52 protein-coding genes and 2 tRNA genes (2 of these 54 cut by a window edge) are annotated in these 56,548 nt (G+C 66.5%); 25 read left to right on the forward strand and 29 right to left on the reverse strand.

The window, feature by feature from the left end:
• From AC07YR_RS06740 to asd, 11 genes are all read left to right on the forward strand, one after another.
• On the forward strand, positions 1–2,199 hold the 3' portion of the coding sequence (locus tag AC07YR_RS06740; protein ID WP_055799546.1) for an RNA degradosome polyphosphate kinase. The gene continues 51 nt to the left of window position 1, outside the view; 2,199 of the gene's 2,250 nt are visible here — the last part of the coding sequence; its start codon lies off the left edge, out of view; it ends in the stop codon at positions 2,197–2,199.
• 97 nt (positions 2,200–2,296) lie between these two features.
• On the forward strand, positions 2,297–3,214 hold the full coding sequence (locus AC07YR_RS06745) for an NUDIX hydrolase (protein ID WP_494733550.1): 918 nt from the start codon (positions 2,297–2,299) through the stop codon (positions 3,212–3,214).
• Between the two features lie 116 nt (positions 3,215–3,330).
• On the forward strand, positions 3,331–4,986 hold the full coding sequence (locus tag AC07YR_RS06750) for a hypothetical protein (RefSeq protein WP_494733491.1): 1,656 nt from the start codon (positions 3,331–3,333) through the stop codon (positions 4,984–4,986).
• Positions 4,983–5,381: a GntR family transcriptional regulator gene (locus tag AC07YR_RS06755; protein ID WP_494733492.1), complete on the forward strand. Its 399-nt coding sequence runs from the start codon at positions 4,983–4,985 to the stop codon at positions 5,379–5,381. Before AC07YR_RS06750 ends, AC07YR_RS06755 begins: the two co-directional genes overlap by 4 nt.
• Positions 5,378–6,181 (forward strand): thymidylate synthase, encoded by an 804-nt coding sequence (locus tag AC07YR_RS06760; protein WP_028269617.1) that lies wholly within the window; start codon positions 5,378–5,380, stop codon positions 6,179–6,181. Before AC07YR_RS06755 ends, AC07YR_RS06760 begins: the two co-directional genes overlap by 4 nt.
• The gene (locus AC07YR_RS06765; protein ID WP_028269618.1) at positions 6,178–6,762 is read left to right on the forward strand and encodes a dihydrofolate reductase; all 585 of its coding nucleotides are present in this window, start codon (positions 6,178–6,180) and stop codon (positions 6,760–6,762) included. The genes AC07YR_RS06760 and AC07YR_RS06765 overlap by 4 nt, the downstream gene beginning before the upstream one ends.
• 4 nt (positions 6,763–6,766) lie before the next feature.
• Positions 6,767–6,985 (forward strand): NF038396 family protein, encoded by a 219-nt coding sequence (locus AC07YR_RS06770; protein WP_028269619.1) that lies wholly within the window; start codon positions 6,767–6,769, stop codon positions 6,983–6,985.
• 128 nt (positions 6,986–7,113) lie between these two features.
• Complete coding sequence (locus AC07YR_RS06775) at positions 7,114–8,091, forward strand: WXG100 family type VII secretion target (protein WP_494733493.1); 978 nt, start codon at positions 7,114–7,116, stop codon at positions 8,089–8,091.
• Positions 8,092–8,118: 27 nt separating this feature from the next.
• Entirely contained in the window at positions 8,119–8,775 is a 657-nt protein-coding gene (locus AC07YR_RS06780; RefSeq protein ID WP_494733494.1) for a hypothetical protein, read from the forward strand.
• Positions 8,765–9,253: a hypothetical protein gene (locus AC07YR_RS06785; protein ID WP_494733495.1), complete on the forward strand. Its 489-nt coding sequence runs from the start codon at positions 8,765–8,767 to the stop codon at positions 9,251–9,253. Before AC07YR_RS06780 ends, AC07YR_RS06785 begins: the two co-directional genes overlap by 11 nt.
• Before the next feature lie 623 nt (positions 9,254–9,876).
• Positions 9,877–11,019 carry an aspartate-semialdehyde dehydrogenase gene (asd, locus tag AC07YR_RS06790; RefSeq protein WP_494733496.1) on the forward strand — a complete coding sequence of 381 codons (1,143 nt, stop codon included), beginning with the start codon at positions 9,877–9,879 and terminating at the stop codon, positions 11,017–11,019.
• On the opposite strand, the gene AC07YR_RS06795 is transcribed toward asd, so the two are convergent.
• On the reverse strand, positions 11,016–12,131 hold the full coding sequence (locus AC07YR_RS06795) for a winged helix DNA-binding domain-containing protein (protein WP_494733497.1): 1,116 nt from the start codon (positions 12,129–12,131) through the stop codon (positions 11,016–11,018). The genes asd and AC07YR_RS06795 overlap by 4 nt on opposite strands.
• A 103-nt stretch (positions 12,132–12,234) precedes the next feature.
• Here AC07YR_RS06795 and AC07YR_RS06800 point away from each other — a divergent pair, with 103 nt between their 5' ends.
• Positions 12,235–12,726 (forward strand): hypothetical protein, encoded by a 492-nt coding sequence (locus AC07YR_RS06800; protein ID WP_436058269.1) that lies wholly within the window; start codon positions 12,235–12,237, stop codon positions 12,724–12,726.
• A gap of 11 nt (positions 12,727–12,737) precedes the next feature.
• Here AC07YR_RS06800 and AC07YR_RS06805 read toward each other — a convergent pair whose 3' ends face one another.
• Genes AC07YR_RS06805 through AC07YR_RS06820 form a run of 4 tightly spaced genes read right to left on the reverse strand, consistent with a single transcriptional unit; the run spans position 12,738 to position 16,085 of the window.
• On the reverse strand, positions 12,738–13,805 hold the full coding sequence (locus tag AC07YR_RS06805) for a UDP-N-acetylmuramate dehydrogenase (RefSeq protein ID WP_494733498.1): 1,068 nt from the start codon (positions 13,803–13,805) through the stop codon (positions 12,738–12,740).
• 37 nt (positions 13,806–13,842) lie between these two features.
• Positions 13,843–15,123 carry an MFS transporter gene (locus tag AC07YR_RS06810; RefSeq protein WP_436058271.1) on the reverse strand — a complete coding sequence of 427 codons (1,281 nt, stop codon included), beginning with the start codon at positions 15,121–15,123 and terminating at the stop codon, positions 13,843–13,845.
• A 27-nt stretch (positions 15,124–15,150) separates the two neighbouring features.
• Positions 15,151–15,603 carry a MaoC family dehydratase gene (locus AC07YR_RS06815; protein ID WP_494733499.1) on the reverse strand — a complete coding sequence of 151 codons (453 nt, stop codon included), beginning with the start codon at positions 15,601–15,603 and terminating at the stop codon, positions 15,151–15,153.
• A 2-nt stretch (positions 15,604–15,605) separates the two neighbouring features.
• Positions 15,606–16,085 carry an FAS1-like dehydratase domain-containing protein gene (locus tag AC07YR_RS06820; RefSeq protein WP_055799579.1) on the reverse strand — a complete coding sequence of 160 codons (480 nt, stop codon included), beginning with the start codon at positions 16,083–16,085 and terminating at the stop codon, positions 15,606–15,608.
• Positions 16,086–16,248: 163 nt separating this feature from the next.
• Here AC07YR_RS06820 and AC07YR_RS06825 point away from each other — a divergent pair, with 163 nt between their 5' ends.
• Together AC07YR_RS06825 and AC07YR_RS06830 are read left to right on the forward strand one after the other, a co-directional pair.
• Complete coding sequence (locus AC07YR_RS06825) at positions 16,249–16,647, forward strand: ArsR/SmtB family transcription factor (RefSeq protein ID WP_055799582.1); 399 nt, start codon at positions 16,249–16,251, stop codon at positions 16,645–16,647.
• Positions 16,644–18,308, forward strand: a complete 1,665-nt coding sequence (locus AC07YR_RS06830) for a SulP family inorganic anion transporter (RefSeq protein WP_494733500.1) — start codon at positions 16,644–16,646, stop codon at positions 18,306–18,308. Before AC07YR_RS06825 ends, AC07YR_RS06830 begins: the two co-directional genes overlap by 4 nt.
• Here the strand turns inward: AC07YR_RS06830 and AC07YR_RS06835 are convergent.
• From AC07YR_RS06835 to AC07YR_RS06845, 3 genes are read right to left on the reverse strand one after another with little or no spacing between them, the layout of a single operon-like run.
• Positions 18,298–18,522, reverse strand: coding sequence for a DUF3188 domain-containing protein (locus tag AC07YR_RS06835; RefSeq protein WP_494733501.1), 225 nt, complete (start codon positions 18,520–18,522; stop codon positions 18,298–18,300). The genes AC07YR_RS06830 and AC07YR_RS06835 overlap by 11 nt on opposite strands.
• A gap of 35 nt (positions 18,523–18,557) precedes the next feature.
• Positions 18,558–19,538: a DUF2797 domain-containing protein gene (locus tag AC07YR_RS06840; protein WP_494733502.1), complete on the reverse strand. Its 981-nt coding sequence runs from the start codon at positions 19,536–19,538 to the stop codon at positions 18,558–18,560.
• 34 nt (positions 19,539–19,572) lie between these two features.
• The gene (locus AC07YR_RS06845) at positions 19,573–20,442 is read right to left on the reverse strand and encodes an HpcH/HpaI aldolase/citrate lyase family protein (RefSeq protein ID WP_055799588.1); all 870 of its coding nucleotides are present in this window, start codon (positions 20,440–20,442) and stop codon (positions 19,573–19,575) included.
• Between the two features lie 312 nt (positions 20,443–20,754).
• On the opposite strand from AC07YR_RS06845, the gene AC07YR_RS06850 reads away from it, so the two are divergent.
• The 4 genes from AC07YR_RS06850 to AC07YR_RS06865 are packed head-to-tail and all read left to right on the forward strand — an operon-like array spanning position 20,755 to position 24,574.
• A complete protein-coding gene (locus tag AC07YR_RS06850; protein WP_494733503.1) occupies positions 20,755–21,780 on the forward strand; it encodes an ABC transporter substrate-binding protein in 1,026 nt (341 codons plus the stop codon).
• 47 nt (positions 21,781–21,827) lie between these two features.
• A complete protein-coding gene (locus AC07YR_RS06855; protein WP_494733504.1) occupies positions 21,828–22,706 on the forward strand; it encodes an ABC transporter ATP-binding protein in 879 nt (292 codons plus the stop codon).
• A complete protein-coding gene (locus AC07YR_RS06860) occupies positions 22,706–23,602 on the forward strand; it encodes an ABC transporter permease (RefSeq protein ID WP_494733505.1) in 897 nt (298 codons plus the stop codon). The genes AC07YR_RS06855 and AC07YR_RS06860 overlap by 1 nt, the downstream gene beginning before the upstream one ends.
• Before the next feature lie 51 nt (positions 23,603–23,653).
• Positions 23,654–24,574, forward strand: a complete 921-nt coding sequence (locus tag AC07YR_RS06865; RefSeq protein WP_494733506.1) for a TauD/TfdA dioxygenase family protein — start codon at positions 23,654–23,656, stop codon at positions 24,572–24,574.
• Positions 24,575–24,687: 113 nt separating this feature from the next.
• On the opposite strand, the gene AC07YR_RS06870 is transcribed toward AC07YR_RS06865, so the two are convergent.
• From AC07YR_RS06870 to AC07YR_RS06890, 5 genes are all read right to left on the reverse strand, one after another.
• The gene (locus AC07YR_RS06870) at positions 24,688–25,674 is read right to left on the reverse strand and encodes an aldo/keto reductase (RefSeq protein WP_494733507.1); all 987 of its coding nucleotides are present in this window, start codon (positions 25,672–25,674) and stop codon (positions 24,688–24,690) included.
• A 126-nt stretch (positions 25,675–25,800) separates the two neighbouring features.
• Positions 25,801–27,507 carry a glycoside hydrolase family 13 protein gene (locus AC07YR_RS06875; RefSeq protein ID WP_494733508.1) on the reverse strand — a complete coding sequence of 569 codons (1,707 nt, stop codon included), beginning with the start codon at positions 27,505–27,507 and terminating at the stop codon, positions 25,801–25,803.
• A 105-nt stretch (positions 27,508–27,612) separates the two neighbouring features.
• Positions 27,613–28,512, reverse strand: coding sequence for a carbohydrate ABC transporter permease (locus tag AC07YR_RS06880; RefSeq protein ID WP_494733509.1), 900 nt, complete (start codon positions 28,510–28,512; stop codon positions 27,613–27,615).
• Positions 28,512–29,456, reverse strand: a complete 945-nt coding sequence (locus tag AC07YR_RS06885) for a carbohydrate ABC transporter permease (protein ID WP_494733510.1) — start codon at positions 29,454–29,456, stop codon at positions 28,512–28,514. The genes AC07YR_RS06880 and AC07YR_RS06885 overlap by 1 nt, the downstream gene beginning before the upstream one ends.
• Before the next feature lie 25 nt (positions 29,457–29,481).
• Positions 29,482–30,639, reverse strand: coding sequence for an ABC transporter substrate-binding protein (locus tag AC07YR_RS06890; protein ID WP_494733511.1), 1,158 nt, complete (start codon positions 30,637–30,639; stop codon positions 29,482–29,484).
• A gap of 369 nt (positions 30,640–31,008) precedes the next feature.
• Here AC07YR_RS06890 and AC07YR_RS06895 point away from each other — a divergent pair, with 369 nt between their 5' ends.
• A complete protein-coding gene (locus AC07YR_RS06895; RefSeq protein WP_494733512.1) occupies positions 31,009–32,211 on the forward strand; it encodes an ROK family protein in 1,203 nt (400 codons plus the stop codon).
• 106 nt (positions 32,212–32,317) lie between these two features.
• Here AC07YR_RS06895 and AC07YR_RS06900 read toward each other — a convergent pair whose 3' ends face one another.
• Together AC07YR_RS06900 and AC07YR_RS06905 are read right to left on the reverse strand one after the other, a co-directional pair.
• Positions 32,318–33,889: a Na+/H+ antiporter gene (locus AC07YR_RS06900; RefSeq protein ID WP_436058285.1), complete on the reverse strand. Its 1,572-nt coding sequence runs from the start codon at positions 33,887–33,889 to the stop codon at positions 32,318–32,320.
• 104 nt (positions 33,890–33,993) lie between these two features.
• A complete protein-coding gene (locus AC07YR_RS06905) occupies positions 33,994–34,653 on the reverse strand; it encodes an SDR family oxidoreductase (protein WP_436058286.1) in 660 nt (219 codons plus the stop codon).
• 79 nt (positions 34,654–34,732) lie between these two features.
• On the opposite strand from AC07YR_RS06905, the gene AC07YR_RS06910 reads away from it, so the two are divergent.
• Both AC07YR_RS06910 and AC07YR_RS06915 read left to right on the forward strand, forming a co-directional pair.
• The gene (locus tag AC07YR_RS06910) at positions 34,733–36,838 is read left to right on the forward strand and encodes an acyltransferase family protein (protein ID WP_494733513.1); all 2,106 of its coding nucleotides are present in this window, start codon (positions 34,733–34,735) and stop codon (positions 36,836–36,838) included.
• A gap of 169 nt (positions 36,839–37,007) precedes the next feature.
• The gene (locus AC07YR_RS06915; RefSeq protein WP_436058288.1) at positions 37,008–38,282 is read left to right on the forward strand and encodes a glycosyltransferase family 87 protein; all 1,275 of its coding nucleotides are present in this window, start codon (positions 37,008–37,010) and stop codon (positions 38,280–38,282) included.
• On the opposite strand, the gene AC07YR_RS06920 is transcribed toward AC07YR_RS06915, so the two are convergent.
• From AC07YR_RS06920 to AC07YR_RS06960, 9 genes are all read right to left on the reverse strand, one after another.
• Positions 38,269–39,180, reverse strand: a complete 912-nt coding sequence (locus AC07YR_RS06920; protein WP_494733551.1) for a hypothetical protein — start codon at positions 39,178–39,180, stop codon at positions 38,269–38,271. The two genes, AC07YR_RS06915 and AC07YR_RS06920, sit on opposite strands and share 14 nt — an antisense overlap.
• 1 nt (position 39,181) lies before the next feature.
• Positions 39,182–39,691 carry an RNA polymerase sigma factor gene (locus tag AC07YR_RS06925; RefSeq protein WP_494733514.1) on the reverse strand — a complete coding sequence of 170 codons (510 nt, stop codon included), beginning with the start codon at positions 39,689–39,691 and terminating at the stop codon, positions 39,182–39,184.
• A gap of 119 nt (positions 39,692–39,810) precedes the next feature.
• Positions 39,811–40,641 (reverse strand): membrane protein insertase YidC, encoded by an 831-nt coding sequence (yidC, locus tag AC07YR_RS06930; protein ID WP_494733515.1) that lies wholly within the window; start codon positions 40,639–40,641, stop codon positions 39,811–39,813.
• Between the two features lie 145 nt (positions 40,642–40,786).
• Positions 40,787–40,860: transfer RNA gene (locus AC07YR_RS06935), tRNA-Met, on the reverse strand.
• 62 nt (positions 40,861–40,922) lie between these two features.
• Positions 40,923–40,994: transfer RNA gene (locus AC07YR_RS06940), tRNA-Thr, on the reverse strand.
• A 256-nt stretch (positions 40,995–41,250) separates the two neighbouring features.
• On the reverse strand, positions 41,251–43,467 hold the full coding sequence (locus tag AC07YR_RS06945) for a DEAD/DEAH box helicase (RefSeq protein ID WP_494733516.1): 2,217 nt from the start codon (positions 43,465–43,467) through the stop codon (positions 41,251–41,253).
• Positions 43,468–43,866: 399 nt separating this feature from the next.
• Positions 43,867–44,520, reverse strand: coding sequence for an MOSC domain-containing protein (locus AC07YR_RS06950; protein WP_494733517.1), 654 nt, complete (start codon positions 44,518–44,520; stop codon positions 43,867–43,869).
• 68 nt (positions 44,521–44,588) lie between these two features.
• On the reverse strand, positions 44,589–45,263 hold the full coding sequence (locus AC07YR_RS06955) for a response regulator (protein ID WP_494733518.1): 675 nt from the start codon (positions 45,261–45,263) through the stop codon (positions 44,589–44,591).
• Entirely contained in the window at positions 45,260–46,918 is a 1,659-nt protein-coding gene (locus tag AC07YR_RS06960) for a sensor histidine kinase (RefSeq protein WP_494733519.1), read from the reverse strand. Before AC07YR_RS06960 ends, AC07YR_RS06955 begins: the two co-directional genes overlap by 4 nt.
• A gap of 174 nt (positions 46,919–47,092) precedes the next feature.
• Here AC07YR_RS06960 and AC07YR_RS06965 point away from each other — a divergent pair, with 174 nt between their 5' ends.
• From AC07YR_RS06965 to AC07YR_RS06980, 4 genes are read left to right on the forward strand one after another with little or no spacing between them, the layout of a single operon-like run.
• Positions 47,093–47,896 carry a Tat pathway signal protein gene (locus AC07YR_RS06965; RefSeq protein ID WP_494733520.1) on the forward strand — a complete coding sequence of 268 codons (804 nt, stop codon included), beginning with the start codon at positions 47,093–47,095 and terminating at the stop codon, positions 47,894–47,896.
• 2 nt (positions 47,897–47,898) lie between these two features.
• Positions 47,899–49,119, forward strand: coding sequence for a glutathionylspermidine synthase family protein (locus AC07YR_RS06970; protein ID WP_494733521.1), 1,221 nt, complete (start codon positions 47,899–47,901; stop codon positions 49,117–49,119).
• Positions 49,116–50,600 carry an APC family permease gene (locus AC07YR_RS06975; RefSeq protein WP_494733522.1) on the forward strand — a complete coding sequence of 495 codons (1,485 nt, stop codon included), beginning with the start codon at positions 49,116–49,118 and terminating at the stop codon, positions 50,598–50,600. Before AC07YR_RS06970 ends, AC07YR_RS06975 begins: the two co-directional genes overlap by 4 nt.
• Before the next feature lie 49 nt (positions 50,601–50,649).
• Positions 50,650–51,849: an acyl-CoA dehydrogenase family protein gene (locus AC07YR_RS06980; protein WP_055799648.1), complete on the forward strand. Its 1,200-nt coding sequence runs from the start codon at positions 50,650–50,652 to the stop codon at positions 51,847–51,849.
• A gap of 86 nt (positions 51,850–51,935) precedes the next feature.
• Here the strand turns inward: AC07YR_RS06980 and AC07YR_RS06985 are convergent, their stop codons facing one another.
• The 5 genes from AC07YR_RS06985 to AC07YR_RS07005 all read right to left on the reverse strand — a co-directional run.
• Positions 51,936–52,682, reverse strand: coding sequence for an SDR family oxidoreductase (locus tag AC07YR_RS06985; protein ID WP_494733523.1), 747 nt, complete (start codon positions 52,680–52,682; stop codon positions 51,936–51,938).
• Positions 52,679–54,079 (reverse strand): glycosyltransferase 87 family protein, encoded by a 1,401-nt coding sequence (locus AC07YR_RS06990; RefSeq protein WP_494733524.1) that lies wholly within the window; start codon positions 54,077–54,079, stop codon positions 52,679–52,681. The genes AC07YR_RS06985 and AC07YR_RS06990 overlap by 4 nt, the downstream gene beginning before the upstream one ends.
• A 217-nt stretch (positions 54,080–54,296) precedes the next feature.
• Positions 54,297–55,661, reverse strand: a complete 1,365-nt coding sequence (locus AC07YR_RS06995) for an MFS transporter (RefSeq protein ID WP_494733525.1) — start codon at positions 55,659–55,661, stop codon at positions 54,297–54,299.
• Positions 55,658–56,188, reverse strand: coding sequence for a winged helix-turn-helix transcriptional regulator (locus tag AC07YR_RS07000; RefSeq protein WP_055799657.1), 531 nt, complete (start codon positions 56,186–56,188; stop codon positions 55,658–55,660). The genes AC07YR_RS06995 and AC07YR_RS07000 overlap by 4 nt, the downstream gene beginning before the upstream one ends.
• 67 nt (positions 56,189–56,255) lie before the next feature.
• Positions 56,256–56,548: the 3' portion of a glycosyltransferase 87 family protein gene (locus AC07YR_RS07005; RefSeq protein ID WP_436058301.1), read on the reverse strand. Its footprint extends 979 nt past the window's final position; 293 of the gene's 1,272 nt are visible here — the last part of the coding sequence; its start codon lies beyond the right edge, outside the window — the gene reads right to left on this strand; the stop codon is at positions 56,256–56,258.

The raw sequence follows: 56,548 nt of genomic DNA on the forward strand, positions 1-56,548 counted from the left end.
GTGCGCGCCCGCTTCGGATCCTCGGAGGTGCCGGCTTCCCGCGCCACGCAGGACCGGATCGACATTCCCGAGTTCGCGCCCAACCCCGAGCCCGCGGGCGACATCAGCCCCGACCGGTTCCTGGACCGTGAACTCAGCTGGCTGGCCTTCAACGCGCGGGTGCTCGAACTTGCGGAGGATCCCGACCTCCACCTGCTGGAGCGGGTCAGCTTCCTCTCCATCTTCGCCTCCAACCTGGACGAGTTCTTCATGGTCCGTGTGGCCGGACTGAAGCGCCGGATCGCCACCGGCCTGGCCGTCCCGTCGCCGGCGGGCCTGAGCCCCATGCAGGTGCTGGACCAGATCGGTGACGCCGCCCACCGCCTCGCGCAGCGCCATGCACGGGTCTATGCGGAACAGATCCGGCCGGCACTGGCTTATGAGCACATCCACCTCATGCACTGGGATGAGCTCGACGACCAGGCCAAGGACCAGCTCAGCGCGATGTTCGCGGAGAAGGTCTTCCCGATCCTGACCCCGCTGGCCGTGGACCCGGCCCACCCCTTCCCCTACATCTCGGGGCTGTCCCTGAACCTGGCCGTGGTGGTCCGCAATCCGGTCAGCGACAAGGAGCTCTTCGCCCGCGTCAAGGTGCCGGACCAGCTGCCGCGCCTCATTTCCATCGACGGCCCGCGCGCCGGTTCGGTGCCCGGTCGGGTGGCCCGGTTCATCGCCCTCGAAGAAGTCATCGCCGTCCACCTCGACCAGCTGTTCGCCGGCATGGAGGTCCTGGAACACCACACCTTCCGCGTCACCCGCAACGAGGACGTTGAGGTCGAGGAGGACGACGCCGAGAACCTGCTGCAGGCGCTCGAAAAGGAACTGCTGCGGCGCCGGTTCGGTCCGCCCGTGCGCCTCGAAGTCACCAACGACATCAACCCGAACATCCGGGCCCTCCTGATCCGCGAACTGGGCGTGGAGGAGTCCGAGGTCTACTCCGTGCCTGCACCGTTGGACCTGCGGGGCCTGTCCGTCATCGCCGGGATCGACCGCGCAGACCTGCACTACCCGAAGCACGTGCCCCACACCTCGCGGTACCTGAACGAATCCGAAACATCCAAGGCGGCAAACGTGTTCGCCGCCATGCGCCGCCGGGACATCCTCCTGCACCACCCGTACGATTCCTTCTCCACGTCCGTCCAGGCCTTCCTGGAACAGGCCGCAGCGGACCCGAAGGTACAGGCCATCAAGCAGACCCTGTACCGCACGTCAGGTGACTCCCCCATCGTCGACGCCCTCATCGACGCGGCAGAGGCAGGCAAGCAGGTCCTGGCCCTGGTGGAAATCAAGGCCCGGTTCGATGAACAGGCCAACATCTCCTGGGCGCGGAAACTGGAACAGGCCGGCGTGCACGTGGTCTACGGCATTGTGGGCCTTAAGACCCACTGCAAGCTTTCCCTCGTGGTTCGCCAGGAAGTGGACGGCCTGCGGCGCTACTGCCACATCGGCACCGGCAACTACCATCCGCGCACGGCCCGTTACTACGAGGACCTCGGTCTGCTGACGGCCAACGAGCAGGTGGGCGAGGACCTCTCCAAACTCTTCAACCAGCTCTCCGGCTACGCTCCGAAGTCCACGTTCAAGCGGCTCCTGGTGGCGCCCCGTTCTGTGCGTTCCGGCCTCATCGACCGCATCGAGAAGGAAATCCGCAACGCCAAGGCAGGCATTTCAGCCAGGGTGCAGATCAAGGTCAACTCCATGGTGGACGAGGCCATCATCGATTCGCTCTACCGTGCATCGCAGGCGGGTGTGAACGTTGACGTGATCGTCCGCGGCATCTGTTCGCTGCGCCCCGGCATCCCCGGGCTCAGCGAAAACATCACGGTGCGCTCGGTGCTGGGACGGTTCCTGGAGCACTCCCGGGTGTTCGCCTTTGCCAACGGCGGCGAACCTGTGGTGTACATCGGTTCGGCAGACATGATGCACCGTAACCTTGACCGGCGGGTGGAGGCACTCGTCCAGCTGACCAGCGGCGACGACACGTCCTATGTGCTGGACATGCTCCGCCGCTATATGGACCCGGGAACGTCCAGCTGGCATCTGGACAGTGAGGGCGAATGGACCAGGCACCACCTCGGCGAGGACGGCAAGCTCCTGGAAGACGTGCAGTCCTGGCTCCTCGCTTCACGTTCCCGCCAGCGCCAGACGATAAGGCGGTAGGACCCTGGCCTCGAAGAGTGACGCCAAAAGCGAAGTCAGCAATGACACGGCGAACGACACGCTTACTCCGGACCAGACGGACCATCCCGGGGAACCGATTGCCGTCACCGCGGCGGGCGCGCTTCCTTGGCGCGTCAACAAAGACGTGCTCGAGGTCCTGCTGATTCACCGGCCCCGCTATGACGACTGGTCGTGGCCCAAAGGCAAGATCGACGCCGGTGAGACCATACCGGAGTGCGCGGTCCGCGAGATCGAAGAGGAGATCGGGATTACGGCCACCCTGGGCATACCCCTTCCTCCCATCCACTACCACGTGTCCGCCGGCCTGAAGGTAGTCCATTACTGGGCCGTGGACGTGGACGGTGCCATCCTTCGTCCGGATGGCAAGGAAGTGGACAGCGTGATGTGGTGTTCACCTGAAAAGGCTGCAACCCTGCTGAGCAATCCCGGTGACATTGCGCCGCTCGAGCACCTCGTGGCGGCCCACGCCCGCAAGGAACTGGACACGTGGCCGCTGCTGGTGGTCCGCCATGCCAAGGCCAAACCCCGCTCGTCCTGGACCAAGGCCGAAGGGGACCGTCCGCTCGCGGCCACCGGACTGCGGCAGGCACAGGCTGTCCGGCGGCTGCTCCACGTGTGGAAGCCCCTTCGGGTGCACTCGAGCCCGTGGCAGCGCTGCGTCGCCACCATTGCCCCCTACGCCAAGTCCGCGGATGCCAAAGTGAAACTGCACGACGCCCTGACGGAACACCGCCATGCCAGGAGCCCGAAGAAGACCGCGGCCGTGGTCGAAGCACTCTTCGACAAGCAGCGCGCCATCGCCCTGTGCACCCACCGGCCCGCGCTGCCCACCGTCATGTCGCAGTTGGGCGAGCACATGAACGGCCGGCTGCGCGCAATGCTGCCCACCGCAGACCCCTACCTGGCGCCCGGCGAGATCATCGTGTGCCATGTGGCCCGCGGCAACAGCAACAAAATTGTGGCAGTGGAACAGTTCAGGCCCTTTGACGACTGACTCGACGACGGGGGACGGACGGCGCTGCGGCCGCCGGTCACCCCGGCCAGGACCAGTCTTGACCCGGACATCTTTGTATCAAATACTTAGTACATTGATGCAAATCTGGGGGGATTATGCCGGTCCAATTCGAACTGCCGCCGATGCTGCTGCTGGGACCGCTGGCCGCCGCCGTCGTTCTTTACATCATCCTCAGGTGGGTGGTGTGGGAGCCCCGGATGGGCGCCTCCCCTGAGACTGTCTCCCAGCACGCGCTCTGGGTGGGCGTCATTGGCTGGATGACGAGTTCGCTGCAGGGCGCCATGAACATCGGCATCATTCCGGCGAACTCCGTCACCAGTCCGCTTATCAGCCCGCCCCTGACTGCCCCGGAGACGATCCTCCCCGCCCTTGCGTGGCCGGTCCTGGGCACCCTCGGGGTCCATGCGCTGGGCCAGCTCAGCTACCCGCGCCCCAGGGGTCCCCGCCGGAAGGCGAGCCTCCAGGTCCGGCACATGCGGGATTTCCTTCCGCTGCCGCTCGCCTGGACCACCCTGGCCATCTTCACGGCTGCGGCCGCCTACATCGCCTGGGCTGCCACGCTGCCGGCGTTCGATGCGATGCCCTACGGGACTGTGGCTGAGGACCCGCAGGGCTACCGGACAGTGGGCGGCGACGGCCGTATCCCGGGCATCACACTGGCGGCCTGGCTAGGCGGAGCCCTGGCGGTGCTGGCCGCAGGAACGTGGCTCGTGCTGCTGCTGATCGCCCGCCGCCGGCAGCTTGAGCAGCTGACAGAGCACGACAATTCACTGCTGCGGACCATCGCCATGAACAGGCTCCTGCGGACAGTCGCCACGGTGGCGTCCGGGCTCGCCGTCATCGCCGGAAACTACGTTGCCCGGCCGAACCCTGCCGCCGGCAGCACGTCCTGGACGAATTTCGCAGGCCTGGCGGGTGTCGCCGTGTTGCTGGCCATGCTGGTGTGGGCGCCACCGAAACTGGCGGGAACTGACGCGGCCGCCGCGGCCTTGCGGAACGCGAAGCACGGGCATTTCCGTTCCGCTCCGCACCCGGCAAGCAAGCTGGTTGTCTCCATCGGCGCCGCCCTGGGTGTTGCCGCCGCGTTGCCTCTGCTCGTAGGGATTTTCCTGGTCCCGGCCATCGTCGCTGCCGGCCCGTGGGGGCCCGCGGCCTTCGTGGCAGTGGCGGCGGGGCTGGTGCTGGTGGTTCTTGCCGCCGGGGAGCTGTTGCTTGAGCGGAATTACGCGAGCCCGGCTGAACCGCGGACCTGGCCACGGCAGCCGGTGGGTCCGGCGCTGCTCACCACGCTCATCCTCGCGGTGCTCGCCTTCGTGGCATCGCTGGTGGTCGCGGCGGCCGGGAACTCCCTCCTCGGCAGGGACACCGGTTGGTCCGTGCCGGCACTATTCGGCCTTGCGGGGGTCCTTCTCGCGGTCCCGGCATTCCTCGTGACCCGCCGGCGGCACGGCATCCCGGATGCTCCCGCCGGACTCGACGCCGCCTTGAGGGCCATCACCTTGAACCGGATCGTGCGCACGGTGTCGGCCATGTTCATGGCGCAGGCGGCCATGGCGCTGCTGGTGAACAGACACGCGTGGGCGGCTGTTTTCGGAGTTGCCCCGATGCCGTCCGTTCCGTGGTTTCCAGCCACGCTCGCGGGCACCGTCCTTGCATTCGCGGCGATCGCCACGGCCCTCGTGCCGGTCAGGCCCCGGAGCGGGTCCGGTTCCGGTCCGGTTCCCCGGCCGCGGAAGGACCGCGTCACATGACGGCCGGCATTGCTGTTGATCTGCGTTCGGCGGTGCCGCCGTATGAGCAGATCCGCCTGCAGGTCACCGCCTTGATTGCCGTGGGCTCCCTGGCCGCCGGCACCCGTTTGCCCACCGTCCGCAGCCTCGCGGCGGACCTCGGCATCGCGGCGGGAACGGTGGCGCGGGCCTACAAGGAACTCGAGCAGGCGGGCCTGATCGAAACGCGGCGGCGGAACGGCACCGTCGTCGTCGGGATGCCGGACGCCGGTCTCCCCCCGGACGGTGCCGTTACCGCGGACCTGATTGCCGCCGTCGACCGCTACATCGCTGAAGGCCGCACCGCGGGCCTCGATGACGGCGCGCTCGAAGGCATTCTGCGTGTGAGACTCGGCCTCAGTAGACTGGAACAGTGAGCATCCCAACGCCCTATGAAGACCTCCTGCGTGACGTCCTTGCCAACGGCACGCACAAATCTGACCGCACCGGCACCGGCACCCTCAGCGTGTTCGGCCGGCAGATGCGCTTTGACCTGAGCCAAAGCTTCCCGCTGGTCACCACCAAGCGCGTCCATTTCAAGTCCGTGGCCGTGGAACTGCTGTGGTTCCTCCGCGGTGAAACCAACGTGAAGTGGATGCAGGACCAGGGCGTCACCATCTGGAACGAATGGGCAGATGCTGACGGCGAACTGGGCCCCGTCTACGGTGTCCAGTGGCGCAGCTGGCCGACCCCCGACGGCGGCCACATCGACCAGATCGCCGAGCTGGTGGAGAACCTCAAGTCCAACCCGGACTCGCGCCGGCACATTGTTTCCGCATGGAACGTGGCCGAACTCCAGGACATGGCTCTGCCGCCGTGCCACGCCTTCTTCCAGTTCTACGTTGCGGACGGCAAGCTGTCCTGCCAGCTGTACCAGCGCTCCGCGGACACATTCCTGGGCGTCCCGTTCAACATCGCCTCGTATGCGCTGCTGACCTGCATGCTGGCCCAGCAGGTGGGGCTGGAACCGGGTGAGTTCGTCTGGACCGGCGGCGACGTTCACATCTACGACAACCACATGGACCAGGTGCTCAAGCAGCTGAAGCGGGAACCGTACGAATATCCGCAGCTGAAGATCCTCCGCAAGCCGGACTCCATTTTCGACTACACGCTGGACGACTTCGAAGTGGTCGGATACCAGCACCACCCTACGATTAAGGCGCCGATCGCAGTATGAGCACCGACAACGCCATGGATCCCCTGGCCTTCACTGAAAAAATCGCCGACGCCACCACCGGAGTGGGGCTCGTCTGGGCCCAGACCACGGCCGGCGTCATCGGCAAGGACGGCGACATGCCGTGGCACCTGCCCGAGGACATGAAGCACTTCACCCGGCTCACCAACGGGCACCCGGTGATCATGGGCCGCAAGACCTGGCTCTCATTCCCGGACAAGTATCGTCCGCTGCCCGGGCGCACGAACATTGTGGTGACGCGGCAGGAAGGCTGGGGTGACACGCCTGAGGCACAAGGCGCCCTCGCGGTGAAGTCGCTGGACGACGCACTGCTGGAATCCCAGTTCGCCCCCGGCCACGAAACCGTGTGGGTCCTCGGCGGCGGGGAAATCTTTGCACAGACCCTGGACATCGCCGATGTCGCGGTAGTGACGTTCATCGATTCGGAGACCGACGGCGACACCTATGCGCCGGAGCTCGGCTACGAATGGAAGCTGACCGCGAGTGAGCCCGCCACCGGCTGGCTCACGTCCGCTACCGGTACCCGGTACCGGTTCACCATGTGGCGTCGGACCGAGGCCTAGGAAGATGCTGAAGAAACCGGAAACGCTCTTTGTCCTGGGCTACATGCTGCTTCCGCTGCTGGCCCTTCTCTCCGCGATCGTGGGGCTCACCATGATCCTGGGCGGCAACAAGATCGCCGGGGCCATTGTGCTGGTGGTGGTCACGCAGGCGTTCGCTTTCGGCGCCTTCTACGCCCTGCGCCTCCGCAAGGCCGCTGTGCTGGAACAGCACGACGCCGAGTAGCGGCCCTGGCGGCACGCGGCCCATGCGATGGGGAGAGCGCCCCATCGCGGGCGCTGCCGTTTAGCTACTAGAGTCATGCGAGCAGCTTGACGATTATCCGCTGCTCAGAACCTTTGGGGGGGTGCCTTGTGGCAGGAAACTTGTGGGGCGCGGACGTTGCCCAGCTGCGGACTCTGGCGCAGCAGCTCGGCAAAACATCCGACAGCCTGCTTCAGCAGTCAACACAGCTGAGCAACCAGATCAACAACAACCCCGCGTGGAAGGGTCAGGACGCGGTCACGTTCCGCGCCGACTGGAACAGCAGCCACCGTGCCCTCATTCAGAGAACAGCGTTGGCTCTCAAGCAGGAGTCGAAGAAGCTGCTGACCCAGGCCGAGCAGCAGGAGAAGGCCAGCTCTGGCGGCGGCGACTCCGCTGGTACTTCGGGCTCCACCGGCGGAAGCACTCCATGGGGCCCGGATTGGCTGGCGGACTCCAACTCGCCGTTCAGGGAGGGCTGGGACAACTACAACGGCGTGCTGGGCCTAAAGACTGTCCCGTTCGGGATCCGCGATATGACGCAGTTCGCGGGCCGCTACGGCGACGAAGTCGCTGAAGCCTGGCGCGCCGGAGACCGCGCTGGCGCCCTGGCCACGATAAAAACCAAAGAACTGTGGGAGACCGCCGCACGGCAGGACACATTGCGTGGTTTCTTCTCCGGCACCCCTGACCTCCTTAGCGGAAAGTTCGGAGACCTCGCGCAGACGGCCCGCGGGGCGGATGCTGCAGAACTTTCAAAACTCGGAAAGTTCGGGCTTAACTCCGCCGGTCATCTGCTGGGTGTCGCGGGGGTAGGTCTCGACGGACTCGACACGGCAAATGCCATCCGCGAGGGCGAAACCGGCGATGCGCTTCGGTCCGGCGTGAAGACCGCACTCGGTATAGCTTCATTCGCTCCTCCGCCCGTTGGTGTGACCTGCATGGTGATCAGCGGAGCCTGGGCTGCTGTGGAGTTGATTCCGGGAGCCAGCGACTCCATCGACGCCACATTCGACGGGATCGGCAACTGGGCCGAAGACACGACCAAGAACATCGGCGATGGCGTCAAAGACTTTTTCGGCTGGTGAACGGCCGCGATGAGAGGGAATGCAACTATGACCGAAGTACAGGCAGTTGAGGACATATCACTGGGATTCGGCATCGCAGACATGGCCTACCTTCTGCAACTCCAGAACACCCAGGCATCGATCACCAGCGCGGCAATGCTTCGCCTCGGTGATGAAGCCAAAGAGGCAGGACTCGCACGTGCCGGCCTGTCATCCCTCATTGCGCGCGGACTCGCCAAGGTGGCCCCTGACTCTGCCGTGAGCTTCGATCCGCGCATCGATGTTGTTGCCTACACCGTCGCGAATGCCGTGCGGTGGACTCAACTGGATCTCCTGCAGTCAGCCGAAGTGGGAGATACTGTCCTTCAGATCGAGTCCGACAAAACAAGGCTCCTGCTTCAACCGAGGACCATGTTGACATGGTTCGCCGTGCCTCAGGATCCCGTTGTGTCGCCGGAAGCGGCTGGATCGTATGTGATCGCCCAGCACCTCCTGGAACACCCGGACGGCGGTGTGCGCATCCGTACCACCGGGCCTGCAGGGTCGGCAGAACTTCTCGTGCGCCGGGACGAGGACCACTGGGTTTACGCCCCGTTGGACGGTGACGTAGTCGGCACGCAGGCAATTGCCGCCGATGAGGCTGGCTTGACCGGCGCCCTCCGCGAACTGCGGGCCACCACCGGAAATGCTGCCCATGGAGAATGAAACAGCCACCAGGCGAAGAATCGATCGCGCGTACTACTTTGCCCAAGACGCGGAACGCCGAATATTCGTTTACACACGTGCGGAATGGGGCCTTGGTGGTGCCCAGCCTTTCGGCAACTACACAGCACGCAACGTCGTCACTATGGGCCTGGTGGTTGCTGGCCTGACCATCCCAGCACTCGCAGCTCCCCTGTTCCTGATCATGGGGATCATCGGGCTGAACATTGGCGCAATACTGCTTTCCCTGGTGTGCACGCTATTGTTCACGGGCGGTTGGTTACTCAGCGTCCAGTCCCTGCGAGGAGAGCTCCTTGCGCGCAGGCTTCGTCGTGAACGGGGGCTGCCTAAGCCCTATGTGATTGTCACCGATGATCAGGCCAGGCAGTGGTTCACGGCCTATCCGGGCAATGTCGCCGTCACGAGGGACAATTTCCCGGAGAGTACATACCCCTTTCCGGGCGAAGAAGACGAAGGCTGAATACACGGCACCCTTGGCTAGGAATTCTCTGTGAAACCTGATCGACCTGTTTTCCGGCGACCTGCCGGCACCCCATACGACCCAAACCGATTCAATGTGCGCCAGTACGAGGAGCAGCATGGTCCCGGAGGTGTTCCGGAAGGCTACGCGATGGCTGCCATAACGCCGTTGCAGAGCCCGCGACTGATCATCGCGGTTGGCGTCTTTCTTTTGTTTATGTCGGGAACCATGACGTATGGGGCGTTCGCGGCTGCAGCGGATTCGGAGCCCGGGCTGTCCGTCTACGCTGCCGTTATGGCCGGGCTGACTCTGGTCGCAGCGTGGTGGGCCTTCGAAAAGGCCGGCCGTCGTCGTCGCTGGCTTCCGGAACGGTCAGCGAGCGGACCCGACGGCGGTATTCGACCGAGAGCGTGAGCGGCAGGACGACGCCGTGCCGGCGCCCTCCAGATAACGGACTCACCGACAGCCAGGTGTTGGACCACATCCGATCGTTTCGACAGGACTAGCGTGCAGAACGACATTCCCGGCAGCAATTCGGCGGCCGGCGTGGTTCCGCATTGCCGTCCGCCGGACCGTGACGTAACCGACTGCGCCGTGCCGGTTCCGAAGTCTAAACTGGTCGAATGACTACAGCAGCTACCCCCTCCGTCGGCCTGGTCGGATGGCGCGGCATGGTCGGCTCCGTCCTGATGCAGCGCATGCAGGACGGAGCCGACTTCGCCAACATCAACCCGGTGTTCTTCTCCACCTCCAACGCCGGAGGTGCCGCCCCGACTCTCGCAGGCTCTGCCGCGGGCGCGGCCGGCAAGCTCGAGGACGCGTTCGACGTCGACACGCTGGCTAAGCTGCCGATTATCGTCACCGCCCAGGGCGGCGACTACACCAAGCAGGTCCACGGCGAGCTGCGCAGCCGCGGCTGGGACGGCCTCTGGATCGACGCCGCCTCCACCCTTCGCATGAACGACGACTCGATCATCGTGCTGGACCCCATCAACCGCGACGTCATCGACAAGGGCCTCGCCAACGGCACCAAGGACTTCATCGGCGGCAACTGCACCGTGTCCTGCATGCTGATGGGGCTCGGCGGCCTGTTCAAGAACGGCCTCGTCGAGTGGGGCACCTCCATGACCTACCAGGCTGCCTCCGGCGGCGGCGCCCGCCACATGCGCGAGCTGCTCAGCCAGTTCGGCACGCTCAACGCCGAGGTCAGCTCGGAACTGGATGACCCGGCGTCGGCCATCCTGGAAATCGACCGCAAGGTCCTGGCGCACCAGCGCACCGACATCGACGCGACACAGTTCGGCGTCCCGCTGGCCGGCTCCCTGATCCCCTGGATCGACGCGGACCTGGGCAACGGCCAGTCCAAGGAAGAGTGGAAGGCGGGCGTCGAGACCAACAAGATCCTCGGTACCGCCGGCGAGAACCACATCATGATGGACGGCCTGTGCATCCGGATCGGCGCCATGCGGTCGCACTCCCAGGCCCTCACCCTCAAACTCCGCGAAGACCTCTCCGTGGCCGAGATCGAGAAGCTCCTGGCCGAGGACAACGAGTGGGCCAAGGTCATTCCGAACACCAAGGAAGACTCCATGGCGGGCCTCACCCCCGTGGCCGCTTCCGGCACCCTGGACATTCCCGTGGGCCGCATCCGCAAGCTCGAAATGGGCCCGGAATACATCAGCGCCTTCACCGTGGGCGACCAGCTCCTCTGGGGCGCCGCCGAGCCGCTGCGCCGCATGCTCAACATCGCCACCGGTACGCTCTAGCGGAGGAACTTCACGTACCTTGCGGCCTGCAGCTCAAATGACTTTTGGGCCGCGGGCCGCAGTCCGTTAACCGTGTCGAACGGTTCAGGCACGACGGCGGCCGTCCGGCCGGATCCTTTCCGCGCCCACGTACCGACCACTTCCCCGCCGGCCACAATGGTCCTCTTGAACATCCCGTTGCCGCCGGGGACCACCTTTTGGGCGTGTTCGGGCGGCAGGACCAGTGACCGGTCCGTGTAGCCCAGCAGGAACTCGTCGAACCCCGGCAGCGCCAGCACGGAGCGCTGGCCTGGAACGCCGTCGTCGAGCAGCGCCGCGGTGGCGGGCGCCATCCAGTAGCTGGCTCCCTCGAACTCCAGCTCGACGAGCTGGTCCTTCACGGCCGCCAGCGCGCTGCGGACCTCCGTAACCGGGGTGCCGGACCACCAGGCGAAGTCGCGCTCCGTGGCCGGGCCGTGGCTGAGCATGTACCGCAACACCAGCTCGGCGATACCCTCGGAGCGGTCCAGTTCCCGGGATTTCGGAATCCACTCGTCGAACGCCTTGATGAGCTGTTGGTTCCCCGCGAGCGGTCCCTGGACGAGCCAGGCCCGCTGGCACAGGACCCCCAGCAGGTGGATGCCGCGCTGGCCATTCGTGGACTGCCCCGCTGCTTCAAAAGCCGCGAAGAGCTCCTGGCGGGTGGCCGCTCCGCCGCCCGAGACGAGTTCCAGCGCCGCCTCGCGGGCAACGTCCACGTCGCGGGCAGCAATCTCCAGCTCGCGGTGTCGCCCGCCCATTCCGCGCAGCAGGCGGTCGGCCGTGATGTCCAGGATCCACCGCAGGTCCTCGGGGGCCAGCAGGTGGAGTGTCCCGCGCATGGGCCACGAGCGGACAACCAGCCCTTCGTCCAGCGCAGACCGTACAGCGTCAACGCCGGCGTTGGGGACCCTCAGCCCCACGGCCCACAGGGCGGCCTGCAGGTCCTGGGCCTGCATGCCCGTCATCCACCGCACGGCCTCCGGCGGCGAGTCGAACCCCGGCGGCAGCAGTCCCTGCGCGGCCAGGCGCAGCCGTCCGATGACGTGCCGGGTGACCCTTGTCCTGACCTTGGTCCGTTCGCCAACTCCCATAGCCCCATCGTAGGTCGCGTGCGGGGCGATGCGGGTCTGTGGTCACTGGCAGTACACCGCAGGCTCCCAGCCGTCTTACAGCCGGGGTCCCTACGCTGGGTGGATGACCATCGGAGAGCTCTGGCCGCACCTGCGGCCCCTGTGCCGGGCCCTTGCCCTGCTGGGATGGGTCACCAGTGCCGCCGGAATGGGCGCGGGGCTCTCCATCGCCGTTGCCGGCGGAACAAGCCTCTCCCCCACCGTGCAGGCCCTGCAGTTCTTTTCGGCCGTGAGCATGGGAGTTGCCGTCCTCAGTTTTATCGCGGCCGCCCTGCTCCAGCCCCGGCACCGCGGCTGGCGCGCCGTTGACCACGACGGCGGCGGTGGCGCCCCTGAGCCGGGCAGCGAGATGCCGCCGACCGTCAAGAGTTTCCTGCTGGCTGCCTTCGCCCTGCTGGCGGGCGCTGTGGTGTTCGCCTGCGCCGGGCTGGTCCTCCGCAACGGCCCCAGTGCGCAGTCCGTGGCGTTTTGCCAGGTGTTCCTGCTGGGCGCAGCGGCTTCGGGGTTCACGTTCATGTTGTTCAGCAAGGTAGTTCCGCGCCATAGCGGGAACTGAGCGGGTGGTCCCTAAAGGTCGATCCCGATCAGCAGCGGTTCCGGGTGCAGTTCGATGCCAAAACGTTCGACGACGCCGGCCCTCACCTCACGTGCCACGGCCACCATGTCGGCCGCGCTCGCACCGCCCCGGTTGGTGATGGCCAGGGTGTGCTTGGTGGACAGCGAGGCCCGCCCGCCGGAGACGCTCCCGGCTTCCAGCCCGTATCCCTTCCCGAAGCCGGCATGGTCAATCAGCCACGCGGCTGACAGCTTCACCAGCCCGTCAGCTCCGGCCGGATACCGTGGAGCGTCCGCGGGGAGCGAATCGGCCGCTTCCGCGGGGACGATCGGATTGGTGAAGAACGATCCCGTGGAAAAGGTGTCGCGGTCCGCCGTATCCAGGACCATACCCTTGGACGCCCTGAGCCGCAGGACCTCCCGGCGCACGTCGTTGGAGTACGCCCTTTTTCCGGGCTCAACGCCAAGGGACTTCGCAAGCTCCGCGTACCTGATGGGGGCGCTCATCCGTCCCAGCGGCAGCTGGAACTCGACCGTGAGCACCACGTAGCGCGGGGAACCCTGGACCGTGGTCTGCTTCAGGATCGAATCCCGGTACCCGAACTTGAGCTCCGAATTCGTGAACGTACGGACGGCGTTCCGTTCCCGGTCCCAGGTCCGGACGGCGGCAATGGTCTGGGACACGTCCGAGCCGTAGGCGCCCACATTCTGCACGGGTGTGGCACCGGTGGACCCGGGGATGCCGGAAAGTGCTTCGATGCCGGACCATGCGTGGCGCACGGCATGCTCCACGAGGGCGTCCCAGTTGTGTCCGGCCTGGACCACGACGGCGACGCCGCCGCAGGAATCCTCGGCGGTGACGGTGAAGCCCTCAGATGCGATCCGGAGCACCGTGCCGGGGTACCCGTCGTCGGAAATGAGAAGGTTGGACCCGCCCGCGATGATCAGCAACTGCTCACCGGCGGCGTCTGCGGTGCGGACGGCGTCGATAATTTCCGGCTCCGTGCGGGCTTCGATGTAGTTGCCGGCGGGACCGCCGACGGCGGCAGTGGTCAGGTCGGAAAGCAAAGTCTGGGTCACCTGTCCAGCCTATCGGTCATTCGGAAGGGACCGGGATTCAGGAAAGTTTCTTGGCCACCGGCGAAAGCAGGAAACTGACCACCAGCATCACCATCACGGCAAGCAGGGAGTGGAGGATGCCGACGTGTTCGGCCAGCAGCCCCAGGAGGGGAGGTCCGCACAGGAACGCGCCGTAGCCGATGGTGGACACCACGGAGACGCGGGCAGCGGCTTTGACCGGATCATCGGCGGCCGCGGACATGCCGACGGGGAAACCGAGGGAAGCGCCGAGGCCCCAGACAGCCAGCGCCACGAAGGCCAGCCACGGCACGGGGGCGAACACGAACAGCCCCAGTCCGGCGACTGCCAGTGCTGCGCACCAGCGCATCACTGGAACCCTGCCAAAGCGGTCCAGGACCAGGGTGCCGGCAAATCGGCCGATGGTCATGAAGGTGACGAACAGCCCGTAGCCTGCAGCTCCGGCAGCGTCCGTCTGCCCGTGGCCGTCCGCCAGGGCCAGCGCCACCCAGTCGCCGGCCGCCCCTTCGGCAAGTGCGAGCCCGAGGACAAGCACGCCCAGCAGCAGGGTGCGCTTGTCACGCCAGGCCTGGGCGATCAGGCGTTTGTTGTCCAGCGGCTCCTCCGGGACGGCGTCCGTCTGCCGAACGATCGGAATTGGCCCGGTGGACGGGTCCTCGAACGTGTCTGTCCCGGAGGCCTTGAACGGGCGTTCCCCCTGGACCGGGGTGATGTCCGCACGGAACCAGGAAGCTGCGGTTGCCACCGAGCCGGCAACCAGGAGGCCGCCGGCGGCCAGGTGCCAGAACACGGGAATGCCGGCGCCCGCGGCCCAGGCGCCGAGCCCGGCTCCGGCCACCGTTCCGAGGCTGAAGGATCCGTGCAGCCGGGGCATGATGTGCCGGCGGACGGCGCGTTCCACCGCGGCGCCTTCGACATTGGACGCGGTGTTCCAGCTGGCGGTGCCCAGCCCGATGACCGCCAGGCCCGCGGCAACCGCCACCGGGCTGGCGAGCACGGACGTGCCGAATCCGGCCAGCAGCAGCCCGACGCCCACCATGATGCTGCCGATCCGGATGGTCCGCTTGGAGCCCAGCCGAAGGACGATGAGCCCCGAAGCAGAGACGGAGAGGAAAGAGCCGGCGGTCATGCAGAGCAGGAGCAGTCCGACGGTGCCCGGTGTCAGGTCCAGTCCGTCCCTGATGGCCGGGAGCCGGGACACCCAGGTGGAAAACGCGATTCCGCTGGCCCCGTAGGCCACCACCACGGCGTTCCGCCAGTGGGTGATCTCGGCAGCCGGGACGAAGACGTCCTTGCTCACGGCAGCATCCTCGTCAGGCACACCGTGTCACGCAAGCCTGACGACGGCCTGGGCCTTCACAAGGACCTTCTGTCCGGCGTAGACCACGGTGAGGTCCACGCGGACGGTGCCCGCATCGGCGTCGAGCGCGCCAATGGCGCCACTGACCTCTATGACGGCCCCCGGTTCGTCTGTGCCGGTGGTGTCCGTGACCAGGACCGGCTTGGTGAAGCGGGTCTGGTAATCAACGACGGCGGCGGGGTCGCCCGCCCAGTCGGTCACCAGCTGGACGGCGGCCCCCATGGTGAACATGCCGTGGGCAATAACGCCGGGCAGGCCCACACCAGTGGCGAAGGCTTCGTTCCAGTGGATGGGGTTGAAGTCGCCGGATGCGCCGGCATACTTCACCAGGTCCTGGCGGGTGACGGTGATGCTGCGGCTGCCGATGTCCTGGCCGACGGCGAGATCCGAGAGAACGGGGGCGATGGAGGCTGTGCTCATGGTTACTGTCCCTCTCCGCGGACCAGGATGGACGAGGTGGTGGTGGAGACGGCTTCCCGGGAAACGCCCGAGCCTACTGTGCCGTCGCCGGTGAGTACGAAGATTTCTGAACGAGTGGTGATCATCGCACCGCCGCCCATGGCGCGGACACCGTCCACGTGCAGCTCTGCAACGAGCCTGTCGCCGGCAACAATCGGGCGGTGGTGGACAAAGCGCTGGTCTGCGTGGACCACTCGGGAGAAGTCAATGCCGGACTCCGGATCCTCGATCAGCTGGGCGTCTGCGCGCTGGGCAATGATGATGGCGAAGGTGGGCGGCGCCACGAGGTCGCTGTGGCCAAGGGCTTTGGCTGCTTCCAGGTCGAAGTGCGCGGGATGGGTGGCCTTGACCGCCCTCGCGAACTCGCGGATCTTCTCGCGGCCGACGTCGTACACCTCTGCGGCAGGGTAGCTACGGCCCTGCAGATCCGGATTGATAGTCATGGCCTCAAGCCTATCGCTCCCCCGCCGCAGGACGGCGGCCGGTTACGAGGAGAGGTCAGGCTGCCGCCCGCCCCAGGGCGCGGTATGATGAATTCATCATTTCATCAATTCGCGCGGAGGCCTCCCCACCGGCTGCCGCAACACCAGTCGACAGCGGGTCCCCATGATTTCCCCGGCACAGGCACCTTTGTATGAAATCAAGGCCAACCTCTTCAAGGCCCTGGCCCATCCGGCGCGCATCAGGATCCTTGAGCTGCTTTCAGCCGCCCCGGACACCGCAGCCCCGGTCAGCTTCCTCCTGGCCGAAACGGGGCTGGAGGCCTCACACCTTTCCCAGCATCTGGCAACGCTGCGCCGGCACAGGGTGGTGACCTCGGTCCGCTCCGCGAATGCAGTGACTTACCGCCTGGCCCACCCCAAGATCGCAGAACTCCTGGCCATTGCCCGCACGTTCCTGCTGGACACCCTCGCGGACACCAATGAGCAGCTCCGCCTGGCGCAGGAGCTGCCTGGCGGGCATCTGGCCGGCCCTGGCGCTCAACTGTCCGGTCCGTCCTCGTGAGTGGGCTGCGCACACTGCGGGCGTTCCTGCCGTCCCGCCGCGACTACGACGGGCTGCGGTCCTCGTGGAAGTCGGACCTCACCGCCGGCATCACGGTCGGGATTGTGGCACTCCCCCTCGCGCTGGCCTTCGGCGTCAGCTCGGGCGTGGGTGCAGAAGCCGGGCTGATCACGGCAGTGGTGGCCGGACTGGTGGCCGCCGTCATGGGCGGGTCCAATGTCCAGGTGTCCGGCCCCACTGGCGCCATGGTGGTGGTCCTCGCCCCCGTGGTAGCCAGCCACGGTGCCGGCAGCATTCCGATTGTGTCGCTGCTGGCGGGGCTGATGGTTTGCGCGCTGGGCATCAGCGGACTGGGCCGCGCCGTCGCCTTCATCCCCTGGCCGGTGGTGGAAGGCTTCACTCTCGGCATTGCCGCCATCATCTTCCTCCAGCAGGTGCCCCTGGCCACCGGAACAGCGGGCATCCCGGGCCACAACACCCTCGTCGCGGCAGTCGAAGCCGCCTCGGGGGCGGCGTTCCCCACCGTCATCCAGACCCTCGCCGTGGTGGCGGGTGTGGGCGCCGTGATGTTCCTGCTCCCTAAGCTGAACAAAGCCCTGCCCGCGAGCCTGATCGCGGTTCTGCTGGCCACCGTGGCCGCGGAAATGCTTGGGCTGGACATCCCCCGAATCGGGGAGCTGCCGCATTCCCTGTCCGCGCCGTCCATGCCTTCCCTGGACGCGTCGACGCTGGGCGGGCTGCTGATGCCCGCGGTCTCCATCGCGGCGCTCGCCGCCATCGAGTCCTTGCTCTCCGCGCGGGTGGCGGCCGGAATGGTTGGACCGGACGGGAGGCCCTCGGGGGTTTACCGCCCCGACCGTGAGCTCACGGGACAGGGGCTGGCGTCCGTCGCGGCGGGGTTCTTTGGTGGAATGCCGGCTACGGGTGCCATCGCCCGGACCGCAGTCAACGTCCGGTCCGGCGCGAAGACCCGGCTCGCCGCGATTGTTCACGCGCTCGTTCTGCTGGCCATTATCTACCTGGCGGCCGGCCTGGTGGGGAAGATCCCGCTCGCGGTACTCGCCGGCATCCTGATGGTCACCGCCACGAGGATGGTCTCGACGCATACGGTGACAGCGATCATGCGTTCCACCCGGGCGGACGCCTTCGTGTTTGTCCTGACGGCCCTGATCACTGTTGCGTTCGACCTGATCGTGGCCATCGAGATCGGGCTCATCGCGGCGGCCCTCTTTACGCTGCGGAAATTCGCCTCGCTCAGCAGGGTGAAGCGCGAAGAAGTTCCGGGACCGCAGGTGGAGGGCGACAGGCACATAGCAATCTTCAGGCTGGACGGCGCCATGTTTTTCGGGGCGGCGGAACGGATCCTGCAGGAAATAAGCGAGGTCAAGGACATCCAGGTGGCCATCATCCGGCTGTCGCAGGTTCGGATGCTGGATGCCACGGGAGCGCACGCGCTGGTGGAGGTCATCTCAGCCCTGGAACTGCGCGGGATCACCGTCCTGCTGAAGGGCGTCCAGCCGGAGCACCTGGAACTGGTGACGAACGTGGGCGTGATCCGGTCCCTCCGGCACCACAAGCACCTGTTCACGTCGCTGCCGGCCGCCGTGGAGCACGCCCGGAGCCATGTCCTGCGGAACGCGGCCGCTACCGCTACCGCTTGAGGTTCTTCCGGACCTGCTGGCCGCGCACCACGATCCCCACAACGTGCAGGACCAGGCCGACGCCGATCACCGGCAAGGAGGCCACGGCGAGGCCCTGGTTGCCGGACGTGTTGCCCACCAGGTTGAGGACAATGCCAACAGCGATCAGGCCCATGGCACTGAAGACGAGCACTTTGTAGGCGGTGGACGCGGTGGCCCAGAATTCAGTCAGCACCGTCCCATTCTAGGTGCCTGGCCTACGTGCCAGCTTCAGAACAAAGACTCCTGCACCGCCGGCACCTCCGAGGAATGGTGGTCGCCGAGCTCCACGGTCCGCGCCCTCAACCGGCCGAGGTTCACCACGAACTCCAGGTCGGCGCCGTCCAGGGCCGCCACCGCGATGCTGCCGCTCACTGCCGCAATGCGGAATCCGTGTGCTCCGGCGTCCAGGTCATGCGGGTAGGCGTGCCGTGGCGCCGGCGTGCACGCGGCGTCGGCCAGTCCCGGCCGGGCCCACCGCTCGTCCACAGTTTCGAAACCTTCGACGCCGGCGCGCACCAGCAGTGCGCGGGCCTCGCCGGCCAGCCGCCGGTTCAGTGCATCCAGTTCGACGGCGGGTGCCGGGGCCACCAGCGCAGCGGCCTTGGCCGCCGAACGGACCTGCTGCGGCAGGCCGGCGTCGCGGGTCAGCATGTCTTCAAGAATCCGGACCACCCGGCCGTCGTCCGCGCGGGCCACATACCGGGCCACCACCGCCCCCTGCTCGGCCAGCCGGTTCCACTTCCGCAGGTTCGACGCAGTGCCCACCTTGCTGGCGCCGTTGGCGAACGTTGCCACATACAACCAGTGCTGCTGCATCAGGTAGGCGCGAAGCCCCTGGGGTACACCGCCGCCGCGGTGGAAGTCGTGGATGAGCCGGAAATCGTCCACCACGAAGCAGCGCTCGCACTGACTGCCTTTGACGGCCGGCGCCTTGGCCGGGCAGAGAACGTGGTCCCGGTGGGCCGGGCCGTGCACCTTATGGTGCCCAAGGCAGGACCTGCAGCCGGCGGCGACGCGGAAAGCCAGCCGGCTGCCGGCGTCGAGCTCCAGCTCCCGGAAACCGCCGGAAGGATCCTGCAGCCGCATTACCGGCGTCCCGCCGTCGCGCTTTCCGGACGGCGCGCCTTCCGCGGAACCGGGCGTCTGTGAAAAACCCGGCGGCGCACCATCCCAAAAGACCCCGTGCACCAGATAGCAGGTATCGGTCACGGGGTCTCCTTTGGCTGGCGGGCTGCCGGGGGCGCTAGAGCGCCGGCTGCACCCCAAAGGCTACCGCGAGCTTCATGATCTTCTCGGCGCGGCCCAGGCGGGGCAGGTCGGAACCGTCGCGGATGACGCGGCCGTTGGCCTCGAAGTCGGCCATGAAGTCCGTGGCCCAGGCGACATCCGACGGCGTCGGGCTGATGACTTCGTTGATGACGTGGGTCTGGTCAATGGCCAGGCAGAGCTTGCCGGTCATGCCCATCATCACGGTAATGCCCGTCTGCTCGCGCAGGATCGGGTGGTTGGTACCGACAGTGGGGCCGTCGATGGGGCCCGGGAGGTTGCCCACCCGGCTGGCAACAACCAGTTTGGCCCGCGGGTAGGCCATGGCCTCGGGGGTGGCCGCCATGCCGGTGTCGCGGCGGAAGTCGCCGGAACCGAAGGCCAGGCGGAAGGCGCCCTGGGCCTTGGCGATGTTGTTGGCTTCCTCGATGCCGACGGCGGACTCCACGAGCGGAATCACGGGGGTTTTGCCGTCCATGCGGTGGAAGCTCTCGGTGACCTGGTCAGCGGACTCGGTCTTGGCCAGCATGATGCCGAGCAGGCCCGGGGTGCCGCGCAGCCCGGCGAGGTCCGCAGCCCAGAACGGGCTGGTGGCGTCATTGATGCGCACCCAGGCCCGGCCGCCGGCGGTGAGCCAGTTGATGACGTGCTCGCGGGCGGTGTCCTTCTGCGAGGGGTCCACCGCGTCTTCGATGTCCAGGATGATCGAGTCCGCGCGCGACATGGCCGACACGTCAAAAAGCTCGGGCTTCATTGCGTTCACCAAAAGCCACGAACGGGCAATTTCGGCGGGGATGTTTCGTTCGGGCCGTGCGGTGTCGACGGCAGCGGAGGTAGAGGTGGTCATACTCCTACCGTATCCGCCCGGCATGCCCTAACGCGAAGTAACAGCTGTCCGCCCTGGAACAATACCGCGAACAATACGACCAAAATCCGGCACGTCCGGCGCGTCAAAGTCCTTCACGGGCCGTTACGGGGCGAAACCGGGCGTCTTGTGACCCGGCGTTGCGTCCTGTTTCCGCTCATTTCCGCGGGTTTCCCGGCGTGACAGCAACGCTTTTTTTGGCCGGAAAGGTGCGCTTACATCGTTCCAGCGGCAGGCAAACAAGCACCGCTGATTCACTCCAAACCTCCCCCAATGCTTACAAAGGATCCCCGAATGAAACGACACCTGACCATCATGAGTGCCGCGGCCGCCGTCGTCATCGCGATGACGGTGTCGGGCTGCGGGGGCAGCGCAGAAGCCGGTGCCGGCGGCGCCGCCGGTGGTGCCACCGAGGTGAAGGAGCTCCGCTACCAGGGCTGGGCCAACACGGTGACGCTCCCCGAGCTGGCCCAGGACCTCGGCTACTTCGGCGACGTCAAGCTCAACTGGGTGGGCAACACCATCAGCGGCCCGCAGGACATCCAGTCGGCAGCCACCGGGCAGACGGATTTCGGCGGTGCTTTCGCCGGGGCTGTTGTCAAGCTCGTGGAAGCGGGCGCCCCGGTGAAAGCGGTCATCAATTATTACGGCGAAGACGAGAAGACGTTCAACGGCTTTTACGTCAAGGAAGACAGCCCCATCCGCACCGCCCGGGACTTCATCGGCAAGAAGATCGCGGTGAACACGCTGGGCGCACACGCGGACGCCGTCATCAACACGTACCTGCAGAAGAACGGCCTGAGCGCCGAGGAAATCAAGCAGGTCCAGCTGGTGGTGGTCCCGCCGAACGACACCGAGGAAGCCATCCGCCGCGGCCAGGTGGACGCCGGGTCCCTCGGCAGCATCCTGCAGGACAAGGCAATCGCCAACGGCGGCCTGCGCTCGGTGTTCAGCGACGCCGAGCTCTTCGGCACCTTCGCCGGCGGCCCGTACGTGCTGCGCACCGACTTCATCGCCAAGAACCCTAACACCACACGGACGTTCACCACCGGCGTGGCGAAGGCCATCGAGTGGGAGCGGACCACGCCGCGCGAGGAAGTCATCGCCCGCTTCACCAAAATCCTGCAGGAGCGCGGACGGAACGAGAACCCGGCTGCCCTGCAGTACTGGAAGAGCGTGGGCGTGCCCGCGAAGGGCGAGATCAAGGACGAGGACTTCACCCGCTGGGGCAAATGGCTCAAGGACACCGGAATCGTCAAGGGCGAGCTCGACCCGAAAAAGATCTACACCAACGAGTTCAACGGACTGGTGAACCCATGAGCCACCGCACTCCTCATGCAGCCGACCGGGACAGCGAAAGGACAGTCATGACGCCGAAAATCAGCCTGCGCAACGTCACCAAGGAATTCGCGGTGCGCCAGGGCAAAACGACGAAGAAACAGGCCGGCCCGTCGGTGCTGACCGCCCTGGATGACCTCAGCCTGGACGTCGCCGCCGGAGAGTTCCTCACCCTCGTGGGGCCCAGCGGCTCCGGCAAGACCACCCTGCTGGACCTGCTCGCCGGCCTCTCCCGGCCCACGTCGGGCAGCGTGTTGGTGGACGGCAAGGAAGTGACAGGACCGGGGCCGGACCGCGCCGTCGTCTTCCAGCAGTACGCACTGTTCCCATGGCGGACTGCCTCCGCCAACGTCTCCATCGGCCTGGAGAACTCTGGCCTTTCACGGAAGGAACGGGCCGCCAAGGCCAGCGAATTCCTGGACCTCGTGGGGCTGGCGGGGTTCGAGGACCGCTATCCGCACGAACTGTCCGGCGGTATGAAGCAGCGCGTGGCCATCGCTAGGAGCCTCGCCTATGAGCCGGACATCCTGCTGATGGACGAGCCGTTTGCCGCCCTCGACGCGCAGACCCGCGAGCAGCTCCAGGACGAGCTGCTGCGGATCTGGAAGGCAACGGGCAAGACCATCGTCTTCATCACGCACGGAATCGACGAGGCCGTCTACCTCGGCCAGCGCGTGGCAGTCCTCAGCGCACGCCCGGGCCGGCTCAAGGAGTTTGTGGACATCAACATCCCGGACCGCGACGGCGGGGACGACGTCCGCTCGCACCCGGCCTTCGTGGAACACCGGCATCAGGTCTGGTCCCTCCTGCACGACGAGGTCAAGCTCGCCCAGGACTCCGGACACCGCAAGATCCTCCCCGATGGATCGGCCCCCGATGAACAACCCCAGGAAAGGAGCGCTGCCTGATGAGCGCTGTGTTGACCCGACCGCCTGAGGCGGCTGCCGCCGTCGAACGTCCATTGCAGGCGGGAGCCGGTCCGGAAAGCGGACCACGCCCGACGCCGGCCGGCCGGCTCGCTGCCCTGGCCGGGATCGCCGGACGGGCCGGCTGGAAATCGCTCGCCGTGCTGCTGTTCCTCGCGCTGTGGGAGCTGGGCCCGACGTACCTTGCCAGCCCCTCCACCCGGGTGTTCCTGCCGCCGCTGCACGAAGTGCTTGCTGCAGGCGCGAAGCTGCTGGAGAACGGGCAGCTGCAGAGCCACCTGCAGGCGAGCCTTACCCGCTCGGTGTCCGGCTTCAGCATCGCGGTGGTGTCCGCCGTCGTGCTGGGGCTGCTGATCGCCTGGTATGGCTGGCTCAGCTCGTTCCTGAACCCGCTGCTGGAACTGTTCCGCAACACGGCCACGCTGGCATTGCTCCCCGTGTTCACGCTGCTGCTGGGCATCGGCGAGGAATCGAAGATCACCATCGTGGCCTACGCGGCGTTCTTCCCGGTGCTGCTGAACACCATCGCCGGCGTCCGGACCGTGGATCCGCTGCTCATCCGGGCGGCGAGGTCGCTGGGGCTGAACAGCTTCAGGCTCTTCCAGAAGGTCATCCTGCCCTCGGCCGTCCCGACGATCTTCACGGGCATCAGGATGGCCGGCACATCCTCCATCCTGGTGCTGATCGCCGCCGAAATGGTGGGGGCCAAGGCCGGGCTGGGCTACCTGATCGTCAATTCCCAGATGAGCTTCCTGATCCCGGACATGTACGCCGGCATCCTCACCGTGTCCGTCCTGGGCCTCACGGTGAACGTCCTCCTGGTCGCCCTCGAGCGGCATTTCTCCCGCTGGCGCACCGCCGTCGGCTCCGGCAACTGACGCTTCAAACTGCATCATCCACACTCACCATCAACCAGTAAGGAAGAAGCAATGACCACCATCACCGAAACCAAGCTCGAATTCGCCAAACTGGGCTCCCGCATCGGGGCTGAAATCCGCGGCCTGGACCTGAGCGGGCACCTGTCCGCGGACACTGTGGCCCGGATCCGTGCCGCCCTGAACGAGCACAAGGCCCTGGTGTTCCGCGAGGCGAACATCCGCACGGACGAGGAGCAGGTGAAGTTCGCCAGCCACTTCGGTCCGCTCACCAAGGCACACCCCACCGTGGCCTCCGTGGAGGGGGAAGAGAACGTCCTGCCGGTGGACAGCGAGAACGGGTCGGCCAACAACTGGCACACCGATGTCACGTTCGTGGTGAACCCGCCGCAGGCATCAACGCTGCGCAGCATCGACCTGCCGGCGTACGGCGGGGAAACGCTGATCGCGTCCTCGGCCGGAGCGTACGCCGACCTGCCGGAGGAGCTGCGGAACTTCGCGGACACCCTGTGGGCCATCCACACCAACGACTACGACTACTCGGTGCCCAAGAACCTGGAGCACCAGAACGCCGAGGAACGGCGCAAGGAGTTCACCCGGCTGAAGTTCGAGACCGCCCACCCGGTGGTCCGGGTCCACCCGCTGACCGGCGAGCGCGGATTGTTCATTGGGGGCTTCGCGCAGCGGCTTCGGATCGTGGGGCTGTCCAACACCGAGTCGAAGGACATCATCCGGCTGCTGCAGGCCTACGTCACGCGTCCGGAGAACGTGGTGCGGGTGAACTGGGAGCCGAATCAGCTGGTGCTGTTCGACAACCGCATCACTCAGCACTACGCCCCGGACAACTACGACGGCCAGCCGCGCAAGCTCAACCGCGTCACCATTGCCGGCGACATTCCGGTGGGCGTGGACGGCAAGCAGAGCCAGGCCCTGCAGGGCGACTCGTCCACGTACTCGGTGGTGGCGCCGCTGTAGGTGCCGCGTCGGCCAGCCCCAATGCGGGCGGCAAGCCCAACTAGGTCGCAGTTAATGTCGTGTTGAGGGCTCATCACGACATCTACTGCGACCTAGTTGGGTTAAGCGGCGGGTTAGGGGATGTTGCTCCCCCGGGCCGTGACCCACAGCCGGTACCACTCGGCGCGGGTCATGGCCGCGGCAACCCGGGCCGCTCCGGCGCAGGCACGGATGCGGTCCGGGTTGGCCGACCCGATCACTGGCGCGATCCCGGCCGGATGCCGCATGAGCCACCCGAGGAGGACCGCCTCCCTGGTGGTCCCCTTGGCCTTCGCCATCTCCGCGACGAGCGCCGCCGTGGCCGCCTCCGCCGGTGTCGGGCTTTCCGGCGGAGCTCCGCTGTAGTGGCCCTGGGCCAGCGCCCCGTAGGCCTGCAGGGTGATCCCCTGCCGGCTGCAGAACTCCACAGTGCCGTGCGGGAAGCTGTAATCCAGCCCCTCCGCGTGGTTCACCAGCACGACGCTTTCCAGCCACGCCCGCCTCAGCAGGCTCATTTCCAGCTGGTTGGCCACCACCGCCGTTTCCAGATGATCCTGCAGCGCCTCGATCTGCGGGGCGGACATGTTGGACACACCCACCTCCCGCACTTTGCCTTCCCGCATCAACTGCCCGACGGCGGACGCCACCTCGGCGGGGTCAGCCAGCGGGTCGGGGCGGTGCAGCAGGAGGACATCCACATAGTCGGTCTTCAGCCGCTTCAGGCTGCCGTTGACCCGCTCGAGGATTCCCTCGCGGCTCAGGTCGTAGTGTGTTTCGAGGCCCTGCTCGTTGAGCCGGATCCCGCACTTGGTCTGGAGCCGGATCCGTTCCCGCAGCCCCGGTGTGATCGCCAGGACCTCGCCGAAGACTGCTTCGGCCTTGCCGCCGCGGTAAATGTCGGCGTGGTCGAACAGCGTGATGCCAGCGTCGAGGGCAGCGTCGATTGCGGCGGCCGCCTGGTCCACGTGCTCAGGGGCGTAGGGCTCGGCGGACCAGCTGCCGCCAAGGCCCATGCAGCCGTAAATCAGTTCCTGGTTACGGTTCAGTTCCTGGCCGGACAGGCTTGCAGATTGTTCAGTCATGTCGTCACTCTTTCACTTGTTCCTCCGAAGGCCCAGCAGCAAAAAGCCCCGGTGGCGGCACCCTGTCCGGGCACCGCCACCGGGACGGGATTCATGATGTGGCTAACGAGGCTGCGTGGCCCGGCCTTAGCGCAGCCAGACCGTGGTGTTGCCGGGCAGCAGCTGCCCGCCCAGCGGTGCGCTGCTGAGTAGCACTTCGCCGGCCGGGAGCTCCACCGGCTCAGCACCGAAGTTGGTCACTGACTGCCAGCCGCCGTGGCGGGTGAACTGCAGCACCTTGGGGTTGCCGGTCTCCACCCACTCCAGTTCCTCGGCCGTCTGCAGTTCGCGGCGCAGCTTCAGGGCCTTGCGGTATAGCTCCAGTGTGGAGCCCTCCACGCCGTCCTGGGCGTCCACGGCGTACCGGCCGAACCAGGCCGGCTGGGGCAGATGGGACCGGCCCGCACCGAAACCGAAGGACGTGCCCTCAGTGGCCCAGGGCAGCGGAACGCGGCACCCGTCACGGCCGATTTCCACACCCTTGTTGCGGAAGAAGGACGGGTCCTGGCGCTCCGCGTCGGGGATGTCGGCAACTTCCTGCAGCCCGAGCTCCTCGCCTTGGTACAGGTAGGCCGAGCCCGGGAGGGCCAGCATCAGCAGGCTGGCCGCACGGGCGCGGCGCAGGCCCAGCTCAACGTCCAGTTCCTCGGCCGGTGCCCCGGCCAGCAGCCAGCCCTTGCCGTCCTGGCCCTTGGCGTGCACTCCGCCGCCCATCGGCAGGCCATAGCGGGTGGCGTGCCGGACGACGTCGTGGTTGGAGAAGACCCAGGTGGAGGAGGCGCCGGTGGCCGTGGCCTCGGCGAGGTTCCGGGTGATGATTTCGTGGAACTCACCGGCGTCGAAATCGGCCTGCAGCAGGTCGAAGTTGAAAGCCTGGCCCAAACCTTGGGGGCTGGCGTAGCGGGCGCGGCGGGTGGCGTGCACCCAGGCTTCGGCGACGGCGGTGCGCGGCGGGTTGTACTCGTTGAACACCTCGCGCCATTCGGCGTAGATCTCGTGGACCTCGTCGCGGTCCCAGAACGGGTGCGATCCGTCGGCGAAACCGTCAGTGCCGGTGTTCGCCTCGCTCAGTTCGACCTTGGAGAGCAGCGGCTCCGTGAGGTCCTTGGTGAGGGCGTGCGCCACGTCCACGCGGAAGCCGTCCACGCCGCGGTCGGACCAGAAGCGCAGCGTCTTCAGGAAGTCGTCGCGGATCTCGCGGTTGGACCAGTTCAGGTCCGGCTGTTCCTTGGCGAAGATGTGCATGTACCACTGGCCGGGGGTGCCGTCCGGTTCGGTGATGCGCTCCCAGGCGGGACCGCCGAAGACGGAGTCCCAGTCCGACGGCGGCAGCTCGCCGTTCTTGCCCAGGCCGTCACGGAAGATGTAGCGCTCGCGGGCAGCTGAGCCCCGCGGGGAGGCCAGGGCTTCCTTGAACCATTCGTGCCGGTCCGAGGAGTGGTTGGGGACGATGTCCGCGATGAGCTTGATGCCGGCTTCGTGCAGCGCGGCGGACATTTCGGCGAAGTCCTCCAAGGTGCCCAGCTTGGGGTCCACGTTGCGGTAATCGTCGACGTCGTAGCCGCCGTCGGCGAGCGCCGACGGGTAGAACGGGCTGAGCCAGACGGCGTCGATCCCCAGTTCCTTCAGGTACGGCACTTTGGCTGTGATGCCCTTGATGTCGCCCAGGCCGTCACCGTTCGAATCCGAGAAGCTGCGCGGATAGATCTGGTATACGGAGGCCTGGCGCCACCAGTTGGGATCGGCTGCGAGGTTTGAATCGGACAGGGTTGCCAGAGTGGCGGTGGTGGACAAAGGAGATTCCTTTTCTGGTGTTGGTTGTTCTTTGGTAAAGGGAAAATTGGATGGGTACCGGGATGCTGCGCCCTGCTTGCTTGCGCCCTGCTTCAGTGCGCTGTCCTACTTCACTGCGCCCCGCATGACTCCGGAGAGTACCCAACGTTGGGCCAGGATGTAAACCACCAGGGTGGGCGCCATGGCCATCAGGTAAGACGCGAAAGCGAGGCTGTAGTTGGTGTTGAATTCGCCCTGGAACAGCATCTGCACTACCGGCAGTGTCTGCAGCGCCGGATCCGCAATCAACATCTGCGGCAACAGGAAATCGTTCCAGGAGCCGAGGAAGGCGAAGATCCCGACCGTGGCGTTCATGGGGGCCAGCAGCGGGAAGATGATCTTGCGGAACACCTGCCACGTGGTGGCGCCGTCCATGCGGGCCGACTCCTCGAGTTCCACCGGGATGGAGCGCACGAAGGCGATGTAGAGCAGGGTGTTGAACGAGATGCCGCCGAGGACGTGCAGGAAGACGACGCCGGCGGGGTTGTCCAGGCCGAGGAGTGCCGTCTGCTTGATCAGGGGCAGGATGATCACCGGGAACGGGATGAACATTGCCGAGAGCAGGTAGACGAAGGAGCCCCGGAAGAACCGGTGGTTCCAGTTCCGCGCAATAGCGTAGGCCACAAGGGAGCTGCTGGCCAGCGAGCCAAGGACGCTCAACACGGTCACGAACGCCGTGGACATAAAGGCCCGCGGGAAGTTGGTGGCCACGTAGGCGGCGGCGAAGTTGTCCCAGTTCATCGGGTTCGGCCAGGCGAGCCCCGTGCCGGTGCCGATCTGGTCCGGGGACTTCAGCGCCATGGCAACGGTGAAGTAGAGCGGCAGCAGGACGGTCAACGAAGCGGCCAGCATCAGCGCGGTGAGCCACCAGTTGATCCTGAAGCCCTCGCGGTTGGACCGGCGGTTGTTGCGGGCGGGGGCGTCCGCTGTCCGATGTTTGGAAGCGGCAAGTGTGGATGCGGTCATTAGAGTGAAACCCCCCGGCGCTGGATGAGGCGCAGCTGGATGACGGAGATCAGCAAGGTGATCAGGAAGTAGATGACGGCGTTCGCCATCTGGTAGGAGTAGTCGCCGCCGGTGAAGCCGGAGAAGATGCGCATGGCCACGGACTGCGTTGCCATGCCGGGGCCGCCGCCGGTGAGGCCCACGATGATCTCATAGGTTCCGAGGAACCCTTTGAAGCCGAGGATCACATTGATCACGAGGTATCCCAGGATCAGCGGGAGCGTCAGGCTGAGGAACTGCCGGAAGCTGCCGGCACCGTCGAGGTCCGCGGCTTCGTAGACCTCGGAAGGCACGCTTTGGAGCCCTGCCAGGTAGATGATGGTGGCGCCGGGCGCCGCCTGCCACACCGTGACGAGGACGATGGCGAGCCAGGCGAGGTTCTCGTTGGCGAGGATGCTCGTGGCCAGCGGGGTCACGCCGAACCGTTCAGCCAGCACCGGAAGCGTGTTGGAGAACAGGTAGTTGAACACGAAGGAGACGATCAGGGCGGAAAGCACCATGGGGATGAAGAACACGGTGCGGATGCCGGTGCGCCATTTGATCTTCGCGTTGAGGCCCAGGGCGATGGCGAGGGCCACGACGTTCACCACCACGGTGGTGGTCAGGGCGAACACAAACGTGAAGATGTACGACTGCAGGACGGCGGGGTCCTTGAAGATGTTCACGTAGTTCATCAGCCCGATGAACTTCCAGTCGCCGTAGCCGGCGTAGTTGGTGAGGCTGAAGAAGACGCCCACGAGTGCCGGCAGGGTGATGAAGAAGGCGAAGAGTGCCAGGACGGGCACCACCATCCAGTAATACGTGGGATCGATCCGGCTCTTGGACCGGACGATGCCGGCGGCGGACATGGGGTTGTTGGGTCCTGCGGGAGGGGCTGTCTGGGCCACCCGGGATGTTGTAGTCATTGAGGCTCCTGGAATCGGGTGGGGGTCAGACCGCGGTACGCTCGGCGACGCGGCGCCATTCGTCGTCGAGGGCGGCGAGGAACTGCTCGCCGTTCTTGCTGTACACAAAGGACTGGATGTAGTTGTTCACGGGCACCGACGGCGGGAAGTAGGTGACAGCGCCCTGGAAGTAGCGCGCCTCCTGCACCGCTGCATTCAGTCCGCTGATCTGTGGATTGCTGACGGCAGGAGCGTCCGTGAGCGGTGAGAACGCCGCGTTCTTCTCGTTGTACGTGTTCACCACGGACGGTTCCAGCAGGTAGTTGACGAACCGCTGTGCCGCGGCCATTTTGGGCGTGTTCCGGGTGATGGAGAGCGCCATGTCCACGTTCACGCGGGCCTTGGTGTCCTCCGGGTTGTTGGTCACCGGCAGCGGGAAGCTTCCCAGCCTGATGTTCTTGTTGGCCGCCACAAGCTGTGAAAGCGCCCACGGGCCCTGCAGGTACATGGCCGCCTGGCCCTTGGCGAACGCGGCGTTGCCGTCCGCGTAGTTCTTGCTGGCCGCACCGTTCTGCGAGAACGAGGCGAGCTGGAGCATCTTGGGGAGGGCGGGGCCGAAGCTGTTGGCAAACGACTCGGGGGCATCCTTCGTGATCTTGGCACCCTTGGCGTTGAGCTTCGTGAAGAATTCCCCGACATCCAGCGCACCGCCGGCCGCGTAGTCGAACATGCCCTGGGCGAGGGTCCACGGATCCTTGTACGTCCCATAGATCGGCGCGATGCCGGCGGCTTTGAACTTCTCGCAGGCCGCAACGAAGCCGTCCCAGGTGGTGGGGACTGACACGCCCTGCGCCTCGAAGATGTCGCGGTTGTAGATCACGCCGGCCGCCGCAAGCGAGAACGGCAGGGCACTGGTCTCGGTCCCGTTGTACTGGCCCCAGGAGTTGACGAGCTCCTGCATCTTCGGGTCGATGGTCTTAGCCACGGGCATGCCAGAGAGGTCGGCGAAGATGCCCTTTTTGACGAAGTCGGCAGTGGCCTGGGCGAAGCCGCGGGTCACCACATCCGGCGGATCGTTGCGGACGAGGCCCGGAACGAAGTTTCCCTCGTTGAAGTCCTGGACCACGCGGATGTCCGGGTTCAGCGCCTCGAAGCCTTTGATGACCTCGTTGAAGTAGTCCACCACCTCGGGTTTGTTCTGCATGAACCGGAGCGTGGTAACTCCGTTCTGTGCAGCGGGCGGGGCGCCGCAGCCGGAGAGGGGAACCATCAAGGCGGCCCCGGCGAGGCCGGCGGTCCGGAGCAGGGAACGCCTGCTGAGCAGTGATGCGGGTAGGGCCGCGTTCACAGGGCGGGGGCTGACGTGCGGTGGTGAGTGGGCTGTGCCTGCGGTGCGGGCTGGCAGTGCTTCAGGATGCGGTTCACAGTTGCTCCTTTGCAAAAGGCTGAGTGAAGGGCTGGGAGTAGAGCCTGCAGTCGGCGGCCGTCCGGTCCACGATGCTCTAAGTTTATATGGAATCTAAATTTAGTTCCTCAAGTATTATGTGGTGCAAAGCACAGAGAGGTCAACACCATGTCGGAAATGACGGCGGCAACGCCCCAGCTGCTGCGCCGTGTGAGCGCCGGGGCAGTGCTTGAGTTCATGCGCGCTTCCCAGGCGGTGACGGTCACGGAGGTCATGGAAGCCACGGGACTCACGCGGGCCACCGCCATTGCCGTCTGTGAGGACCTCATGCAGCGCGGCTGGATCAGGGAGCTGGAAAACCAGCGGGCCTTCGGCGGCTACCAGAAGGGAAGGCCGGCGCGCCGGTTCGAGCTCAACGAGCGCGCAGGGTGCGTCCTGGGCATGGACGTTGGCATTTCCAAAGCCACGGTGGTGGTGTCCGATCTCCGCGGCAGGGCCCTGGGCCGGTCCAGCCAGCCGTTCGCAGGTGCCGAGATCTCGGCGGAAGAACGGGTCGCCGTCGTCGACCGGACCGCCTTGATGGCCCTCCACAGTGTCGGTGCCTCCCCCGACTCCGTGCTCGCCGTTGGTGCCGGAATCGCCGCACCCGTGGACCGCAACGGGGATGTGCTGGTGACCCAGCACTTCTGGGGACTGTTCGACGTCGGCCTGAAGGCTGCGCTCAAGGACCTGCACGGCTGGACAGTCCTCCTGGAAAACGACGCCAACCTCGCCGCCCTGGGTGAGCGCTGGCGCGGTGCGGCGGCCGGCGTGGACGACGTCGTCGTGATTCTCGCCAGTGAACGCCTCGGTTCGGGAGTGATCGACGGCGGGCGGCTGCTGCACGGCCGTGCCGGCGGTGCCGGCGAGCTTGCGTTCCTTGACATGGTGGAGGGTGTCGGCGACACCTTCGGCATCGCTGCCCTGGCCCGTGTCTGGGCTGCCGAAGCCCTTGCAGGGAAGGCCAGGACCCTGCTCCGGGAGCACGCAGGCGACGGCGTCGAGGCGGAGCATGTTTTTGCCGCAGCCGCCGCGGGGGATGCCGTTGCCCTGGCAATCCTCGACCGGCTGGCGGACAGGATGGCCAGGGTTATCGGGGCCGTGGCCACCATCATCAACCCCGAGCTGGTGGTGATCGGCGGCGCCGTGGCAAACTCGGCAGGCGTGCTGCTGGGGCCGATCGCTGAACGCCTGCCCGGGTACACCGCCACTCCCCCGGCCGTGGCGGCGTCCCCGCTGGGTGACTCAATCGTGACCGTGGGTGCCGTCCGCTGCGCCCTGGACTTCGTGGAGAAGAACACGCTTGACCTGGAGCTCGCGGCCCCCGCCTAGGCATCGTCGCCCCAAGCAGGCCCGTCCCAGGCCGCCAGTCCAGAAAGCGCGAACGGACACTTGAGGCCCCGGAATCCGGGGCCTCAAGTGTCCGTTCGCGCTGATCCTACTCCGGCATGATCATGGTGCGCAGGTCCAGCTGGCGCAGCACACGGTCCGCGACTTCCGGATCCATGTCCGGTTCGTTCCGGGCGGCCACCACTTCCTGGCGGGCGGCATCGAGCGCAACGGTCTGCACGGCGATGGCCAGTTCCCGCCCGCGCTGGCGTTTCTCGTCCAGGGATTCGTGCCGGAGGCTTCCATCCAGCAGTTCGGCGTGCAGCCTCGTCATCTTTTCCTTGACGAGCGCCACTTTCTCCGGCGGGAGCTCCTTGACGAGGTCGTTGTCCTTCAGGGCGGCGATTGCGGCCTGCTGGGCGCGTTTGGCCAGGACCCGGGCCGCGTCCCGTTCTTCCGAACCGTCGCCGCTGGCCTTCAGGACTTTCATCAGCCAGGGCAGCGTCAGGCCGGGCAGCACCAGTGTGGCCAGCAGTACCGCGCAGGCGATGACCAGCAGCTGGTCCCGGGCAGGGAACGGCGTGCCGTCGGCCAGCGTCAGGGGCAGGGCGAGGGCTAGCGCCAGGGTGGCGAGGCCCCGCATGCCGCACCAGGTCAGGATGAGGACCTCCTTGGCGGACGTGGGCTGCAGGAGGTTCTCCCGCTTCCGCGCCGAGGCCGCCAGCAGGGCCAGCCACAGGAAACGGACCGCAAACACGATGACGCACACCACCACCGCGGTGCCGATCATGCCGTAGATCTCCGTACCCTCGTCGTGGATGACCTGGCGGATCTCCAGCCCCACCAGCCCGAAGGCCAGCCCGGTTACCAGCAGCTCCACCACGTCCCAGAAGGCCGTGCGGGTGACCCGTTCGGCGGCGTCCTGCGGCCGCGAGTGCCGCTTCATCTCCAAGGCGGTAACCACGACGGCGATCACGCCTGAGGCGTGCACCTCTTCCGCCAGGATGTAGGCGGCAAACGGCACCACCAGGGTGACCGCGCTGCGCGCCACCATGGAGGTCACCAGCCGCGTGATCAGCGCCGTGACCCAGCCCATGGCGATGCCGACCAGCACCGCAACCGCAGCCCCCGCCACGAACTTGAGGACGACGTCGGGCCCTACCCTGCTGCCCGAAACGGTGGCAGCCACGGCAGCCTGGAAAATGACGATGGCGGCGGCGTCGTTGAAGAGGCCCTCGCTTTGCAGGACCGTGATGAGCCGCCGCGGCATGTGCACGCGGCCGGCCACGGATTCGACGGCCACCGGGTCCGGCGGGGCCACCATGGCGCCCAGGGCGATCGCGGCGGGAATTCCGATGCCCGGGATCATCAGCCAGGCCGCCCCTGCCACGGCAGCGGTGGACACGACCACCAGGGCCACCGCGAGCATGATCAGCGTGCGCCAGCGGACCCGGAACACGGCCCAGGAGCTGCGCTGGGCCGTCGCGAACAGCAGCGGCGGCAGGAAGATGGGCAGGATCAGCTCCGGCGAGATGTCCATTTCAGGAAAGCCGGGGATGAAGGTCAGCGATGCCGCCAGGATCAGCATCAGTACGGGATAGGGCAGCCGGAGCTTATCCCCCAGACCCACCGCCACCACCGTGGCAAGCAGCAGTCCGATAATCAGTGCCAACTGGTCCATAGGCTCACTTTCCCCGAAGTGGAGGCGCCGCAGTGCTCTGCAGGCGCCTCCTCCCACGATATCGGGTGCGGGCCGGTGGCTACTCCGTGTTCAGGCGGCGGGGCCTACTGCGCCGGCTGCAGCGCCGCTGCGACGGGCAGGGTGCCGTCCCGGAACTCGATGGTGCGTCCGGCGGTTTCCGGCAAGCCCAGGACGGCGGCGGTCACGAGTGCCACGTTGGCCCGTGATGTGGCGGTGCCGGCGGAGGTGTCCGCCGGATCGACGTCGATGAGGCCGTTGCCGGGGCCGTCCGTCAGGGTTCCGGGGCCCAGGATGGTCCAGGCCAGGTCCGTGCCGCGCAGGTGCTGGTCCGCGGCGGCCTTCGCCTCGGCGTAAGCGTGGAAGCTGTTGTCCGCCGGGACTCCGTGGTCCGGTCCGGCGCCGAAGTAGGACACCATGACGTAACGCCCGACGCCGGCTTCCGCCGCCGCCTCCATCGAACGGATGGCCGCGTCCCGGTCCACCGCATAGGTGCGGTCGGGGCTGCCGCCGCCGGCGCCGGCGGACCACACCACGGCGTCCTGGCCGCTGAGGGCGGCGGCGAGTTCCGCCGTCGTCGAGTGTTCAACATCCAGGACCGAGGGCGTGGCGCCCGTTGCCGCGACGTCCTCCGTATGGTCCGGGTTGCGGAAGAAGGACGTGACGTCCTCTCCCTCCGTGGTGAGAATCCTGGCCAGTTCCAAAGCCACTTTGCCGTGGCCGCCGATGATTGCGATGCGCGTCATTGACCCATTCTGTCCCAAGAGCTAAGAGTTGGCACAGATAGGATACTCGCTAGCTGACCGGTCCCCACATGAAGGCATCATGACACAACCCATAGCAGTAAGGCATCGTGCCGCAGCGGTGCCAAAGCCAAGACGAAAAGACATCCAGGGGCTGCGCGCCGTCGCTGTCCTGGCAGTGATCGCTAACCACGTCTTCGGATTTCCTGGCGGCGGCTTCGTTGGCGTCGATGTCTTTTTCGTCATCTCCGGATTCGTGATCACGGGCGTCCTGCTGCGCGAGCATGACCGGCACGGTCGAATCGATTTCGTTGGCTTCTATAAGCACCGGGTCCGCCGGATCATCCCAGCGTCCACCGTGGCACTTGTTGCCACGGCTATTGCCGCCTGGCTGACCTACTTGCCCGGCCGCGCCAATACCACCATCACTGACGGAGTGTGGGCGCTTCTATTTGCGGGGAACTGGCGGTTTGCGAGCAACGGCACCGACTATTGGGCCGCCGACGCGCCTGTTTCGCCGCTGCAGCACTACTGGTCGCTAGGCGTCGAAGAACAGTTCTACTTCGTTTGGCCCGCCATTGTCGCGTTGGTACTTGTTGGTGCCGGCGCGAAACGAGCCGGCGGCCGGGTCCCCCTCGCGCTCACCCTCACGGTGCTCCTGCTTGCCTCGTTCGCGTGGGCGGTCCATGAGACGGCCGCAAGCCCGTCCTGGGCCTACTTCTCCACCTTCTCCCGCGCCTGGGAACTGTGTGTCGGCGCGCTCGTCGCAGTCACGGCGGGAGCATTCGCTCGCATCCCGGCATCGGCGCGCCCGGTGCTGGCGTGGATCGGTTTGGCCGGCATTGCTGCCAGTCTCGCGGCAGTGACCAAGGAGTCGGCTTTCCCCGCGCCCTGGGCTGCCCTTCCGGTCATTGCAACGGCGCTGATCATCATTAGCGGAACCGGCGTTGAGTCACGCGGCATCCGCCCGCTGACCTGCCGGCCAATGACGTACGTGGGCGATATCTCCTACTCCTTGTATCTTTGGCATTTCCCGGTAGCAATCCTGCTGGCGGCATTTCTGCCCGGTGCCGGCCCGATCTACTATCTGACGGCGTGCGCGGCCACGGCATTACTGTCTGTGCTCTCCTACTACTTCGTTGAACAAGCGGTGCTGAAGTCGGCGTGGCTGAATACCCCGCCCGGGAAGACGGCCTCTGCCCGGCTCTCCGCAGGTCAACGGACCGGGCTTTTCGTCGTTGGGGCCACAGCTGTTGCCATACTGTGCCTGGCCATCACCACACCGGCAGCCCCGGGAGGTGCTGGCGCACCAATGGCCTCAACGCCTTCTGTTCCGGGGTCCGCGGATACCGGAGCGCCGGCGAACCAGGCAGCGCTGACTGCCCGACTTGACGCAGCGCTTGCCAGCACGGACTGGCCGGAACTGAAGCCGTCCCTGGATACAATCCTGTCTGACACCCGCCCGGACGAGGACAAAGAAGGGTGCGGAAAGACCGATCTCAGCAAGCCCGACTGTTCGTGGGACACCGGTAAGCGGGAAACGGTGGTTGTGCTTGGCGATTCCACCGGCATCACCCTCCTTCCCACGGTGAGGGCCGCGTTGGAAGACAGCTACAACATACGCGGTATGACCATGGCCGGTTGCGGGGCCACCGACGTGCAGGTCAAGGCGGACAAGCAGGAGTTTACGGAGGAGTGCGCCCGGTTCAGGGCCGAATCAATTGCAGCCATCAACACCCTTAGACCCTCCATGGTGTTCCTGTCCAGCACTTCCGATGTGCTGGACAAACTGGCCTCCGGCATTCCCGAGGAGCAGGCCGGAGCCGAATGGCGGCAAGGCACCGCCAAGGTGTTGAACGCACTGGCGCCGAGCGGAGCCAAACTCTTCGTAGTGTCGGGCCCCCCTGCAGGTAAGCCTCCGGTCGAGTGCGCCACGCGGTCCAGCACACCAATGGACTGCCAGTACGCGGTGCCGCCGAGTTTCACCATTACCGCAAACGCCATGGAGGATGCGGCAGCAGAGGCGGGCTCCAGCTTCATTGACACGAGCGCCTGGTTTTGCTCCGGAAACAAGTGCCCGGCCTTCATCGGAGAAACCCCGCTCAAACGCGACGCCGTGCATACCACCAAACAGTACGCCGCGCTCCTCTCGAAAGTGTTCAAGGAGGCCGTTGCCTCCGGGCGTTAGCGGACAGGGCACCCGGCCGCGGCCGGAGGGGCCGCGCCGGAGAGTGGCACCGGCGTCGTCAGTCCCACAAGTCCCTGCTTGTGCGTAAGCTTGTCGGAATTGGGCGGGCAAGGGCCGGCTCACCTCAATTGATGCACGGCTGGCCATGTGCCCAGCCGATCGGGAGAACGTGAAAAACAACCTGAAGATGTGGGACGTCCTGAGGATGCTCGTCCCTCTGCTCGCCGTACCGTACTTGTTCCAACAGGCCATGCTCGACGGACTCGATCTTAAGGTCTACTGGGCCGCAACCAGGGAGTTGGCCAACGGGGGCGAGCTTTATGCGCCAGGGCTGCCGGGGACCCCCTACGGGGGCATGGCGTTTACTTACCCGCCCTTCGCGGCAGCGATCCTGGCTCCAATGGCGATGCTCCCGGTGGAAGCGGCCCTCGTGATCCAGACCCTCTCCAACTTCCTCATTGCTGCGGCTCTGGGCGCCGGGATAACGCGCTATCTCTTCATCAAGGGCGTAATCCGGGTGCCGCCCGGACTAACGCAGTATCTCCTGACCTCCGCTTTCGTCATGGGCCTGCTTCTCATGCTCGGCCCGTGGCGGAACTCGATGGCACTTGGTCAAATAAACCCTTTGCTGATGGGGCTCATCGTGGCTGACCTGCTCGGTTCAACCCGCCGCCGGCCTAACGGGCTCCTTCCGCGGGGAATCCTCACCGGCATCGCTGCCGGGATTAAGCTCACTCCCCTGGTCTTCCTGCTCTATTTTGTGGTCCGGAAGGACTTCAAAGGCGCCGCGCGGATGCTGGGAACGTTCGCGGCCACCGTGGCGATCATGGCGGTGACAGCACCGTCGTTGTCGCTTCAGTACTGGCTATCGTCGCTGCGGGACACCAATCGTGTGGGAACTCTTTCACGCTTTGAAAACGTCTCCATCCGTGGCTTCATCGCCCGGCTCAGGGTGGACGATGGGCTGGCCTCTATCTTGTGGATCGTGGCGTCACTGGCCGTCATCGGCCTCGGGGCGCTGGCGGTCTACCGCCTGCGGTCGATGGAAGACCACTGGGCGGCGGTGTCAGCGACAGCACTCGTTATGCTGTTGATTTCGCCGGTCTCCTGGAGCCACCACTGGGTGTGGGTGGCAGTCGTGGTCCCGGCTCTTATGGGCCGCTTCGCCAACGAGGGCACGGAACCGTTCCAGTGGCGGAGGTTCCTGGGATCTTGGCCCGGAGTGCTCTCGATGCTGGTGGTCGCCACATTCGCCTTGCAGCCGCCCGAAGCCGCCAAAGTGTCCGGCTCCCCTGAACCGTATGCGGCAATATCAACCATCTCCGAAGTCGTGGTCGAAAGCGGAATCTTTGCAGGCGTGCTCACCTTGTTGTGGTTTGCACTGGCGCGCATCCCAGGCAACGAAGCTCGGATTCCTGGATTCAGCCCCGCTACGAGTATCTGAGGCTGAGGAGCATGGTCTTCAGCTGCGCATATCGTTCGCTCCCCATCCATTCCCGCGCCGCATCTGGCGTGGCGAAGACGGGCTGTTTTTCGGAGTCGAACACGACATAGGCCGACATGACGCCGTTGGGCAGGCGGATCTGGTTGGTGCCGGAACTGTCCTGGGTGGGCAGGAATTCCTGCGCCAGCCTGACGTCCATGAAGTAGTAGGCGGGGGTGCTGTCCGCGGGCTCCGTGGGGTCCGGCATCCCGGGATAGGGGACGGGGAGGATCTGGTCAGCGGCGAAACCGAACTCGGCAGGGTTCCCTGACGTGTCGGTGATGCCTGGTACGGGCGCATGGTCAAGAACAGTGCGCTTGACGCTGCCTGCCGCCCCGTCGCCGTACATCCCGCTGAGGACCCGGGCCACCTCCGCGCCGGCGTCGTCAGTCACCACCGCGACGACGGCCCCGGTCTTTGCCTCCTCAGTCAGGTACGGTCCCTGTTCCGTCCGGACACTCCACTCCCGCGGATGCGAGAACGACAGGTGCCCGTCAGGGAAGACAAAGGTTCCGAGGGCTGCGGGCCGGGCCGGCGCCGCTGACGGTACTGTCGGCGTCGCCGTCGGGTTTTCCGATGCGGTGACGGTCGTGGCCGGTCCTGGCGCGGACGTCACCGGACCGAGGTTGGTGGCCGCCAGCACACCGGCGGTGACTGCGGCAGCTGCCAAGGTGATCACGCCGGCCAGGCGTGCGCGCCGCAGCCTGCGCTCCTCGAGCGAGGTTGCTCCCGCCGGGAGTCGGTCGCTGAACGCGGCAGGTTCGGACAGCATCCGACGAAGCGCCGCTTCACCGTCGGGGGTGGACGGATCGTTGCGCACGGGATCGGTCGCGGAAATCCTGTTCTTGATCGGATCCATTTCAGGCACCCATCCTCTGTGTGATCGATTCTGCGCCCGCAGGCATGTTTTTCCGGAACGCCGCCCGCGCCCGGTGCAGGCGGACCTTGGCGGCGGACTCGCTGCACTGCAGCACACCGGCGATCTCCGCCGTGCCCAAGCCGTCCCAGTAGGCCAGCTGGAGAATGTCCCGGTCTTTCTCCCGCAGACCGGCCAGGGCATCATGCACGGCCAGGTTTTCGGATCCGGCTCCGAAACTCAGGACCGCCGTGGCACGCAGCCTCTCCTGCAGCGCCCGCTGGCGGTCACGGCTCCGATACGCATTACCGATCAGGTTCCGGGCAATCGACAACAGCCAGGCGATCTCGGGGCCCTGCTCGTCAGTTTCTTTCTGCCACACCACACGAAAGACATCGGCAGCGATTTCCTCCGCCACCTCCGGGGATTCCACCCTCCGGCGCACGAACCTGAAAACCGCTGGATAGCTGTCTTTGTGTAACGCGATAAACGCCAGTTCCCGCTCGGAAAGCACGATATCCCCCTGATGAGTAGTCCTGAGCCGCCCTCTATCCGTATTGTTTCCGGACCGCCGCCACCCGTTACGCAAGTCCCAGGAAATTTTCGGCCTTCCCCGGCCGGCTTTGTCCGGGATCACCGCTGCGAGGGAACGTGACCGTTACCGGGCGCAGGCCGCTGCGTGACTACGAACTGCTGTGCCAGGGTCCAGAGGTTGGAAACGGTCCAGTAGATCAGGACACCGATGGGGAAGACGATTCCACCGGCCCCGAAGACGACGGGAAGGATGTAAAGGATCATCTTCTGCTGCATCATGACCGGACCCGACGGCACTTCCTCGGACGGGGTCCTGGCCATGATCAGCTTCTGCGTGAAGAACTGTGCCGCCGTCATGGCCAGGATCATCACGATCGAGAGGGTCCAAACAGCCACCACGTTGCCGCCAGCAGGCGTGCCGTGCAGCAGGGTGGCGGACAGCGGGGCACCGAAAATGCTCGACTCGTCGAACTGGACAACTTGTTCGTGGCTCATGGCGCCAATGCCGGCACCCTTATCGCGGGCCGCCGTGATGCCGGAGAGCACCTGGAAGAGGGCCAGGAAGAAGGGCGTCTGGATCAGCAGGGGCAGGCACGCCGAGAACGGGTTGGTTCCGTGCTTCTTGTAGAGCTCCATCTGCTCCTGCGCCATGGCCTGGCGCGACAGCTGGTCGGTCTTGCCCTTGTACTTGTCCTGCAGCTTCTTCAGGTCCGGTTGCAGGAGGCGCATGCGGCGCTGGGCGTTGACCTGTTTCAGGAACACGGGGATCAGCGCGGCGCGGATGACCAGTACCAGCCCGATGATGGCGAGCGTCCAGGTCCAGCCGCTGGCGGCCGGCATGCCGAGGGTTCCCAGCCCTTCGTGGAAGCCCACGATGATGACGGAAACCAGCCACTTGAACGGAAGCATGATTGCTTCAATGAAGTCCACTGAGATCCCCGTCCGCCAGTTGCTGCAAAGCTACTGCGAATCGTGGCGCTTGTCACGGTGCAGGCCTGCGGCACGTCCGCCCGCTGGACTGGAAGGGAAAACAGGAAAGCCCCCGGAATCTTGAGGATTCCGGGGGCTTGTCCTGTAGCGGTGGGGAGGCTCGATCTCCCGACCTCACGATTATGAGTCGTGCGCTCTAACCAACTGAGCTACACCGCCACGAATGAGAAAAACCTGCATCAAGCCGGTCAAAAACCGCCTTGACACAGGCCCTCATTCAGAGCCCCCCACCGGAATCGATCCGGTGACCTCGTTCTTACCAAGAACGCGCTCTACCACTGAGCTAGGGGGGCAACGAGTAAATACTCTACCGGAAGATTCCGCTCCCAACAAATCGGCGGCGACACAGCTCTGCGGCGCGGATAAATCAGCGGAAAAGCGCGGAAATCCGGGCCAAAAACTGCCGCAGCGGCCTTTGCAGGGGCTCCCGGCGGCCAGCCCGCCGCTCCGATGTGATGAAGCGAACACTGGCGAAAACAGGCGGCCGGTTAAAGAAAAACGGGCCGGCTCGAAAGCCGGCCCGTTTTCAGCGCCTGGTGCTGCTAGGGCTTACCACTTGCCCTTGCGGTTGAAGTCGCGGTGTCCGCCTTCGTTGCCGTGGCGGGGCTTGCGTGCGCCGTCGCCGTGGCCGCCAAAGCGGGAGTCGCTGGCCTGGCCGCGGTTGGCGCCGCTGTCGGCGCCAACGCTGCGCTCCGAGCGGTCGCTGTAAGAGCGGCCGCCGCGGTCAGCGGAGGACCGCTCTCCGTCGGTCTTGCGGAATTCCTTCTTGAACCCGCCGCTGCCCTTGAAGTTGCCGCCGCGGTCGCCGCCGCCGGAGTAGCCGCCGCGGTCGCCGCCACGGTTGCCCTGGTAACCGCCACGCTCGCCGCCGCCGGACGGCTTGCGGCCGTTGTCCAGCTCGAGGTGGATCAGCTCGCCGCCGATCCGTGTGCGGGACAGGGCGCGCAGCTGCTCGGGGCTCAGGTCTGCCGGGAGCTCCACGAGGGAGTGGTCCGAGCGGATGTCGATGCCGCCGATTTGGGCGGAGGAGATGCCGCCTTCGTTGGCAATGGCGCCAACGATGGAACCCGGCATAACGCGCTGACGGCGTCCGACGGCGATCCGGTAGGTGGCGTTGCCCTCGGTCAGGGTGCGGGTCGGGCCGCGTGAGCCGAAGCCGTCCTTGGAGCGCTCACGCTTCTGGAACTCGGGAGCCGCGGGCAGTTCCTTGACCAGGAGCGGCTGGCCGCCCTGGGCCATGACGGCCAGTGCCGCCGCGATCTCCGAGGCAGGAACGTTGTGCTCTTCCTCGTAAGAGGAGATGAGGTCGCGGAAAGCTGCAACGTCCTCGGACTCCAGGGTCTCGGTGATGCGCTCGGCGAACTTGCCCAGGCGCAGCGTGTTCACGGTCTCGGCCGTGGGAAGGTGCATCTGCTCCACCGGCTGGCGGGTTGCCTTCTCGATGGAACGCAGCAGGTACTTCTCCCGCGGCGTCATGAACAGGATGGCGTCGCCGGACCGGCCTGCACGGCCGGTGCGGCCGATGCGGTGGACGTAGGACTCCGTGTCGTGGGGAATGTCGTAGTTGACCACGTGGCTGATGCGCTCCACGTCAAGGCCGCGGGCCGCGACGTCGGTGGCTACCAGGATGTCGATGCGGCCTTCCTTCAGCGCGTCGACAGTGCGTTCGCGCTGCTGCTGCGGAATGTCGCCGTTGATGGCGGCAGCCTGGAAGCCCCGGGCCTTCAGCTTGTCGGCCAGGTCCTCGGTGGCCATCTTGGTGCGAACGAAGGCGATGACGCCGTCGAACTCTTCAACCTCGAGGATGCGGGTCAGCGCGTCGAGCTTGTGCGGGCCCATGACCTGCAGGTAGCGCTGGCGGGTGTTCGCTCCGGTGGTGGTCTTGGACTTCACCGAGATCTCGGCCGGGTTGTTCAGGTACTGCTTGGACATCCGGCGGATCTGGCTCGGCATGGTGGCCGAGAACAGTGCGACCTGACGGTCCGAAGGCGTCTGCTGGAAGATCTGCTCCACGTCTTCGGCGAAGCCCATGCGGAGCATTTCGTCGGCCTCGTCCAGCACCAGGTACTGGAGTTCGGACAGGTCCAGGGAACCCTTGGAGATGTGGTCGATCACACGGCCGGGCGTACCGACAACAACCTGGGCACCGCGGCGCAGGCCGGCGAGCTGGGGGCCGTAGGCGGAGCCGCCGTAGACGGGGAGGACGGTGAAGTCGTCGATGTGCTTGGCGTAGGAGGTGAAAGCCTCGGCGACCTGGAGCGCGAGCTCGCGGGTCGGAGCGAGGACCAGGGCCTGCGTCTTGCGGGACGGACCGTTGAGGTCGTGGAGCTCGGCCAGGCGGGACAGTGCCGGTACTGCGAATGCTGCAGTCTTACCGGTTCCGGTCTGGGCCAGGCCCACGACGTCGCGGCCTTCGAGCAGCAGCGGGATGGTTGCTGCCTGGATGGGGGACGGCTTCTCGTAGCCGACGTCCTGCAGGGCGGCGAGGACGCGGCCGTCGATGCCGAGGTCGGCGAAGCGGACACCTTCAGCTTCGGTGTCATCGTCGCCGCTGGTCGGATCAGCCTTGGGGGCTTCGGCCTTCGGGGCTTCGGTGGCGGCAGGCGCCTCGGCCTTCGGGGCTTCGGCGGCAGGCGCTTCGGCAGGTGCCGGGGCCTCGGTGAAGACGGGGGCGGAGCCGGCTACGGGAGCAGCGGTCTCGGGGGTTTCTACGGCCGTCTCGGCAGTTGCTGCTTCGGCGGTGGCGTCGTTGTGATTTTCGGGCATAGGGAAGTTTTCCTCATCCATAGGGGGCCAGGCGGCACAACCCGAGGTGAGCGGAGCCGCAGTGCATGTGCCGTTTGGATGCCGGGCAAACATTGACCGGCCGGTCACGTAGAAGTCCGGCGCTTTCGCAATCCCGTGGCAGGACTTCCCGCTGCATCTCTTGGCTGCTATCCCAGCAGTCTGTACAGCGTTTTCTTTAGCCGGCTCTCCCTATGAAAATGCCCGCATCGCTTGTGCGGGCCCCAACACTTGCCAGTCCTGCCTCAAAAATTGGGCAGGAATAAGGGATTTCCGGAGTGGGGGATATTTCAAGTGTAAGGCATGGTTCCGCGTTGCACTAACCCGCCAGCCGCCCAAGGGCGGTGACGTTGCGCACACAGGCTGCGCGGGGCCCGGGAGCTAGACGCCAAGGCGCCGCTGAAGCTTCTCGAATTCCTCGTGGTATTCCGGCTGCAGGCGGATCTCCCCGTCGGCATCTGCATCACGCAGCGCTTCCACATCCTCGATGGTGGGCTCGCTGAACCACTTGCCGATGGTGACGCCGTGCTTGGGAACGAACAGACGGTGGATGTGGTCCCCGGCCCGGATGGTCCCCGGCTTAATGACCCGGAGGTAAGTGCCCACCCGACCCGCCTCGGTAAAACGCTTCACCCACTGGGGTTCGTCCATGCGGCGCTGGAAAGTGGCGCAGGGAACGCGGGGAGATGTAACTTCGACCTCGACGTCGAGGCCGATCTGCCACCGTTCGCCGATCACCGCGGTGGTGGTCCCGATGCCGGCAACGCGCAGGTTCTCGCCGAACACCCCCGGCAGGAGGTCGCGTTGCAGCTCCCCCACCCAGTAGTCGGCGTCATCCTGTGAATAGGCATACAGCGCTTGGTCCACGCCGCCGTGGTGGATGCGGCTCGCCTGGATGTCCCCGTGGAGTCCGAGCTTGTGCACCTTGACCGGACCGTCGACGGCACGTTTGTCGATGGCCGTGACGCCCACGCTCCCCTCATCACTCAGGAGCTGGTGTACCCGGCAGACGGCAAGCACAGATGCGGTGTCCATGGCTACAGTCTAGGTTCTTCCGTCCGGATTGCCGCGGACGCTTCCCGCCAGCCTCCGGCGCTTTGGCGTCAGGGATCGAAGCGGTACCCCATCCCGGCCTCCGTGTGCAGGTGGCGCGGCCTCGCCGGGTCCTGCTCCAGTTTGCGCCGCAGCTGTGCCAGGTAGACGCGAAGGTACTGGGTTTCCTTCGCGTACGCCTGTCCCCACACCTGGGTGAGCAGCTGCTGCTGGCTGACCAGCTTGCCGGCATTGCGGACCAAGAGCTCGAGGATATTCCACTCCGTGGGCGTGAGCCGGACTTCCTGCCCGTCCCGGACCACTTTCCGGGCGGCGAGGTCCACCACGAAGTCCGCCGTCTCCACCGTGGGCGCTTCGCGCTGCGCCGGCGAGCGCCGGGAAGCGGCCCGCAGCCGCGCCAGGAGCTCGTCGAGGCCGAACGGCTTGGTCACGTAGTCGTCCGCCCCGGCGTCGAGCGCTTCCACTTTGTCCTCCGAGGCGTGGCGGGCGGACAACACAATGACGGGCACGGAGCTCCACCCCCGGATCCCCCGGATGACGTCCACACCGTCCATATCCGGCAGCCCGAGGTCCAGGACCACGATGTCCACCGGGTGCTGGGCGGCCAGTTTCAGTCCGTCCGCGCCGAAGCCCGCGGTGATGGCCTGGTAGCCGTGGGCGCGGAGGTTGATCTGCATGGCCCGGGCCAGCTGGGCTTCGTCTTCGATGATCAGTACCAGGGTCACGGCATCGGACCTTCCCACAGCGGCAGGGTGACCACCATGGTCAGCCCGCCGCCCGGCGTCGGCTCCGCTGCCAGGGTTCCGCCCATGGCTTCGCTGAAGCCGTTGGCAACAGCAAGGCCCAGTCCGATCCCCACGGTGCGGCCACTGCCGGTGCGCTGGTAATCGTTGAGCCGCTGGAACGGCTGGAACATGTCCATCACGGCGGCCGGGGCCACCCCTGAGCCGTGGTCCACCACGCGGAACTCGCTGGCCGGCCTGCCACCGAGCGCGATCCCCTCCCCCGCACGGGCTGTCAGCACCACATCGGCCTCCGGCGCGTATTTGAGCGCGTTCTCCACCAGGTTCGCCACCACGCGCTCCAACATCCCGGCATCGGCTTCCACACGAGGGAGGTTGGGCGGCAGTTCCACCCGGATCCGTGCCGCGGGCAGCCCCCTCAGCGCATCCGGCAGGACGTCCGTCCAGCCCAGTCCGCGCAGGAGCGGGTTGACCGAATCAGCCGTAATCCTGGACATGTCCAGCAGGTTGCCGATCAGGTGGTCCAGACGGTCGGCCGAGTCCTCGATGGTGGCGAGCAGCTCGCGTTCGTCTTCCGGGGAAAACTTCACATCCTCCTGGCGGAGGCTGCTGACCGCCAGCTTGATGCCGGCCAGCGGGGTGCGGAGGTCGTGGCTGACGGCCCGCAGGATGGATGTGCGCATCTTGTTGCCCTCGGACAGCCGCTGGTTGTCCTCCATGCTCGCCACGAGCTGCCGCCGTTCCAGGATGGCCACCAGGAACGCCCCGAAGGCGGCCAGCATCCGCTGGTGCTGGCCGGTAAAGGGCTGACCGGCCGGCGGCCCGCCGTTGATCAGCAGCGTGTATCGGGAATCGACGACGACGGCGTGGTGGGCGGCCGCGCGGGTCACCGGCGGGGTGGTCCCGGCGCTGGCAAGCACTGTCCCGCCGGCGTTGCTGTCCGTCCCTGGTCCAGGACCGCGGCCGACGGCGGATCCCGTACCCCGGGCGCCGCCCGGGGTACGGGAGCCACCCGGTGCGCTTCCCGCCACCAGGGTGACTGCATCTACTCCCAACCGGCTGCGGACCTTCTCGAGGAACGTCTCCAGGCTGCCGTCGGAACTGAGGATCCGCAGGGAGAGCTCGCTCAGTGCCGTGGCTTCGGCCCCGGAACGCGCGGCTTCCTGCGCCCGGCGGCTCGCCAGGCCCACGGCAAGGGCCACACTGCAGGCCACCGCCAGGAACACCAGGAGGGTGAACAGGGTGGAGGGATCGGCAATGGACAGCGAACCCACCGGATCGGCGGAGAAGTAATTGAGGAGCGTTGTGCCCAGGACCGCCGCCACGACGGCGGGCCAGAATCCCCCGATCGCAGCCACCGCCACGGCGACCGCAAGGTGGAGCAACATGATGATGGCGAAGTTCCGATATCCCGCGAGCGTCACCAGGACTTCCACGGCAGGCGGCAGCACCGCCGCAAGCACGATGCCGATGAGGAAACGGCTCCGCCCGATTCCCTGGAGCGCGGAGCGCGCCCTCCCGGAACCTGCCGTCCCCGAACGTACTGTCCGCGCACGTACTGTCCGCGCACCTGTCGTCCCGGAACCGCCAGGGCCGGATCGAGCGGCGCCACCGCGAGCGGATTCAACTGCTGCCATGGCTCCATCTTGGCATGGGCAGCTCTCCCCCGTTTTCCGTTAACAGCGCCTCGGTCCAGGCACTAGGCTGACTTCAGGATTTACACAGCTGTGTCTTGCCGGGACGGCCTTCCCGCACGTGCTTCTACGCCCGTGGCCGGTCACAGATTGAGCATGGACAACCGAGGGGGACCCATGGAACCGCAGGACCCGAACCAGGATCCTTCAAAGGATCCGAAGAACACCCGTTCCGGTCAACAGGGCGGCACGCCGGAAGGGACCCCCGGTCCGGAAGGCTCCACGCCAGGCTGGATGACCGCGCCCGGGGATTTCACGCCGCAGCCGCACGATCCCGCCACCGGGCAACTACCGCCCTGGCAGGTGCCCAAACCAGAGCTTCGACCGGAACTGCTCAACGGTTCCGCGGCGGGCGGCCGGACTGCCGAAGCCGGGAAGCCGGACGCCGGGAAAAAGGCCGGGCGGCGGCAAAAGGCCGCGGCTGCAGGGCAGGGTCCCGTGTCAGGACCGGGTATGCCCGGAGCGCCGGGCACCGGTCCGGACCCTGTGATCGACCCCTTCGAACACGAACGCGAGCGGGAAGCAGCGGCACGTAAGAAGCGCTCGCAACGCCGTACCGTCGTCGTCGGCCTCGGCGTCACTGCCCTGCTGGCAGGCACCATCACCGCCATTGTGGCCAGCAACGAGGCGGAGGCCGACTACGCGCAGGTCTGCTTCAACGACGAAACCGGCGAGCGCGTGGATGACGCCCAGTGCGACAACAGCAGCAGCGCCGGCCGGAGCTCCGCCATCTACGCCTGGTACTTCTACTCCCGCGGCTCCAGCGTCCCGGCCGTCGGGCAGAACCGCTCGCAGTACCCCAGCTTCACGAAGACCGCTCCGCAGGGGGCGAAAACGTCCAAGGGCTACAGCACCAAGGGCGGCACGGTCAGCAGGGGCGGCTTCGGCAGCAGCTCCAAGGGCGGAAGTACGGGAGGCTAGGCATGAAGAGACTGAGTGCAACCCCCAGGCCCGACTGGAAACAGAAGATCGAGGAACAGGGGCTCGTCTTTTCCACCACCACCATGCCGGACGGCAAGAAGATCGAGTACTGGAACGAATCGGCCTACTACGAATTCACCATGGACGAGGTGGAAACCCTCGAAAAGACGGCCGAGGATATGCACCTGATGTGCCTTGAGGCGGCCAAGTACCTTGCAACCGGAGCCATGGGCAACATCGGGATCGGACCGCAGGCGCTGGAGCTGGCCGCTGAATCCCTGCAGGCCGGGGACATGGACATCTACGGCCGGTTCGATTTCGTCTACGACGGTCACGGCGGCCCGGCCAAGATGCTGGAGTACAACGCGGACACCCCCACTGGGCTGATCGAGGCTTCGGTGGCGCAGTGGTTCTGGCTGCAGGACGTGTTCCCGGAGAAGGACCAATGGAACGGCATCCATGAAGCCCTGATCCGGCAGTGGAAGAAGCTCCAGTACCGCACCGGCATGAGCACCCTGCACATTGCGCACTCGGAAGCGGAGCAGTCCGGCGAGGACTGGATGACGGCGGCCTACATGCGCGACGTCGCGGGCCAGGGCGGCTGGACCACCATCGGCATCAACATGTCCGACATCGGCTGGGACCCCAACCTGAACCGCTTTGTGGACCTGGACAACTTCATGATCAGCACCATCTTCAAGCTGTATCCGTGGGAGCTGATGATGAAGGAGCCCTTCGGCCAGCGGCTGCTCCAGCGCGCCCACAATCCGCGCTGGGTGGAGCCGGCGTGGAAGATGCTGCTGTCCAACAAGGCGCTCCTGGCAGCGCTGTGGCACCTGTACCCGGAGCACCCGAACCTCCTCCCGGCGTACCTGAACGAGCCCGGACCGCTGAAGGAATGGGTGGCGAAGCCCCTGCACGGCCGCGAGGGGGACAACATCAAGATCCACGCGGCCGGCATCAACATGGAACAGCCGGGCGGCTACGGGCGCGAAGGCTGGTGCTACCAGCAGTTCCACTCGCTGCCCGATTTCGACGGCAACCACCCCGTCCTGGGGCTGTGGGTGGTGGATGGCGAGTCCGTGGGCTGCGGCATCCGCGAATCCGACGGCCCCATCACCGATTACTTCTGCCGGTTCGTCCCCAACACGATCGACGCCCCGGCCCCTCTTTCAGTCCAGGCCGCCTCGGCCTCCTCCAGCAAAGCAGGTATCGCACTATGAGCACAGGGAACTCGACGGCGGGAGTTCCGTCCAAGGGGCTGCGTGCCGGCATCCTGGACCTGGGCGACTCCGTCATGCTGGGCCTGGCTTCCACCGCTCCTGTCTATTCGCTGGCCGCCACGCTGGGCCTGATCGTCGCAGTGAACGGCAACTACACGCCGCTGATCCTGCTCCTGGGCTTTGTGCCGGTGCTCTTCATCGCCTACGCCTTCCGGGAACTCAACAGCGCCATGCCGGACTGCGGCACCACCTTCATCTGGGCCCGCCGGACGTTCGGCCCGTGGGCCGGCTGGCTGGGCGGCTGGGGCGTTGCCCTGGCCGGCATCGTGGTGCTCGCCAACCTGGCCCAGGTGGCCGGGCAGTACCTGTGGCTGCTGATCGGCGACGGTTCGCTGGCGGAAAACGACCTGCTGGTGACGGCCACGGGCGTAGTGTTCATCATTTTCATGACACTGGTGAACTACCGCGGCATCCGGCTTGGCGAGCATGTCCAGCGGGTCCTGACGTACGTGCAGTATGTCTCGCTGGGCATATTTGCCCTGGCCATCGTGTTCCGGATCGCCGGCGGGGCGCCGGAGGGCCAGGCTTTCAACATCGAGTGGTTCAACCCAGCAGGCGCCTTTGCCGACCCCGGCGCAGTGGTGCACGGCGCCCTCCTGGCACTCTTCATCTACTGGGGCTGGGACACCTGCCTGGCCGTGAACGAGGAAACCGAGAATCCGGCAACGACGCCCGGCCGCGGCGCCGTCATCTCCGCCTTCGTCCTTATGGCGATCTACGTCTCGGTGGCGCTGCTGGTGATGATGTATGCCACGGTGGGCACGGACGGCATCGGCCTGGGCAACGCCGAGAACCAGGACGACGTCTTCCTCGCAATGAAGGACGTTGTGCTGGGGCCCTGGGGCTGGCTGATCGTGGTGGCGGTACTGGCGTCGGTTCTGTCCTCGACCCAGACCACCATCCTGCCCACCGCCCGCGGCACGCTGTCCATGGGCGTCCACGGCGCCCTGCCGGCCAAGTTCGGCGAGGTCCACCCGCGCAACCAGACGCCGGGGTTCTCCACGCAGGTGATGGGGGCTGCCGCCGTCGTGTATTACGTGGCCATGAGCTTCCTCAGCCAGAACCTCCTCTCCGACTCGATCAGCGCCATCAGCCTGTTCATCGCGTTCTACTACGCACTGACCGGCTTCGCGTGCTTCTGGTTCTTCCGCGGGACGCTGCGCGATTCCGCCCGCAACCTGTGGTTCCGGGGCCTCCTGCCGCTGATTGGCGCCCTGATGCTGACCGCCGCGTTCTTCATCTCCGCCGTCCAGATGTGGGATCCGTCGTACGGCGACACGGAGATCTTCGGCGTGGGCGGTGCCTTCGTCAGCGGCGTGGTGCTGCTGGCCTTGGGCGTCGTGCTGGCCGTGGTGTGCCGCTTCGCCCCTGCCACCCGGGACTACTTCCTGGCGAAGCGGCCGGCGCCCAGCAGACTCTAGCCGCCGCGGGATGAAGCCTCGCGAAAGGCGGAAGCCGTAGGATGCTCCAATGAGCAACGCCGCTGACCTGCCCTCTGTTTCGGACACCTCCGATGTCCTCGCCCTGGACGCCCTGCTGACCGCTGAAGAGCTGGCGGTCCGTGAGCGGATCCGCGATTTCACGGAGCAACGGATCAAGCCGGACATTGCCCGCTGGTACGACGACGCCGTCTTTCCGCTCGATCTTGCCCCCGAACTGGGCGAGCTGGGCGTTCTCGGCATGCATCTGCAGGGTTACCGCTGCCCGGGCCGTTCCGCCGTCGAGTACGGTCTGGCCGCCATGGAGCTGGAGGCCGGGGACTCCGGGATCCGCACCTTCGTCTCGGTCCAGGGATCCCTTGCCATGACGGCCATCCACCGCTGGGGGTCAGAGGACCAGAAGCAGGAATGGCTCCCCCGGATGGCAGCCGGCGAGGTGATCGGCTGCTTCGCCCTGACTGAACCTTCGGCGGGCTCGGATCCTTCCTCAATGACCACCGTCGCACGCCGCGACGGTTCCGGGGACGACGCCGGCTGGGTGCTCGACGGCGCCAAGCGCTGGATCGGGCTCGCGTCCGTTGCCGGCGTGATGGTGGTCTGGGCCATGACCGACGACGGCGTCCGCGGCTTCCTGGTCCCGGCCGGAACACCCGGGGTCACCGCGACGCCGATCGGCCGGAAGCTTTCGATGCGCGCCTCGATCCAGTGCGATGTGATGTTCGACGGCGTGCGGCTGGGACCCGAGGCCCTGCTGCCGGGTGCCCGCGGCCTCAGCGGCCCCTTCACCTGCCTTAACGAAGCGCGGTACGGGATTGCCTGGGGTGCGATGGGGGCTGCCCGCGATTCCTACGAAGCCGCGCTCAAGTACTCGCAGGACCGGCTCCAGTTCGGCAGGCCGCTGGCCGGCTACCAGCTCACCCAGGAGAAGCTGGTGAACATGCTCGTGGAGATCCAGAAAGGCACCCTGCTGGCACTCCATCTGGGCCGGCTGAAGGACGCCGGCACGCTGAAGCCGGAACAGATCTCCCTCGGCAAGCTGAACAATGTCCGCGAGGCGTTGGCCATTGCCCGGGAGGCCCGCTCCATCCTGGGAGGCAACGGGATCACGCTGGACTACTCGCCGCTGCGGCACGCTGCCAACCTCGAGTCGGTGCGGACCTACGAGGGCACGGACGAGGTCCACACGCTGATCCTGGGCCAGCACATCACCGGCATCGGCGCCTTCCGCTAGGTCTCTCCCAACTGGCTCGCAGTTAACGTCGCGAAAAGCGCGTTTGACGACGTTAACTGCGAGCCAGTTGGGCTGACGCGGGAAACCTAGGCCGAGAAGCCGCCGTCGGACTTGATCAGCTGCCCGGACACCCAGCGGCCCTCGGGCGAGAGCAGGAACGCCACCGTTCCCGCCACATCCGCAGGGGTTCCGAGCCGCCCGCCGGGCTGGCGCCGGGTGAGGTCCTCGCGTACCTGTTGGTCCATCCAGCCGGTGTCCACCGGGCCGGGATTCAGCACGTTTGCCGTGATGCCCAGCGGGCCCAGCTCCCGGGCCGCGGCAATGACGGTCCGGTCCAGCGCTCCCTTGGATGCGCCGTACGGCAGGTTGAACGCTGTGTGGTCACTGGTCAGCGCCACGATCGCGCCGCCGTCGTGCGCCGCCTGCCGGGCGAAGGCGGCGATCAGCTGCCAGCTGGCCCGGGTATTCACGGCGAAGTGCCGTTCCCAGCTTGCCAGCGTGGTGTCGAGGATGCCGGAGTCCACGGACTCGGCGTGGCTGAGCACCAGCCCCTGCAATGTGCCGGCCTGCTCTGCCACTGACTCCATGAGCCGGTCCACGGCCTGTGGATCCTCCAGGTCCGCCGGTAGCGCAAAGACGCGGGCGCCGGTTGCTTCCAGCTCCGCTGCGAGGCGTTCGACGTCGTCCGGCTGGACTCCCCAGGGCATCCGGGAGTCGTAGTCCTGCCAGTACGTCAGCACCAGGTCCCAGCCTTCGGCGGCCAGGCGCCTGGCGATGCCGGCACCGATTCCGGCCAGGCGGCCGACGCCTGTGACCATTGCCGTCCGGTTCATCCGGGCACGTCAGCCAGCGAGCCACGCCGGAGCACCACGAGCCAGCAGGCCAGGATGGCCACCGCGCAGAAAACGCCGGCGCTGGAGGCCATGAGCCAGGGCTCGGGCACCTGGAAGTCCAGGTTCTCCGCGCCCAGGGCCTCGCCGATGCTTTTGGGCGAAAAGAAGAACACGATAATGGATGCCCCAAGCACGCCGCCCATGACCCAGCGGGTTGCCCGGTGGCGGTACGGCGTCTCGCGGAGGGTCCATGCGAAGGCCGGAAGCACGGCTGCCATCCAGACCCAATGGTGGGACCAGGAGACAGGGCTGATGAGGAGCATGGTGAGGGCCGTCGCGGAAATGGCCACCACGCGGGCGCCCTGCTCGCTCGCAGCCTTGATAACCATGGCACCCATGCCCGTCACCAGCAGGCTCAGCAGCAGCCAGGGGACGGTGACGCCGGCTTCGGGAACACCGAAATGCAGCAGCGCGCCCTTGATGGAGAGGTTGTCCACATAGCCCGCCCCGCCGATCCTGGACGTGTCCGGGAGGATTTCCAGCCAGAACGTGAACGATTCCGCCGGGCGGACCAGCCAGCCCAGAAGCACGGTGAACGCGAACCCGCCGGCCATGTTGAAAAGTCCGCGCCAGTCCTTGCGCACCAGGAAGTACAGCCCGAAGACCAGCGGTGTCAGCTTGATGCCGGCGGCCATGCCGACGAGGAAGCCGCGGCCCGGAAAACCCTGGTTCCAGCGCTGGTTCCCGGCCAGGAGGTCGGCGGCCATGAGCCCCATGAGCAGGATGTTGACCTGGCCGAACGCCAGTGTCTCGCGCCAGGGGCCCAGGTTGATGACGGCGAGCAGCAGGATGACGGCACCCCACCGGTTGCGGGTTGCCTTTAACCCGGCGCCTCCGAAGGTGCTGCGCCAGTCCTGCTTGGCGCTCCAGTAACGCACACCGCGCACGGCGACCCACACTGCCACGGCCACCCCGGCGGCGTTGAAGAGCATCAGGGCGGATTCCTCCGGCAGCCTGGCCAGCAGGCCGAACAGCAGCGCGGCGAACGGCGGGTACGTGAACGGCAGTTCCGGGCCTCCGGCCCAGCCCACAGTCCTGCTGTACAGGTTCGACGGCGCCTGGCCGGCTTCGTTGAGGATCTTGCCGCCGTGCCAGTAAACGCTGAAGTCCAGGCCCTGCTCACCCCAGGCATCAAGCCTTGAGGACAGAAAGACGGCGGTAGCCAGGATGGCCAGCAACGTCACCAGCTCGCCGGAGATGCCCAGCGCCAGCCGGCCGCGGTACCTGGCCCCGGCGGTTCTGGGTGCGGCAGTCATCGGTGCGGCAGTCCTCAGCGCGGCGGTCCTCAGCGCGGTGGTTCCCTTGCCGGCGTCGTTTTCGGCGTCGAGCAGTGCCATCCCGTGTCCCCAAACGTTTGTTCCTGCAGAGCGGCGCCACTGTGGGCGCGTTAGCGCGTATCGCGATGTTGTGCCGGCTGACTCGCGCCGGATCAGGCGCGTCCTCCCCACATCCTACTGAAGCAGCGGGCCCGTCCCCTGCTACGCAGCTCGGCGTGGCACGGGCACCCGGCCCTCAGCTGTCAGCGCCCAGTACTCAGCGTCCGGCGGTTAGCACTCAGCGCTCAGCGGTCCTGGCCTCCACCAGGACCGGTTCCCGCGCAGCGGCGTCCTTGCGGATGGTGGCGCTGATGACGGCGGCAATGGTGCACATGGCAGCTGCGCCGAACCAGGCGTAGGTGTACTGGCCGGTCGCGTCGCGGATGGCGCCGGCGGCCAGGGCTGCGGCGGCCGCGCCGAGCTGGTGGGCGGCGAACACCCAGCCGAACACCACACTGCCGTCGGCGCCGAAGACCTGACGGCAGATGGCGGCGGTGGGCGGAACGGTGGCCACCCAGTCCAGTCCGTAGATCACCACGAAAACGATCATGCTGGGCTGGACCGTGGCGCTCAGCAGCAGCGGCAGCACCAGCAGCCCGATGCCGCGGAACTGGTAGTACACCGCAAGCAGGATCCGCGGATTGAAGCGGTCCGTCAGCCAGCCGGAGGCGATGGTGCCCACGATGTCGAAGATGCCGACGACGGCGAGCAGGCCCGCCGCCGTGGTTTCCGCCATGCCGTGGTCGTGCGCGGAGGGGATGAAGTGGGTGCCGATGAGCCCGTTAGTGGTGGCACCGCAGATCGCGAAGCCGGCCACCAGTGCCCAGAACGTCCGGACCTTGCTGGCGCGTTTGAGCACCTGGAGTGCCCGGACTGCCGCATTCCCGGCGGGTGCTGCAGCACCCCCGGGCACGGTTGTACCGGGCGCGGGTTCAGGCGCCTGTTCCGGGACGGCGTCGGCGCCATAGGGCAGCACTCCGGCGTCGGCGGGTGAGTTCTTGAGGAATTTGAGCACCAGCGGCACCACCGCGAGGGCGCCGGCGGCGATGAGCAATGATGCCTGCCGCCAGCCGGGATCCTGGGCGAGCATGGCAATGAAGGGCAGGAAGACCAGCTGCCCCGCGGCGCTGCCCGCCGTCAGGATGCCGATCACCAGGCCGCGGCTCTTGCTGAACCAGGTGTTGGCGATGGTGGCGGCGAAGACCAGTGCCATGGACCCCGTGCCCAGTCCGATCAGCAGCCCCCAGGTCAGCAGGATCTGCCACGACTGGTTCACCAGCACCGTCAACGCACTGCCGGCCCCGATCAGCACGAGGGCCACCGAGGTCACCGCCCGGATGCCGAACCGTTCCATGAGCGCGGCGGCGAACGGCGCGGTGAGGCCGAACAGCACCAGGTTGATGCTGACGGCAGCGGACAGCACAGTGGTGGACCAGCCGAACTCGTTCTGCAGCGGCACCATCAGGACGCCGGGGGCGGCCCGGAAGCCGGCAGCGCCCACCAGTGCCAGGAACGCAACGGCGGCCACAATCCACGCGGGGTGCAGCTTTCTGCGCGTCCGTTTGGTGGGCGCGGGCTGCAGGGCGGTCTCGGGGGCGTTCATGCTGCGGGTCCGTTCTGTGAAAATGCGTCGCGGGAGGGAGCCGGGGCGGTGGCCAGCCGGACCGGCTCCGGTGTGCGGGTGAGGCTGTGCCAGCTGGTGTTTTCGGCAGTGAGCCGCTCACCGCAGGCGGTGCAGCTGTCCGCGGAGGTCGTGCGCTGACCGCACGTTGTGTGGATGACAAACATGTGCGCCTGTTCGGACGGCGCCGGGAGGTGCTTTTCGGCCCAGATCACGACGGCGTTGAGCACCGGCAGTGCGTCCTCACCCTTCTCGGTGAGCACATATTCCTGCCTGGTGCGGCCGCCGTCGTCGTACGGTTTCCGCTCCAGCAGCCCGGCGTCCACCAGACCCGCAAGGCGTTTGGTGAGCACGGAATCGGCCACCATCAGCCGATTCTTCATGGCATCGAAGCGGCCGTTGCCGAAGAAGACCTCGCGGAGCACAAGCATGCTCCATGGGTCGCCAAGGATGTCCAGGCCGCGCGCCATGGCGCAGCTGCGTTGGGACCAGTCGGAACGGAGTGCCATGCAGGCAACCGTAGCTGACTTTCTTCAAGAAAGCTAGCATTCTCCCGAGGCCCACGGGGCCCCGGGGTTACGGGCGGAGCGCGGCCCTCGAGGGGTGGTACGCGAGGGCCCAGTAGGCGAGCATGGCGATGCCGCACACCACGCCCAGGCTGGACACGGTGAGCTGCCACTGCGTCTGCGGGTCCTTGCCCCATTCGGCTGCTCCGGCCCAGACGGCCAGGTTCTTTGGCGTCATGTAGAAGGCGATGGTGGAGAAGACCACGATGACCCAGCCGGCCGTGCGCATCCTGCCGTTTCGTGACGGCACGCGGTGCATCGCGAAGGCCATGCTGGGCAGTGCTACAGCAACCCAGACCCAGT

The sequence above is a fragment of the Arthrobacter sp. GW460-12-1-14-TSB2 genome (genome assembly GCF_059423525.1).

Excerpts from the sequence above, each read along its gene's own strand:
- AC07YR_RS06900 (WP_436058285.1), bottom strand. The coding sequence starts at position 33,889 with ATGGACCAGTTGGCACTGATTATCGGACTGCTGCTTGCCACGGTGGTG.
- AC07YR_RS06765 (WP_028269618.1), top strand. The coding sequence starts at position 6,178 with ATGAGCACCGACAACGCCATGGATCCCCTGGCCTTCACTGAAAAAATC.
- AC07YR_RS06950 (WP_494733517.1), bottom strand. The coding sequence starts at position 44,520 with ATGGACACCGCATCTGTGCTTGCCGTCTGCCGGGTACACCAGCTCCTG.
- AC07YR_RS06910 (WP_494733513.1), top strand. The coding sequence starts at position 34,733 with ATGACACAACCCATAGCAGTAAGGCATCGTGCCGCAGCGGTGCCAAAG.
- AC07YR_RS06895 (WP_494733512.1), top strand. The coding sequence starts at position 31,009 with ATGTCGGAAATGACGGCGGCAACGCCCCAGCTGCTGCGCCGTGTGAGC.
- AC07YR_RS06800 (WP_436058269.1), top strand. The coding sequence starts at position 12,235 with ATGACCATCGGAGAGCTCTGGCCGCACCTGCGGCCCCTGTGCCGGGCC.
- AC07YR_RS06770 (WP_028269619.1), top strand. The coding sequence starts at position 6,767 with ATGCTGAAGAAACCGGAAACGCTCTTTGTCCTGGGCTACATGCTGCTT.
- AC07YR_RS06785 (WP_494733495.1), top strand. The coding sequence starts at position 8,765 with ATGGAGAATGAAACAGCCACCAGGCGAAGAATCGATCGCGCGTACTAC.
- AC07YR_RS06780 (WP_494733494.1), top strand. The coding sequence starts at position 8,119 with ATGACCGAAGTACAGGCAGTTGAGGACATATCACTGGGATTCGGCATC.
- AC07YR_RS06795 (WP_494733497.1), bottom strand. The coding sequence starts at position 12,131 with ATGGGAGTTGGCGAACGGACCAAGGTCAGGACAAGGGTCACCCGGCAC.
- AC07YR_RS06815 (WP_494733499.1), bottom strand. The coding sequence starts at position 15,603 with ATGAGCACAGCCTCCATCGCCCCCGTTCTCTCGGATCTCGCCGTCGGC.
- AC07YR_RS06990 (WP_494733524.1), bottom strand. The coding sequence starts at position 54,079 with ATGGCACTGCTCGACGCCGAAAACGACGCCGGCAAGGGAACCACCGCG.
- AC07YR_RS06920 (WP_494733551.1), bottom strand. The coding sequence starts at position 39,180 with ATGGATCCGATCAAGAACAGGATTTCCGCGACCGATCCCGTGCGCAAC.
- AC07YR_RS06855 (WP_494733504.1), top strand. The coding sequence starts at position 21,828 with ATGACGCCGAAAATCAGCCTGCGCAACGTCACCAAGGAATTCGCGGTG.
- AC07YR_RS06880 (WP_494733509.1), bottom strand. The coding sequence starts at position 28,512 with ATGACCGCATCCACACTTGCCGCTTCCAAACATCGGACAGCGGACGCC.
- AC07YR_RS06980 (WP_055799648.1), top strand. The coding sequence starts at position 50,650 with ATGAGCAACGCCGCTGACCTGCCCTCTGTTTCGGACACCTCCGATGTC.
- AC07YR_RS06820 (WP_055799579.1), bottom strand. The coding sequence starts at position 16,085 with ATGACTATCAATCCGGATCTGCAGGGCCGTAGCTACCCTGCCGCAGAG.
- AC07YR_RS06890 (WP_494733511.1), bottom strand. The coding sequence starts at position 30,639 with ATGCAGAACAAACCCGAGGTGGTGGACTACTTCAACGAGGTCATCAAA.
- AC07YR_RS06870 (WP_494733507.1), bottom strand. The coding sequence starts at position 25,674 with ATGACTGAACAATCTGCAAGCCTGTCCGGCCAGGAACTGAACCGTAAC.
- AC07YR_RS06965 (WP_494733520.1), top strand. The coding sequence starts at position 47,093 with ATGGAACCGCAGGACCCGAACCAGGATCCTTCAAAGGATCCGAAGAAC.
- AC07YR_RS06845 (WP_055799588.1), bottom strand. The coding sequence starts at position 20,442 with ATGACCACCTCTACCTCCGCTGCCGTCGACACCGCACGGCCCGAACGA.
- AC07YR_RS06995 (WP_494733525.1), bottom strand. The coding sequence starts at position 55,661 with ATGAACGCCCCCGAGACCGCCCTGCAGCCCGCGCCCACCAAACGGACG.
- AC07YR_RS06960 (WP_494733519.1), bottom strand. The coding sequence starts at position 46,918 with ATGGCAGCAGTTGAATCCGCTCGCGGTGGCGCCGCTCGATCCGGCCCT.
- AC07YR_RS07000 (WP_055799657.1), bottom strand. The coding sequence starts at position 56,188 with ATGGCACTCCGTTCCGACTGGTCCCAACGCAGCTGCGCCATGGCGCGC.
- AC07YR_RS06755 (WP_494733492.1), top strand. The coding sequence starts at position 4,983 with ATGACGGCCGGCATTGCTGTTGATCTGCGTTCGGCGGTGCCGCCGTAT.
- AC07YR_RS06825 (WP_055799582.1), top strand. The coding sequence starts at position 16,249 with ATGATTTCCCCGGCACAGGCACCTTTGTATGAAATCAAGGCCAACCTC.
- AC07YR_RS06885 (WP_494733510.1), bottom strand. The coding sequence starts at position 29,456 with ATGACTACAACATCCCGGGTGGCCCAGACAGCCCCTCCCGCAGGACCC.
- AC07YR_RS06860 (WP_494733505.1), top strand. The coding sequence starts at position 22,706 with ATGAGCGCTGTGTTGACCCGACCGCCTGAGGCGGCTGCCGCCGTCGAA.
- AC07YR_RS06865 (WP_494733506.1), top strand. The coding sequence starts at position 23,654 with ATGACCACCATCACCGAAACCAAGCTCGAATTCGCCAAACTGGGCTCC.
- AC07YR_RS06970 (WP_494733521.1), top strand. The coding sequence starts at position 47,899 with ATGAAGAGACTGAGTGCAACCCCCAGGCCCGACTGGAAACAGAAGATC.
- asd (WP_494733496.1), top strand. The coding sequence starts at position 9,877 with ATGACTACAGCAGCTACCCCCTCCGTCGGCCTGGTCGGATGGCGCGGC.
- AC07YR_RS06750 (WP_494733491.1), top strand. The coding sequence starts at position 3,331 with ATGCCGGTCCAATTCGAACTGCCGCCGATGCTGCTGCTGGGACCGCTG.
- AC07YR_RS06975 (WP_494733522.1), top strand. The coding sequence starts at position 49,116 with ATGAGCACAGGGAACTCGACGGCGGGAGTTCCGTCCAAGGGGCTGCGT.
- AC07YR_RS06945 (WP_494733516.1), bottom strand. The coding sequence starts at position 43,467 with ATGCCCGAAAATCACAACGACGCCACCGCCGAAGCAGCAACTGCCGAG.
- AC07YR_RS06850 (WP_494733503.1), top strand. The coding sequence starts at position 20,755 with ATGAAACGACACCTGACCATCATGAGTGCCGCGGCCGCCGTCGTCATC.
- AC07YR_RS06985 (WP_494733523.1), bottom strand. The coding sequence starts at position 52,682 with ATGAACCGGACGGCAATGGTCACAGGCGTCGGCCGCCTGGCCGGAATC.
- AC07YR_RS06905 (WP_436058286.1), bottom strand. The coding sequence starts at position 34,653 with ATGACGCGCATCGCAATCATCGGCGGCCACGGCAAAGTGGCTTTGGAA.